Origin of the sequence: Rossellomorea sp. YZS02, assembly GCF_033963925.1 — a bacterium.
Lineage (GTDB): Bacteria > Bacillota > Bacilli > Bacillales > Bacillaceae_B > Rossellomorea.
The window spans coordinates 1-57,671 of the sequence record NZ_JAXBLY010000001.1; the positions used below are offsets into that span (position 1 = coordinate 1).

Annotated in this window: 57 protein-coding genes (1 of these 57 running past the window's edge); 10 read left to right on the forward strand and 47 right to left on the reverse strand. The window is 41.5% G+C overall.

Features of this window, described 5'->3' with window-relative positions:
- Window positions 1-144 precede the first annotated feature (144 nt).
- From SLH55_RS00005 to SLH55_RS00035, 7 genes are all read right to left on the reverse strand, one after another.
- Window positions 145-459: an MTH1187 family thiamine-binding protein gene (locus SLH55_RS00005; protein WP_320322252.1), complete on the reverse strand. Its 315-nt coding sequence runs from the start codon at window positions 457-459 to the stop codon at window positions 145-147.
- Window positions 459-1,565, reverse strand: coding sequence for a hypothetical protein (locus tag SLH55_RS00010; protein WP_320322253.1), 1,107 nt, complete (start codon window positions 1,563-1,565; stop codon window positions 459-461). The genes SLH55_RS00005 and SLH55_RS00010 overlap by 1 nt, the downstream gene beginning before the upstream one ends.
- 462 nt (window positions 1,566-2,027) lie before the next feature.
- On the reverse strand, window positions 2,028-3,221 hold the full coding sequence (locus tag SLH55_RS00015; protein WP_320322254.1) for a M14 family metallopeptidase: 1,194 nt from the start codon (window positions 3,219-3,221) through the stop codon (window positions 2,028-2,030).
- 99 nt (window positions 3,222-3,320) lie between these two features.
- Window positions 3,321-5,198, reverse strand: a complete 1,878-nt coding sequence (locus SLH55_RS00020) for an LTA synthase family protein (RefSeq protein ID WP_320322255.1) — start codon at window positions 5,196-5,198, stop codon at window positions 3,321-3,323.
- Window positions 5,199-5,536: 338 nt separating this feature from the next.
- Complete coding sequence (locus SLH55_RS00025) at window positions 5,537-6,505, reverse strand: ROK family glucokinase (RefSeq protein WP_320322256.1); 969 nt, start codon at window positions 6,503-6,505, stop codon at window positions 5,537-5,539.
- A gap of 5 nt (window positions 6,506-6,510) precedes the next feature.
- The gene (locus tag SLH55_RS00030; protein WP_219169702.1) at window positions 6,511-6,717 is read right to left on the reverse strand and encodes a YqgQ family protein; all 207 of its coding nucleotides are present in this window, start codon (window positions 6,715-6,717) and stop codon (window positions 6,511-6,513) included.
- A gap of 784 nt (window positions 6,718-7,501) precedes the next feature.
- Window positions 7,502-8,962, reverse strand: coding sequence for a spore germination protein (locus SLH55_RS00035; protein ID WP_226673134.1), 1,461 nt, complete (start codon window positions 8,960-8,962; stop codon window positions 7,502-7,504).
- 141 nt (window positions 8,963-9,103) lie between these two features.
- Between SLH55_RS00035 and SLH55_RS00040 the strand changes: the two genes are divergently transcribed.
- Window positions 9,104-9,982 (forward strand): hypothetical protein, encoded by an 879-nt coding sequence (locus SLH55_RS00040; RefSeq protein WP_320322257.1) that lies wholly within the window; start codon window positions 9,104-9,106, stop codon window positions 9,980-9,982.
- On the opposite strand, the gene SLH55_RS00045 is transcribed toward SLH55_RS00040, so the two are convergent.
- The 9 genes from SLH55_RS00045 to SLH55_RS00085 all read right to left on the reverse strand — a co-directional run bounded on the left by SLH55_RS00045 (window position 9,979) and on the right by SLH55_RS00085 (window position 18,212).
- The gene (locus SLH55_RS00045; protein WP_320322258.1) at window positions 9,979-11,502 is read right to left on the reverse strand and encodes a rhomboid family intramembrane serine protease; all 1,524 of its coding nucleotides are present in this window, start codon (window positions 11,500-11,502) and stop codon (window positions 9,979-9,981) included. The two genes, SLH55_RS00040 and SLH55_RS00045, sit on opposite strands and share 4 nt — an antisense overlap.
- A gap of 154 nt (window positions 11,503-11,656) precedes the next feature.
- A complete protein-coding gene (locus SLH55_RS00050; protein WP_320322259.1) occupies window positions 11,657-11,836 on the reverse strand; it encodes a hypothetical protein in 180 nt (59 codons plus the stop codon).
- Between the two features lie 79 nt (window positions 11,837-11,915).
- Window positions 11,916-12,701, reverse strand: coding sequence for a DUF92 domain-containing protein (locus SLH55_RS00055; protein ID WP_320322260.1), 786 nt, complete (start codon window positions 12,699-12,701; stop codon window positions 11,916-11,918).
- Entirely contained in the window at window positions 12,691-13,257 is a 567-nt protein-coding gene (locus tag SLH55_RS00060) for a 5-formyltetrahydrofolate cyclo-ligase (protein ID WP_219169693.1), read from the reverse strand. The genes SLH55_RS00055 and SLH55_RS00060 overlap by 11 nt, the downstream gene beginning before the upstream one ends.
- A gap of 133 nt (window positions 13,258-13,390) precedes the next feature.
- Window positions 13,391-13,540, reverse strand: a complete 150-nt coding sequence (rpmG, locus tag SLH55_RS00065) for a 50S ribosomal protein L33 (protein WP_064091498.1) — start codon at window positions 13,538-13,540, stop codon at window positions 13,391-13,393.
- 57 nt (window positions 13,541-13,597) lie between these two features.
- A complete protein-coding gene (locus SLH55_RS00070; RefSeq protein ID WP_219169691.1) occupies window positions 13,598-14,176 on the reverse strand; it encodes a hypothetical protein in 579 nt (192 codons plus the stop codon).
- Between the two features lie 6 nt (window positions 14,177-14,182).
- Window positions 14,183-15,190 carry a nucleotidyltransferase family protein gene (locus SLH55_RS00075; protein ID WP_320322261.1) on the reverse strand — a complete coding sequence of 336 codons (1,008 nt, stop codon included), beginning with the start codon at window positions 15,188-15,190 and terminating at the stop codon, window positions 14,183-14,185.
- On the reverse strand, window positions 15,187-17,511 hold the full coding sequence (locus SLH55_RS00080; protein WP_320322262.1) for a glycosyltransferase: 2,325 nt from the start codon (window positions 17,509-17,511) through the stop codon (window positions 15,187-15,189). The genes SLH55_RS00075 and SLH55_RS00080 overlap by 4 nt, the downstream gene beginning before the upstream one ends.
- The gene (locus SLH55_RS00085; protein ID WP_320322263.1) at window positions 17,508-18,212 is read right to left on the reverse strand and encodes a DUF4912 domain-containing protein; all 705 of its coding nucleotides are present in this window, start codon (window positions 18,210-18,212) and stop codon (window positions 17,508-17,510) included. The genes SLH55_RS00080 and SLH55_RS00085 overlap by 4 nt, the downstream gene beginning before the upstream one ends.
- A 343-nt stretch (window positions 18,213-18,555) precedes the next feature.
- Between SLH55_RS00085 and SLH55_RS00090 the strand changes: the two genes are divergently transcribed.
- Window positions 18,556-18,888: a hypothetical protein gene (locus SLH55_RS00090; RefSeq protein ID WP_320322264.1), complete on the forward strand. Its 333-nt coding sequence runs from the start codon at window positions 18,556-18,558 to the stop codon at window positions 18,886-18,888.
- A gap of 46 nt (window positions 18,889-18,934) precedes the next feature.
- Here the strand turns inward: SLH55_RS00090 and SLH55_RS00095 are convergent, their stop codons facing one another.
- The 12 genes from SLH55_RS00095 to SLH55_RS00150 form a co-directional block, all read right to left on the reverse strand.
- The gene (locus tag SLH55_RS00095) at window positions 18,935-20,695 is read right to left on the reverse strand and encodes a methyl-accepting chemotaxis protein (RefSeq protein ID WP_219169681.1); all 1,761 of its coding nucleotides are present in this window, start codon (window positions 20,693-20,695) and stop codon (window positions 18,935-18,937) included.
- A gap of 169 nt (window positions 20,696-20,864) precedes the next feature.
- On the reverse strand, window positions 20,865-21,524 hold the full coding sequence (gene phoU, locus SLH55_RS00100) for a phosphate signaling complex protein PhoU (RefSeq protein ID WP_219169679.1): 660 nt from the start codon (window positions 21,522-21,524) through the stop codon (window positions 20,865-20,867).
- A gap of 53 nt (window positions 21,525-21,577) precedes the next feature.
- Window positions 21,578-22,351: a phosphate ABC transporter ATP-binding protein PstB gene (gene pstB / locus SLH55_RS00105; protein WP_226673145.1), complete on the reverse strand. Its 774-nt coding sequence runs from the start codon at window positions 22,349-22,351 to the stop codon at window positions 21,578-21,580.
- 23 nt (window positions 22,352-22,374) lie between these two features.
- Window positions 22,375-23,172 carry a phosphate ABC transporter ATP-binding protein PstB gene (gene pstB / locus SLH55_RS00110; protein ID WP_257475173.1) on the reverse strand — a complete coding sequence of 266 codons (798 nt, stop codon included), beginning with the start codon at window positions 23,170-23,172 and terminating at the stop codon, window positions 22,375-22,377.
- Between the two features lie 36 nt (window positions 23,173-23,208).
- Complete coding sequence (pstA, locus tag SLH55_RS00115) at window positions 23,209-24,096, reverse strand: phosphate ABC transporter permease PstA (RefSeq protein ID WP_219169676.1); 888 nt, start codon at window positions 24,094-24,096, stop codon at window positions 23,209-23,211.
- A complete protein-coding gene (gene pstC, locus SLH55_RS00120) occupies window positions 24,096-25,013 on the reverse strand; it encodes a phosphate ABC transporter permease subunit PstC (RefSeq protein ID WP_257475171.1) in 918 nt (305 codons plus the stop codon). The genes pstA and pstC overlap by 1 nt, the downstream gene beginning before the upstream one ends.
- A gap of 83 nt (window positions 25,014-25,096) precedes the next feature.
- On the reverse strand, window positions 25,097-26,008 hold the full coding sequence (locus SLH55_RS00125) for a phosphate ABC transporter substrate-binding protein (protein ID WP_219169675.1): 912 nt from the start codon (window positions 26,006-26,008) through the stop codon (window positions 25,097-25,099).
- 307 nt (window positions 26,009-26,315) lie between these two features.
- Window positions 26,316-28,442, reverse strand: a complete 2,127-nt coding sequence (locus SLH55_RS00130) for a peptidoglycan D,D-transpeptidase FtsI family protein (RefSeq protein ID WP_413787076.1) — start codon at window positions 28,440-28,442, stop codon at window positions 26,316-26,318.
- Window positions 28,443-28,669: 227 nt separating this feature from the next.
- Window positions 28,670-29,884, reverse strand: coding sequence for an MFS transporter (locus SLH55_RS00135; RefSeq protein WP_219169674.1), 1,215 nt, complete (start codon window positions 29,882-29,884; stop codon window positions 28,670-28,672).
- A gap of 105 nt (window positions 29,885-29,989) precedes the next feature.
- Window positions 29,990-30,598, reverse strand: a complete 609-nt coding sequence (locus SLH55_RS00140; RefSeq protein WP_034757581.1) for a superoxide dismutase — start codon at window positions 30,596-30,598, stop codon at window positions 29,990-29,992.
- Window positions 30,599-30,798: 200 nt separating this feature from the next.
- Window positions 30,799-31,278, reverse strand: coding sequence for a DUF456 domain-containing protein (locus tag SLH55_RS00145; RefSeq protein WP_320322266.1), 480 nt, complete (start codon window positions 31,276-31,278; stop codon window positions 30,799-30,801).
- Between the two features lie 75 nt (window positions 31,279-31,353).
- A complete protein-coding gene (locus SLH55_RS00150; RefSeq protein ID WP_219169671.1) occupies window positions 31,354-32,982 on the reverse strand; it encodes a Na/Pi cotransporter family protein in 1,629 nt (542 codons plus the stop codon).
- Between the two features lie 244 nt (window positions 32,983-33,226).
- On the opposite strand from SLH55_RS00150, the gene SLH55_RS00155 reads away from it, so the two are divergent.
- Window positions 33,227-34,000: a DUF1189 domain-containing protein gene (locus SLH55_RS00155; protein WP_320322267.1), complete on the forward strand. Its 774-nt coding sequence runs from the start codon at window positions 33,227-33,229 to the stop codon at window positions 33,998-34,000.
- Window positions 34,001-34,045: 45 nt separating this feature from the next.
- On the opposite strand, the gene SLH55_RS00160 is transcribed toward SLH55_RS00155, so the two are convergent.
- Entirely contained in the window at window positions 34,046-35,221 is a 1,176-nt protein-coding gene (locus SLH55_RS00160; protein ID WP_219169667.1) for an MFS transporter, read from the reverse strand.
- Window positions 35,222-35,279: 58 nt separating this feature from the next.
- Between SLH55_RS00160 and SLH55_RS00165 the strand changes: the two genes are divergently transcribed.
- Together SLH55_RS00165 and ispG are read left to right on the forward strand one after the other, a co-directional pair.
- A complete protein-coding gene (locus SLH55_RS00165; protein WP_219169665.1) occupies window positions 35,280-35,645 on the forward strand; it encodes a hypothetical protein in 366 nt (121 codons plus the stop codon).
- A gap of 125 nt (window positions 35,646-35,770) precedes the next feature.
- On the forward strand, window positions 35,771-36,877 hold the full coding sequence (ispG, locus tag SLH55_RS00170; RefSeq protein WP_219169721.1) for a flavodoxin-dependent (E)-4-hydroxy-3-methylbut-2-enyl-diphosphate synthase: 1,107 nt from the start codon (window positions 35,771-35,773) through the stop codon (window positions 36,875-36,877).
- Between the two features lie 87 nt (window positions 36,878-36,964).
- On the opposite strand, the gene SLH55_RS00175 is transcribed toward ispG, so the two are convergent.
- Window positions 36,965-37,348 carry a DUF4190 domain-containing protein gene (locus tag SLH55_RS00175; RefSeq protein ID WP_219169663.1) on the reverse strand — a complete coding sequence of 128 codons (384 nt, stop codon included), beginning with the start codon at window positions 37,346-37,348 and terminating at the stop codon, window positions 36,965-36,967.
- Between the two features lie 202 nt (window positions 37,349-37,550).
- On the opposite strand from SLH55_RS00175, the gene SLH55_RS00180 reads away from it, so the two are divergent.
- Window positions 37,551-38,117 carry a hypothetical protein gene (locus tag SLH55_RS00180; protein ID WP_219169661.1) on the forward strand — a complete coding sequence of 189 codons (567 nt, stop codon included), beginning with the start codon at window positions 37,551-37,553 and terminating at the stop codon, window positions 38,115-38,117.
- Between the two features lie 28 nt (window positions 38,118-38,145).
- On the opposite strand, the gene SLH55_RS00185 is transcribed toward SLH55_RS00180, so the two are convergent.
- The 5 genes from SLH55_RS00185 to SLH55_RS00205 form a co-directional block, all read right to left on the reverse strand.
- Window positions 38,146-38,508 carry a DUF1499 domain-containing protein gene (locus tag SLH55_RS00185; protein WP_219169659.1) on the reverse strand — a complete coding sequence of 121 codons (363 nt, stop codon included), beginning with the start codon at window positions 38,506-38,508 and terminating at the stop codon, window positions 38,146-38,148.
- 104 nt (window positions 38,509-38,612) lie between these two features.
- On the reverse strand, window positions 38,613-39,029 hold the full coding sequence (locus SLH55_RS00190; protein WP_219169657.1) for a Fur family transcriptional regulator: 417 nt from the start codon (window positions 39,027-39,029) through the stop codon (window positions 38,613-38,615).
- Window positions 39,030-39,033: 4 nt separating this feature from the next.
- Complete coding sequence (locus tag SLH55_RS00195) at window positions 39,034-39,891, reverse strand: metal ABC transporter permease (RefSeq protein WP_219169655.1); 858 nt, start codon at window positions 39,889-39,891, stop codon at window positions 39,034-39,036.
- An 18-nt stretch (window positions 39,892-39,909) separates the two neighbouring features.
- Window positions 39,910-40,686, reverse strand: a complete 777-nt coding sequence (locus SLH55_RS00200) for a metal ABC transporter ATP-binding protein (protein ID WP_219169653.1) — start codon at window positions 40,684-40,686, stop codon at window positions 39,910-39,912.
- A 441-nt stretch (window positions 40,687-41,127) separates the two neighbouring features.
- Window positions 41,128-42,009 carry a YitT family protein gene (locus SLH55_RS00205; protein WP_219169651.1) on the reverse strand — a complete coding sequence of 294 codons (882 nt, stop codon included), beginning with the start codon at window positions 42,007-42,009 and terminating at the stop codon, window positions 41,128-41,130.
- Between the two features lie 90 nt (window positions 42,010-42,099).
- Between SLH55_RS00205 and SLH55_RS00210 the strand changes: the two genes are divergently transcribed.
- The gene (locus SLH55_RS00210) at window positions 42,100-42,354 is read left to right on the forward strand and encodes a DUF2624 domain-containing protein (RefSeq protein WP_219169649.1); all 255 of its coding nucleotides are present in this window, start codon (window positions 42,100-42,102) and stop codon (window positions 42,352-42,354) included.
- A gap of 51 nt (window positions 42,355-42,405) precedes the next feature.
- Here the strand turns inward: SLH55_RS00210 and SLH55_RS00215 are convergent, their stop codons facing one another.
- Together SLH55_RS00215 and SLH55_RS00220 are read right to left on the reverse strand one after the other, a co-directional pair.
- The gene (locus tag SLH55_RS00215) at window positions 42,406-43,299 is read right to left on the reverse strand and encodes a deoxyribonuclease IV (protein WP_219169647.1); all 894 of its coding nucleotides are present in this window, start codon (window positions 43,297-43,299) and stop codon (window positions 42,406-42,408) included.
- A 69-nt stretch (window positions 43,300-43,368) separates the two neighbouring features.
- The gene (locus SLH55_RS00220) at window positions 43,369-44,676 is read right to left on the reverse strand and encodes a DEAD/DEAH box helicase (RefSeq protein ID WP_219169645.1); all 1,308 of its coding nucleotides are present in this window, start codon (window positions 44,674-44,676) and stop codon (window positions 43,369-43,371) included.
- Between the two features lie 311 nt (window positions 44,677-44,987).
- On the opposite strand from SLH55_RS00220, the gene SLH55_RS00225 reads away from it, so the two are divergent.
- The gene (locus SLH55_RS00225; RefSeq protein ID WP_219169643.1) at window positions 44,988-45,692 is read left to right on the forward strand and encodes a YqfQ family protein; all 705 of its coding nucleotides are present in this window, start codon (window positions 44,988-44,990) and stop codon (window positions 45,690-45,692) included.
- Between the two features lie 172 nt (window positions 45,693-45,864).
- Complete coding sequence (locus tag SLH55_RS00230) at window positions 45,865-46,821, forward strand: 4-hydroxy-3-methylbut-2-enyl diphosphate reductase (RefSeq protein WP_219169641.1); 957 nt, start codon at window positions 45,865-45,867, stop codon at window positions 46,819-46,821.
- Window positions 46,822-46,862: 41 nt separating this feature from the next.
- Here SLH55_RS00230 and SLH55_RS00235 read toward each other — a convergent pair whose 3' ends face one another.
- The 10 genes from SLH55_RS00235 to SLH55_RS00280 form a co-directional block, all read right to left on the reverse strand.
- The gene (locus tag SLH55_RS00235) at window positions 46,863-47,981 is read right to left on the reverse strand and encodes a Nif3-like dinuclear metal center hexameric protein (RefSeq protein WP_320322268.1); all 1,119 of its coding nucleotides are present in this window, start codon (window positions 47,979-47,981) and stop codon (window positions 46,863-46,865) included.
- Window positions 47,978-48,688 carry a tRNA (adenine(22)-N(1))-methyltransferase gene (locus tag SLH55_RS00240; protein ID WP_219169638.1) on the reverse strand — a complete coding sequence of 237 codons (711 nt, stop codon included), beginning with the start codon at window positions 48,686-48,688 and terminating at the stop codon, window positions 47,978-47,980. The genes SLH55_RS00235 and SLH55_RS00240 overlap by 4 nt, the downstream gene beginning before the upstream one ends.
- A 109-nt stretch (window positions 48,689-48,797) precedes the next feature.
- Complete coding sequence (cccA, locus tag SLH55_RS00245) at window positions 48,798-49,172, reverse strand: cytochrome c550 (protein WP_219169636.1); 375 nt, start codon at window positions 49,170-49,172, stop codon at window positions 48,798-48,800.
- Window positions 49,173-49,431: 259 nt separating this feature from the next.
- A complete protein-coding gene (locus SLH55_RS00250; protein WP_219169634.1) occupies window positions 49,432-50,574 on the reverse strand; it encodes an acyl-CoA dehydrogenase family protein in 1,143 nt (380 codons plus the stop codon).
- A gap of 166 nt (window positions 50,575-50,740) precedes the next feature.
- Window positions 50,741-51,280 carry a hypothetical protein gene (locus tag SLH55_RS00255; RefSeq protein WP_226673165.1) on the reverse strand — a complete coding sequence of 180 codons (540 nt, stop codon included), beginning with the start codon at window positions 51,278-51,280 and terminating at the stop codon, window positions 50,741-50,743.
- A gap of 121 nt (window positions 51,281-51,401) precedes the next feature.
- Window positions 51,402-52,532 (reverse strand): RNA polymerase sigma factor RpoD, encoded by a 1,131-nt coding sequence (rpoD, locus tag SLH55_RS00260; RefSeq protein ID WP_219169630.1) that lies wholly within the window; start codon window positions 52,530-52,532, stop codon window positions 51,402-51,404.
- 33 nt (window positions 52,533-52,565) lie between these two features.
- Window positions 52,566-54,377 carry a DNA primase gene (gene dnaG / locus SLH55_RS00265; protein ID WP_320322269.1) on the reverse strand — a complete coding sequence of 604 codons (1,812 nt, stop codon included), beginning with the start codon at window positions 54,375-54,377 and terminating at the stop codon, window positions 52,566-52,568.
- A 47-nt stretch (window positions 54,378-54,424) separates the two neighbouring features.
- Window positions 54,425-54,898: a YaiI/YqxD family protein gene (locus SLH55_RS00270; protein ID WP_219169719.1), complete on the reverse strand. Its 474-nt coding sequence runs from the start codon at window positions 54,896-54,898 to the stop codon at window positions 54,425-54,427.
- A 302-nt stretch (window positions 54,899-55,200) separates the two neighbouring features.
- Window positions 55,201-56,013, reverse strand: a complete 813-nt coding sequence (locus tag SLH55_RS00275; protein WP_219169717.1) for a pyruvate, water dikinase regulatory protein — start codon at window positions 56,011-56,013, stop codon at window positions 55,201-55,203.
- 13 nt (window positions 56,014-56,026) lie between these two features.
- Window positions 56,027-56,653 (reverse strand): helix-turn-helix transcriptional regulator, encoded by a 627-nt coding sequence (locus tag SLH55_RS00280; RefSeq protein ID WP_219169715.1) that lies wholly within the window; start codon window positions 56,651-56,653, stop codon window positions 56,027-56,029.
- 461 nt (window positions 56,654-57,114) lie between these two features.
- Here SLH55_RS00280 and SLH55_RS00285 point away from each other — a divergent pair, with 461 nt between their 5' ends.
- A protein-coding gene (locus tag SLH55_RS00285; RefSeq protein ID WP_219169628.1) for a glycine--tRNA ligase crosses the window boundary here: on the forward strand, window positions 57,115-57,671 show its start. Its footprint extends 817 nt past the window's final position; the window shows 557 of its 1,374 coding nt (coding positions 1-557); the start codon lies at window positions 57,115-57,117; the stop codon falls past the right edge of the window.

Genomic DNA, 57,671 nt, shown 5'->3' on the forward strand with positions numbered 1-57,671 from the left:
CTCACCGCCAGCCCCGCGGAAAGCGAGCACCTGTAGCGGAAATCAACCGCCACTCGCTACATCCAAAAGTAACAATATTTACGAAAACAACCAATTAAAAAGAGTGGGCATTCAATTAGCGAATGCCCACTCTTTTTGCCATTTTTACTTTTCTAATTGACGCTGAATGGAAGACAGTTTCCCTTCCATAGTCGTTTTTTTATCCCTGCGGTCATCAATTCTGATATTGGTTGCCACACGCTGGATGCCGTGTTGGAATGGTGACTCATGAATATCTTGTATCACTTGAAAAAGAATAGGAAGTTCCCCTTCTATGATCGTATTCATGGGAGTAAGCTGAAAACGAATTTTCCCTTCCTCCTCATATCCCTTCAGGATCTTTTGCAGGTCCGCCACATATGAACTTACACTGGGAGATTCCGTTCCAATTGGTATGACTGTTACATCGACAATCGCCATTAACTATCTGCTCCTTCTTCTTTGAGTAGTTGAATGATGTTCGGTTTCTTGAGATCGATTACTTTTTCTAACTGGTTTCCATATAAACAGAACCCTCCATCAGGGGAGCATTGAATGGGCTCTAAAGGGAGATCTTCAAATATCACCTTCTCCTTACCTGAAACTGTGTCCCAGCTCTTTAAAGAGAATGTCCCTGTGTACGTATCAAAGGAGCCTGGTTCGTTTGCCACGAACGTAATCAACCGACCATCCTTTTCTATCATATCATAATAAGGAATTAACCAATCAGAGTAACGGCTCAATAGTTCTACTGTAAATTCAGATTGAATTTCTCCATTGGTATCAATGAACTGATATGTGAACGGCATCCGATCTTCACCTGAATGAACTGATAATAGAGAATCATCGAACTGATTGAAGTGAACACTATCCTCCACAATCATTTCCTTTTCATTATTGAGGATATTTTGAGAAATCAGCGGTGCTGATACACTCAGCTCATTCGAACTCCAATCTTGAAAAAGGATGGAGGATTCTGATTGCCACTGAACAAATGGCTGCTCCACTTCGATGGGATCCATTGTCTTATTCTCCAGGTTTATTTCAAAAACCTGAAAGCTCCAATCTTCGCTGAAACTTGTCATTAACAAAACATCCTCGCTGAATTGATTCCATGAATGAGTCAATTCATAGGAAGGTACATCCTTTTGAAATTGGATCTCTCCCGTTGCATCTATTATGGTCACCTGCGCTGAATATGAAGCAGGGGACGAATGGATGAATATTTTTTTCATATCCGGTGAAATGCTTGCAGTGACATATGAGGAGTTCACTTCATAGATTTTTTTACTGGTGCCATCATATAAGTTGTAGATAAAGAAGGAGGTGACACCCCCCTCATCTTTCACAGTCAGAATTTCAGAGTTAGACAGCCAGCCCACATTTTCAATAAATCCATCGACAGGAAGGTGGTTGGCCATCAATTCTTTCTTCTCAGCACTCACTTTTTCTGAGGGGGGGGTTTGCGTCTCGTCTGACTGACATGCCGGCAACCACAATATGCACAACATCATGAGCATGATCAAGCTTAATTTTTTCTTCTTCATCCTCTTCCCCCCTCCCATTTTATTTCATATTAATTAGTACGTTTTTAAAGCAAAAATGTTTCAAAAATATTAAAAAAACATTACAAAAATTCAAAAAAGTGATGACCAGATGCTCATATATACACCTTTTGGGTCACCACAATATCGGTTACTATTCACTAGGATGATGATTAATTTTACTCCTGATTGCTGATTTCTACAATAGTTATTTATGGAACAAATTCATCGTTTTTTCGAGGGTTTTTTCACCATCCCATTTCTTTTATGTACTGTCATAAATAAAAGCTTTTCAAAAAGATTATTGTTATACATACACAAGATTCGGTTTGAGTATGCTCTGTCATTAGGCTGTGCTGGAGGGTGAAGGGACCTGCTCCGATTTACACGGAAGTTCGGCCAAGCCTCCTCAGCACAAAAAGCGGAGGCGGCTAGCCCCTCGAGGTCAAACCGCCTCCACTTTTGTTAGTACCAGCGATAAATGGAAACAAGGAATATGCCCAGGACGTCCTGGTAGATTTCATCAAATTGAGAAAGGGGTAGCGGATTGATCCCTTTTCCTAACTCCAGGGTGAATCCTGCTTTTTTGAATTCCTTAATGAACCAATCCTTATAGCCTGCGTAGCTGTCAATATATCTGACAGATTCATATCCGCTCACTCTGGTAAAATCAGCTGCAAGTTTGGCGGCATCCGGAGGTTCCAACCCTTCATAACCCCAATAAAACTCTTTCCCCTGGGTATGAATGGCGAGGAGACGATCAAAATTCTCTTGCTGTGCAAGGTTAGCCATTGCGATGGCTTCAGGCTCTGTAAGGGGCTTATATCCTGGGAAATCTCTCGGGGCAGGTGCTTTCTCCTCTTTTCTTTCCTTTTCGATTTCCCATTTGGCAGGAAACTGATTATTCAGATCCACTCCCTTGATATTGGCTTTCCATCCGGTAAAATCCGTGCTGCCCCTATTGATGGCAAGCAGTTCTTTCCTTCTATCCTCCGGTGGTCCAATCAGAACAAGATCCACTCCATCGGGGTTCACCATCGGCACGAATGACACCGTCACATCCCCATAGATCGGCAAGGTCTCTATACCTCTTATTGGGTTACTGTTGGTCAGGGACAGTAAATACTCATTGAGAAACGACATAAGGATGGCGGTCGTGATCCATTCATTTGCATGAAAGGAAGCATTCAATTGAACCTTCTTCTTTCCGGTCCCCACCCGGATTTCCACAAGGTCGTCACCCAGAACACTCTCCCCAACAGACCTTAATCTTATGAAAGGGTAAATCTCTTTTAGGCTTTTAATGTCTTTATGGAGTATTTTAGAATGATATGCCTGTTTTCCTTTGACGATGGGAGTAATAACCCTGGACGGCAAAATGATGGTTGAACCTATTTGCAGTCCATTCGCATTTACGCCTTCATTTAATAGAAGTAAGGCGTCGACGCCAATGTTCCACTCACTGGCGAGTGCCCAAAAGGTATCACCTTTTCTGATCGTATAATTTACTTCCCTAAAACCGGGGAGATCTATTTCTGTACCGATCTTCAATTTATTCGGTTCAACGGAAGGGTTTGAATCGATGATGAGCCCGATCGGGATGTAAAACAGCTGACTGTAATACCAAAGGGTGTCCCCACTGCGCACTTTCACTTTCATGATAGAACCTCCCCATACATATGTCCTTACTTACATGTATGAACAGTTCGAAGTTTCATGACAAAAAAAAGCTTGCGAAAATCTTCGCAAGCCTTTTGTCTATGATTCGTCATTGTCCGTATTTTCATTGTCTCCATAAAAGCGAAGCAGGTCTCCGTAAATGATCTTATCGGAGTACTCGAGCTCATTATTCACCCGCTCTTTAAATGGTTCACAATAGTTCATATCCGTTTTTTCTTCTGTCTCTTTGTCCCAGCATTTTTCTCCAGCATACACGTAGTCTTTCGTGATGAATCGACCGTCTCGAAGTATGGCGAGATCTTCATGTTCCTTGGAGAAGATATCCGATCCAAACTGTATGTCTTCCTTGGTATCGATTCCGAGAAGGTGCATGATGGTCGGCTTCAGGTCAATTTGCCCTGACACTTTGGAAATGATCTTTCCATTCTGACCTGGGATATGGATAATCATCGGTACTTGTTGAAGCTGAGTGCTCACAAATGGTGTGATATCTTTACCAAGATATTGACTCATCGCCTTATTATGGTTCTCAGATATCCCATAATGATCTCCATACATCACGATGACAGAGTTCTCATACAGTCCGGCTTCCTTTAAATCAGTGATGAAGTTCTTCACTGCTTCATCCATATAACGGACCGTTTGAAAATAGCGATTCACTGTACCATCATTGGAAGTATAGGGATCGATCAACTTATCTTCTTCGTCCAAAGTGAAAGGGTAATGATTCGTTAATGTGATCATCTTAGTACTGAACGGCTGCGGCATTTGTTTCATATGCTCTACAGACTGCTTAAAGAACGGGATATCTTTCATACCCCAGTTTACTGAGTTTTCTTCTGTTACATCATAATCCGGTAAGGAATAAAAACGTTCATATCCTAACGAATCATACATAATGTCACGATTCCAGAAACTTTTATTGTTTGCATGCATGGCTGTTGTATAATATCCGTTTTCCCCGAGCTTTTCCGTCATCGACTCAAACTCATTCCCTGAATGGGTAAAGAAAACAGCTCCCCGATTCAACGGGTAAAGGGAGTTGTCCAGGATGAATTCTGAATCTGACGTCTTTCCCTGCTGGGTTTGATGGTAGAATTGATCAAAGTAGTAGCTTTCCCCGATGAAGTCATTCAGGAAAGGCGTGATTTCCTGACCGTTCACTTCACTGTTGATGACAAAGTTTTGCAGTGACTCAAGAGATACAATGATCAGGTTTTTCTCTTTGGCTGCTCCGAACATTTCTTTATCGGGCTCAATGTACCCTGCCCTGACATAGTTATCGATGTCTGCCAGCTCACTTCCATCTGCCAATGCTCTCTGTGCAGAAGATTTGGATTGAAGAAAGATATCGTATACATGGTAATTGTATGTGCCAATATTCTTGACGAGCATTTCACGATCGAATGTCCTTGTAAGTAATTGAGGTCTTTCCGATTCTGCAAGGCCAAGGTTAAAGAAAACAAGGGCTGTCGCCACCAGGAAATAAGCCCGTCGGTTGGCCCTGGAGTAATTCTGTAAAGAAAACCAGGTTGGCTTTATTTTAATGATGAGAATTAACATGATCACATCAGAGAAGTAGAATATATCCTTCCAGCTCATGATGGCGCTGGCACTTGTGCCTAAATCAGAGAAGTTGCTCGTTTGAAAGAGGACAGGCAACGTCAAGAAATCGTCGAAGAATCGATAGAACACGACGTTCCCGTACAGGATAAACGATAGGATGAAGCTTATTGAGATAATATAACGGGTACGTGATTTATCCTTCTTAAGGAGTAATCCTATTCCAAAGATGAATAGTAAGAAACTTAGCGGGTTAATAAAAAGAATCAGTTCCTGGAGTGTGTTTTCTATCTTTATATCAAAGCTAGTTTTATAGACAATATACGTTTTGATCCAGAGGAGCAGTGCCGCGATGATGATCAGCGGTACTTTAGGTGTCTTTCTTATATTCATGTACTCAGCCTCCTTGCTACAAACGGTTCCTTCGTATGTAACACTTTCATTATAGTAATGGTAAAATAAGGTAATAATTCGAAGCAATCTTGACTTATATTAATACTTTTTTTACAAAACGTCAAACGCGGTTTCATATTGAGGGCGTATAATAGTTAAAGTCTTATTAACTTACCCATACTATTAGACGATTGAAACCATTAAAAGTTTCAAAAAAACATGATTAATAAAAAACGGTACAATGGTCCGTGGGTTATTTGCACTAACAAAGGCAACAAAAAAAAGAACCTTCCAGTCTGGAAAGTTCTTCTTTTGTCATCATTTTATCACTCATACAATCAGATTTTGTTCTTGACTAACCATGCGGCTCCGATCACTCCGGCATCATTTCCAAGAGTGGCAATACTTAAGTTCGTCGAGGTACGAACTGTAGGAAATGAAAATTGTTCAAAATGTTTCTTGACCGGCTTTAATAAGATATCCCCCGCTTTCGAGACTCCGCCACCGATCACGATTTTTTCAGGGTTCAATCCGTTTCCTAGATTTGCAAGGGATAACCCGAGGTAGAATGCTAATTGATCGACGACAGCAAGGGCAAGTTCATCGGTCTCTCTCGCTGCATCAAAGATGTCCTTCGCATTGATCGTGCCACGGGAGTCTCTCAGCTCTCTAAGTGAGGATTCATCCGCAACAGCATCCAGTTTCTCATTGGCTAAGCGAACGACACCAGTGGCAGAAGCAACGGTTTCAAGACATCCCGTCTTTCCGCAATTACACTGGAAACCACCTTCTGGAACTACTGTGATATGGCCGATTTCACCACCTGCCCCTTTCACACCGTGGACGATATTTCCGTTTGTGATCACACCGCCTCCCACACCTGTTCCTAATGTGACACATACAAGATCCTTGGCACCATCTCCTGCCCCTTTCCACATTTCACCCAATGCGGCACAGTTTGCGTCGTTGTCAATGACTGCGTGCAATCCTGTTTCAACTTCAAGCAGATCTTTTAACGGTGTATTATTCTCCCACCCTAAATTGACCGCTTCGTAAATGATGCCTTTTGCTGTATCGACGGGTCCTGGTGCTCCCATGCCGATCCCGACCAGTTTATCTTTAGTTTGATCCAGTTCCTCAAGCTTTTTATCAATCGCTTTGGCAATATTCACGATGATATTTTTTCCGTTTTCTGATTTATCAGTGGGGATTTCCCATTTATGTAGAAGCTCTCCATATTTACTCAAGAACGCAATTTTTGTTGTCGTTCCCCCTAAGTCCACTCCAACCAACCATTTTTCTGTCATTTATATCACCTGTCCTGTTTTTCTTTTTCAATCTCTATTTCATGTCGCAACAACAATAAAGCAGTCTGAAAATCACGGGTTTCAATTAGCTGGGATTGATAGAGTTCCTTTAGTTCGCCTTCCATTAGCTGCAGGTCGGAAAGACGATGCCCAACATATATAATGGTTCCGTAACTTTTTAGTAACTGTTGGATATCATAAATCGTTTTCATGCCATACACCTGCTTTCAAATCTTCACTATAAAGTATAAGTGAAAACCGCTTTCTTCTCAATCAAAAACAAAGATTATCGTTATTCCATACTCTGTTAATCAGCGTGTTTTTCAAGATGAGGGGAACTAGTTCTTCAAAAGCAACAATCTTTGCAAAAGGCTGTTTTCGTAAACATTGTTGCTTTTGGATGTAGCGAGTGGCGGTTGATTTCCGCTACAGGTGCTCGCTTTCCGCGGGGCTGGCGGTGAGCCTCCTCGGCTGCGCCTGCGGGGTCTCACCTGTCCAGCGTTTCCCGCAGGAGTCGAGCACCTTCCGCTCCAATCAACTATACAGAAGAAGTGTTTTACAAACCCAAAGGAAATGTGGAGATCGCGTATGCAACTGCTTTTTCATTCGTTGCAGTGACTGATTTTATTTCATAGTCCCTTACTCTTTTTGAACTGATGGTCACAAACCATTTTGCTCTGTCAACTACTTACTACTTTAGAGGGTGAAGGGAACTGCGTAGACTCCTACGGAAAACGGGCGTGCCGAGACCCCGGAAGCGGTTTTTGCTGAGGAAGCTCGGCCGAACGTCCGTGGAAAGCGGGACTGTTCCCTTCACCCTCCTGCACCACAACTTAATTGACAGAGCATCGTAAATCTTAGTTTATATGCAAATAGCAACAATCTTTGCGAAAACAGCCTTGCAAAAAGAGACTTTTTAAAAGAGCACTACCATTGCAAATAAAAAGAGATTCCCTTAAAGGTTTATCCAATAAGGAAATCTCTAATCTATCGTTTCTACCGGTCCGGGTCTTTAGGATGAAGAAATCTCGGACGCCTGTTCTTAAGTGGCATGGGTGAACGAAGAAATACGTCCCTGAATGCCCTGAAGTTGAATGGGATGAATGGCCACATATATGGAATGCCAAAGGAGTTCATCCTTGAAAGCATGATGATCCATAAAAATATCCCTATCACAAATCCGTAAACCCCGAATAGTGCAGTACATATCAGTAGGTATATTCTCACGAGGCGGTTGGCCAGACTCATTTCGTAACTTGGAGTAGAGAACGTACCGATTGCAGCAATTGCCAGATAAAGGATGACTTCATTGATGAATAGACCGACCTCCACCGCAACCTGGCCGATCATCAATGCGGCCACGAGACCCAGGGCAGTTGCCAGAGAAGATGGAGTATGAATGGCCGCCATCCTCAATATATCGATTCCGACTTCAATAATTAAGAATTGAAGGAACAATGGAACTTCTCCCACATCATTCGGTCCCACATATTGAAGTGCTTCCGGCAGGAGTTCGGGGTGAATCGCAAATAAATAATATAGCGGCAGCAAGAAGATTGACGACCATACGGCAATGAACCTTACGAATCGGAGATACGCTCCTACAGAAGGTTTATTCCTGTACTCCTCGGCATGTTGAAGATGATGCCAAAAGGTCGTCGGGGTGATCATGACACTCGGGGAGCCGTCCACCATAATCAGGATATGACCTTCGTAAAGATGTGCTGCCGCTGTATCTGGCCGTTCTGTGTACCTTACCAATGGATAGGGATTCCAATGACGCCCGGCGATGAACTCCTCGAGCGTCTTCTCACCCATCGCAAGTCCGTCTGTATCGATCTTTGAAAGCGCATCTTTGATTTTATGCACCAGGTTCGGATCGGCGATATCTTCTATATAACTGACAACGATATCGGTCTTGGATCTTCTCCCAATCTGCATGTATTCCATGCGAAGAGAGGGATCGCGAACCCTCCTTCTCGTCAATGCGGTATTAAAGACAATCGTCTCGACGTACCCGTCCCTTGAACCCCTGACAACCCGTTCGATATCCGGTTCCTGAGGTCCCCTTACCGGATAGGTCCTCGCATCAATCATAATGACCTTGTCGATTCCGTCCACTACCAGGGCTGTCGGACCCGCTAATACTAAATCAATCACCTGATTCAAGTCATCTACTTGTTCAATCTCTATATAAGGAATGTACGTCTTCAATAACTTCTCTAACGTATCTTCTTCCAATTGTTCAGGACTGAGCCCCGATAAGAGCTTCATTAAATAATGCATGATATCGTCTTTTACAAAGCCATCCACTAAAAACATGGCCATTTTTCGCTCAGCATACTCCAGATCCAATTGAATGACATCAAAGCTCTTGTCCACTGCTAAGGTGTCCCTTAAATAATTGGTGTTTTCTTCAATCTGAGTAGAGACAGGCTTTTTCTTTTCGTTTGACATTAGCCTTCACTCCCAATACCTTTACATGAATTTCCATCTTTACCATCCTAGACAAGGTAACCGGAAATCATACATCGTATCATATTCAAATACAGATCTACATACTATGTACTAAATGGACAAACCACTGGGGTGAACAAAATGAAACATAGGTTGAAAGAAGCAATGCCCTTCTTGATCATCATGTGTCTAGTCACTCTCGGCATTCAATACATTTACAAACCACAGACAGAAGAAAGTATTATTTTTTTTCCGATCAATGAAAATGTTTCCTACGAATCAGCGGCTACGATCCTCATGCTTGAGCCGAAGAAGAAGAACGATCATTACGAAGTGGACTGGAAGGTATCTTCAAAGCTTGATACACCGGCTTATTTACGTCAGGATGTCGGCTTTTTATATATGAACGGGAGATTGAAGGGGCTCATGAATGAATGGGAACAGGATACAGATCAAATTGTGGAGCAATCCACAATAAAAGGCAAGGAAAGCAGTCTCCTACAAGCCGTATCTTTCCATTATTCCGAGATACATGAATCCGACACTGATTTCACCAGTGCCCAGAAAATGTCCGAAGATACACTGTATGTGATCGATTCCAATTTCAGTCCCCTAAATGCTTTCAGACAACCGGGGACCGAAGCGGAAAACGAGTGGAAGGGAATCCTCGACAAGGTGACGAAACAACAACTTGACTACTTATGGGAAAAAGGGATTTCTTCAATGGGGATACAGATCAAAGACTATACTTCCTTCCCTTTGACCTCACTTCCTATGTACGAAAGCCGCCCATTGGAAGGATTCACCAAACAGGAATGGGATCGCCTGGTCGGAAATCTGTGGGAGGGTCTGTATAAAAACTATTATCTCGGAATCAAAAAAGAGGACGGCTCTGTCGTGGAATCCATCGACAGTGCCATCCCGCTTATATTGGTGAAAAAGGATAAAAAGGAAGTCCTTGTGCTGCTGATTGATCAAAATGGGGATGCTTCCTTACTCAGACAACTGATTTCCATTTAAAGGTTTCCCTGAAGTTCTTTATACAGCTTCTCATAATTTCCATCTTGCCTATTTAGCTCATAGGCTTTTTTTGCATGAAGGAGAGCCTCTTCCTTTTTACCAGAATCAATCAGAATCAATGCCAGATTGTAGTGAGCTTCATGAAAGCTTTCATCTTCTTCTATGGCCGCCATCAAATGCTTTTCGGCGGCTGCTAATTTATTCTGTTTGATTTCAGCATACGAAAGATAGAAAAATGTCTGGGCATTTGGCGAACCTTCCTCAACCACCGGGATAAGGAGCTTCTCTGCTTCCTCCCAATTTCCATTCGATATCTTTTCCTGGGCCACCCCATTGACTGTATCGACATCCCATGTCGCGGAATCCGTTACGATCCCTTGCCATACCAATATACCTATGAGCAAAAGGCTTCCCACAAGGAATGATATCTGCTTAAGGGGACGGACATTGTGTGGAAGACTGACGATACCGGCTACAAGAAATCCCCCTATCAATCCGCCTAAATGACCAGCGTTATCAATGCCTGGAAGGGAGAATCCAAGGGCCAGATTCAATAAGATCACACCAATGATGTTCGGGCCCATTGTTCGAAAAAAAGTGCTGGGATGCAATACACCAAAGTAAAGGAGAGCACCGAAACACCCAAAGATCGCTCCGCTTGCCCCGGCTGATAGATTGGAAGTGAACAGGAAGCTGGCAAGAGTACCAGTCACTCCCGACAGCAAGTAAATGACAACGAACCGGGTCCTTCCGAACATCTTTTCCACTGCCATCCCCAAATAATAAAGCGCCAGTGTGTTCATCAAAAGATGCAATAATCCTATATGAAGGAAGATAGGGGTCACGAGGCGCCACCACTCTCCTTCGATCATAAGGGGGTTATACTTCGCACCGTATTCTATGAGCGTTTCCGGGTCCTTGCTTCCTCCATTCAGTTCAAGGATAAGGAACATGATGACTTGAACGGCAATGAAGAAATAAGTGAAAAACGGCTTACCCCTCTCGAATAGCTGTCTCTCCTTCTGAACTTGCCGTTTAGATGACGTCAGGGTCATGTTCTTGATCCAATCGACATTCGCTTCCAGTATTTCAGGGGGAAGTTCCCATTCTCCTTCATTGAATAAAGGATCCCCTTTCAGCATTTCAACACTTTTTTCACCATGAAGAAGCATAGGCTGAACCTTTGTCTTTCGATGCTCCACAGGAACCCGAAGTAAATCAGGATCACCATCGACGGGAGGATAGGTTGATATGTAGAGGTTTTTTATTGTCAGTTGCCTTTTCCCCAGGGATTTTCTTATTTTCTCCCCATTTACGGTAGTCATTTCCAAATCCCGCTTGACCCAGTTACCCCAATCCAGGTCCCTTTTGACGATCCGGATGATATTTGCCTCTTTCACCCTCGAATTTTCCAGCCATATCTCATCCTGATTCTGAGAAAGATTGAGTATCCGATATTCTTTATATTCCACCAGATGGTGAGCCGCTTTCCAAAATAAATAATGATAACGTAAATCCACAACATCCACTACTTTCTTATAAACTCTTTTACCACTCCCAGAGTCTTAATCTTCATATATGTATATATCCTTACTATACCGAACCTGTTTTTAAGGTGTAAACAAAAAAGACTGCAGAGTGAGGACATTCCCTCCCTGCAGTCATCTTTATGAATCAAGACCGAAATGCACCTTGGATAAATTTCGAGCGGATTCCCGGCACGCCCATTGCTGCTTTTACGGCAAATTTTCGAACGAGGAAATTCCCTAATAACAGGTTCAATAATCGATATCGATTTGGAACAAGAAAGAGAACCAAACCGCCAAGTACTAACCATTTTGTCCATCCGTTCATCATGATCCCTCCTACTAGTAGTTTGGATCATATCTGATCAGCTTATCCAATAAATTTTTTTTGCATTTTCCGTTTTTTCCTATCTCCAATAAAAGAGAAGAAGGATCACACCTGCCATAAGGCTTGAAAGGGCATTGACAAGCTCATTATTCATCCAGAAGCCCTTCGTCCTTTCAGTCTGCTTACCACAGTGGACAGTGGATTCTGTATGAATCCCACACACTCTACACCTGAAATCCAGTTGGACGAAAGCACCCAGCAGAGTATCGATAATGTTGCCGAGAAATCCAGAAACAGTGATCAGCATTAAGCTTATAAAATCCATACGGTCAAACATTAGGAGTGCCGTCAGGGAAATAATGACTGACCCTATGACAGCTGCTGCAGTACCAACAAGAGAAATGGCTCCCGATGTGCCTTTGGGAACTCTCTTGAATGATCTTATAGAAAAAGGGGATTTATGACTGAGCGGGCCAATTTCAGAGGCCCACGTATCTGAATTGGCACCTGCTATCGAAGCGGCAAAAGCAAATGTAAAAACCTCTTCCCCAGTCAAGCTGAACATCAAGGCAAACAGGGCAGCAGGACCGCCATTTGCCAATACCTGCTGCCAATCCCTTATGGACGTCTTAGCCAGCCGGTCCTCTATTCCAACCTTGGCTTTCTTAAATAGATGAGACCATATGCTTGATGACAAGAAGAAAACGCCCAATACAAATAACCCCTTGAAACCATATGCGTTCCCAATGAAAAGACCGATCACCACTGCCATCACAGCACCTGATGAACTTAAATTCTTTGTCTTCCATCCACCTATGGAAATGGCGAGAATAAAGAGAATAAGAAAAAAAGATTCAACCGTCACAATGTATCCGTCGCTTTTCCGTGAGAATAGTGGAAACCTTCATATCGAAGGGTTCCACCGGCAGTGTATCGACTATTTGTTCTTCAAATGCAAGAGACATGGTTGATCCTGTATAGGCGGAAAGCAATCGATCATAGTAACCTCCGCCAAAACCAAGCCGGTAACCCGTAACCGTATAACATAAGCCCGGGACGATCATTAATTCAATCGATTTGTTTTGAACAGCCGTGGACTTTTCAGGGACCGGTTCATATAAATTAAAGTAGGATTGTTCCAATTGATGAAAATGATGCAATTGATAAAAGATCATTTGCCGATTCTTCGGGAGACACTTAGGTACAACGACTGTTTTCCCCTCTTCCCAGCCTCTTTGAATGATATTCCAAGTGTTCATTTCCGGAGGATTTGATAAGGTTAGCGCAACCGTTTGGCTATTCTGCCACTCAGGAGATTGAAAGAGGCGCTGTTCGATTTGAAAACATTTTTGTTGGAATGTAATTTGATCAATGGACTTCAATATTTGCAGCTGAGATTTCCGCAGCTCCTTTTTAGACATACGATCCCTCCATGGCCTGTAATCATACTCTATTTTAATCGATTTCCTATGTAATTGCGATGCGCCCCTAGGTTATCACACAGGCATTCACCTAATAAAGCATAAAAAAAAGCAGCGGATAAAATCCGGCTGCTTATTTCGTTTCGCGGTGAAGAGTCACACGCTTTAATTTCGGGCAATATTTTTTTAGCTCTAAACGATCTGGGTTATTACGCTTGTTCTTAGTTGTAATATAGTTACGCTCACCAGTTTCTGTGCAAGCCAAAGTAATGTTTACACGCATTATAATTTCCCTCCAAACATATACATCATCTACTATTCATACGACTTTTCTATAATATCACTTTTCTCTTGGAAATGCTAGTCCGTTTTTTATTCTGTCGCTTAAATTTGAGACCTCTTCTTCCATAGCCCCAACAATAGCATATACTTTCCCCTGTTTCACTTCAAAAGGCTTGAAAGAAAAGTCAAGCATGTACACCATCATATTCCGGCCATTGGTGATGGGATAGTAATATAAGCTTCCATTACTCAAGGATTTCTTCCATAACTTAAGTCCTTTCAGATTAAGTGGATAAATGGTTTTCTTTACAGATTGGGCACAGGAAACGATATTGGTAATCGCAACATGTTTGCCACTGTAATTCCAGAATGTATCCTTTGTCAGCGAAAGTACCCCCACCCCATCTTCTGCGCATGCAAGCCACTCAATCAGAAAGAATACCTTTAATTGACGGTCTTCTTTTGAAGTGTTCTCCATTTCGAATAAGCAGGAATCCCCCCATCCCTCAACTTCTTCCCTCACACTCACTTTAATGTCATTAAGGGCGTGTGATTGACCGGATATGGGCACATAGTCATTTTTCTTACTCCAGGCTATCCCTTGGATATGGAATGTACGTATAGGATTATCCTTCATTAGCCTCTACACCTTTTGCCAGATTTTTATTTTCTTTCCATAATACCTTGCAAGCTCCCTTGCAAGATTCCGTCTATCTGCCTTGGAGTATATGATGAATCCTCTATTTGGATCACTGATAATCTTCGTCCTCCCCCCATCTCTATGATCGAACACGATCTCTTTCTGGTTGGAGGAAGTGGGAACCGTCTCAAGCAGTTTTGCTAACACCACCGGTTTTTTTCCATTTGGGCACGCCACCTGAAGCCGGGTGATGAAAGGCTCCATAAAGTCCCTTGAATGGTGGTACGCTTTTTTGAAAGAAGGGGGAGAGAAATGTCCCCTCATCAGATCGTCCCTTGCACCCTTGTATTCTTCCGGGTTGCCGATATCCCGCCAATATGCACTGGTCTTGAACACGTATACTTCTTCATTGTTTTGAAGCATCAGTGGTATGAAATCCTGCCCAAAGTCCCTGGCACCGGTATGGGCATAGCGATCAAGCAGCATCGGATCCATCATATATACACCAGTATTGACCTCATTCCCGACCCACTCTTCAGGTTTTTCGATGAAGTTGACTAATTTTCGGGTTTCATCTGTATGACAGATCCCGTATTCTTTCGGATTTGCCACTTCCTTAGATACTACTGTCATGACCGCTCTTTTCCCATAATGGAATTCTATGACCTTATCAATGGGAATATTGGTAAATGCATCGCCGCTTAAGACAAGGAACGGTTCACGCAACCTGTGTCGGGCGAGGAACAAACCACCGGAAGTACCAAGAGGGGACCTTTCTTCCAGGTAAGTAATATTCACATTGAACCGTTCCCCATTTCCGAAGTATTCTTTAATGGTTTCACTTTTATAACATGTTGTAATCAGAATGTCTTTTATTCCATAAGACCTAAGGAGATCAATGCTATATTCAAGAATCGGCTTATTCAGGATCGGTACCATGGGCTTTGCAATGGACATCGTGTAGGGCCTTAATCGCTTCCCTTCTCCACCTGCCAATATGACCGCCTTCATCTTTTTATGCCTTCCACTTTGGATTGAAGAAGGACATCTTCATAGACATGAATGGTCTGGTCTGCAATCCGATCCCAACTGAACATGGATTTTGCCATTTTAAATCCAAGTCCGCCTAATTGTTCCGACTTTTTAGGGTTTTCAATTAACGAAACCAATTGGGTGTAGAGACTCGTCTCATCTTTCGGTTCAAATAACAAGCCGGTCTGTTCATGTTTTACGATTGATTTCAATCCACCCGTATTGGATGCCACAACCCCTTTACGGAACGCCATTGCCTCTAAAGCTACGATCCCAAAGGGTTCATACAAACTAGGAAAGATAACAGCCAGACAATTTTTCAAATAGTCGTTCCGTTCCCGATCAGAAATGTACCCGACGAATGATACGGTATCAGAAAGTTCATCCTGGATGACAGTCTGACGATAATGTTCGAGCATCGGACCCTTCCCGGCTATGACAAATGAGATGTCCCGGCCTTCCTTCTTTAGCCTTGATGCTACCCTGATGATGGTATCAAAGCCTTTCTCATGCACCATTCTTCCGATTGAAAAGAAATATGGTATCTGGGGCTGCTGAGAATCATACAAAGAAAACTGATCCAGTTTCTCCAGTTCCACACCATTCGGTATCACAGCAATTGGCGCATCAATGGTGAATAAGCTTTTAATTTCTTCTTTCATATGCTCACTGCATACGATTAGATGATCCGATGCAGAAATGAGTAGCTGTTCTTCTCTGTGAATCTTATGTTGCAAATCGGTATAAATCCCTTGGTTCCTGCCATGTTCAGTGGCATGGATGGTAGTGATGAGCGGAAGGGAGTAGTATTCTTTCAGCTTCATTGCCGATGTTGAAACAATCCAGTCATGGGCATGAATATGTGTAATCCTTTCATCTTTTACTAAGTCATGAGCGTAATGAATGAATGCCTGATTCAAATCGAATACCCATTTAAAGAAATCTTCTTCATAAGGGTGCAAGGGATGCACCCGATGAATCGTGACCCCTTCCATCTTCTCCAGGGGAAGTGTATCATTTGCTTTGGTTGTAAGGACATGTACTTGCTTTCCCTTTTTCACAAGGTTATTGGCTAAATCATACACATGCCTCGATAATCCGCCGACGATATTAGGTGGGTATTCCCATGAGAGAATCAGGACTGAATCATACTTCCCTTCCACCCCATCGCGCGTACCTGCATTAAGCTTCTCCAATACTTCATCAGAAGGAAAAGGGACCAACCTTTTCCGATGAAGAAGGAAATGATCATCCTTCCGGCCGTCCTTGACTTGCTCAAACAAGGTGTCAAAATGAATGGTTGATACTCCATCCTCCTCATTGAACCCTTCCAGAGATGATACCCATTCTCTTATGAGCTGATGAGTCCACTCAGCCTCATCTGTCATGCTCACAATGTTCTCCAACTGCTCCTCCATGCGATGAATCTTCCTACTATTTCTTATAGAGGCATCAGGCATAATTGGGATTTGCTTCTCCATCCCAAGATATCCGAATCCCACTCTTGATAGAGAAGTAGGTTTTTTCATATGGGTTTCCAGTTCATGATGCAAGCTCCCATCATCCAGCTCGGTTAATGCATCATAGTCTGTAAGCTCTTTAATCTGAAGGATGGAAAGCGGGAGATCGCTTTCTATTCCCTCCTCTATTGTACTTTCTGAAATAGGGAGAAGCTTCAATCCCCTTGGTGTCCTGATGACCCCACTGTCGTGTTCTTTCTCACTATGTTCGTAGGAGAAGGAAGATATAAAGCTATATTGTATTCCCTGCTGAGTAAGGTAAAGGTCAATACCCGGAACATAAGCGGCTTGAGGTAACCAGAATCCTTCCGGTATCATCTGGAAATATTGCTTGAACAATAACGTACTCATCCTTACCTGGGATTCTATCGCTCTTGGTGTCCGGAAATGAGTTAATGGAAAAGGACTGACCGTCGTAGGAATAATCCTTATTTTCCCTTGTACTGCGAGCTGTTTGTATGCTTGTACGAAATTCATTTCGCAGGTTGACCACTGTGAATAGATGAGCTGCCACTTCTGTTTATCACGTAGGCCTGATTGCAGTAGATTTGCCTGGATCATTTCAGTTGACCGCTCTTTAAACTCCTCACTCATATAAAGGGAAAGAAAGAGAGGATTTAATACCACAGGAATGGAATGTCCGTCATGCCTTTCAAGAAATTCGATTAATTCACTATTCTCCATAAGTAATGAAAGAAGAGCTTCTTCCTTTTCATAAATATCAGAGAATGGAAGTTCATTGAACTTTGGGTAAACAATGATATTTGAAAGTGCCGTCATGCCTTTTCCCCTCCATTCGTTACATAATACGAATACGTGCTCACATGTTCGACCCACTTCGGTTCCTTAATCAATCCCTGCTCATATTCTATAAGTTCTTTCATACTATGAGACTCCTGATGATGAGATGTTCTTGGTGTATGAAGAACATTGGAACGGGTGAATGCAACGAAGTCACCTGAAGAGAGCCGTAATCCGATTTCCATGCAGTAACTTCTATTTTCTTTCAAACCATTTACGAACCAATCACTTTCAGTAAATGGTACGTAGGAGTCCGAATGGTGATGTTGATTATGTCCGTTAAAGGAAATAGAGGTAATATCATATAATCGAAGAACGAATGGCTGAGGATCGGATTTCATCTTAAAATGTTCCTTTACCAGTCGGATCCATTCTTGTGATATATTCCAATGACAATAGATTCTCGAAGAAGTTGAAAACATGATCGTCAACTCTGTAGCTCGTGGATTCTTTGCCCTTTGCTTTGGCATCCGCCTGCCAAATGAAGCTCTTCCGACACGTTTTTTAGGTATATCCTGCTCCATCAACACTTTAGCCGTCCGGGGTTCCTGTTTATTCTCCAATGCTTTCTGGTACTTCACCCATTGATACTGAACTTTTCCAACGGTCGTATTCAGTTCTTTGGCAATCTTTCTGAAAGACACTCCTTGTTCCTTCAATTTAATGATTTCTGTTATCAAAACAATTCCTCCCAAAGAGTAAACATATATTATATGATCCCAATCTAAATATTATGACAATTATTCTTAAATTTATCGTAACACCGTATTGAAAAACCTACAATAAACGCATTTTGTCGTATCTTGTTAAATGCAGTGATAATAGGATTCATCCTGCATTTTTTTTGAGATTTATTATTCTGAAATGATAATAAAGCGATTACATTTTAATAGCGACATTTTTCTTTCGTTGTTTTCGACAAAATATTGGATTATCCCACAATTTCATCCTGCTGCCATATAGAGTTAGAGCCCTAACTGTGCTATAAATAAAGAAGGAAAAAATACAGCATGGGGTGATATAGTGAATTTACTATTCATTGGATTAGTAAGCTTCTCTATCCTGTTACTAGCACTTTCGTTTTTCCAACGGGATCGGTATAGTGATATTGAAAAAGACATGGAAGAACTATCGATGAATGTCCTGCAGGAGAACTATAAACTGAAGAAGCGGATAAGTGTACTGGAGGAAGAGTTGATGATGGATGGAGAGATAACATTTCAAAAGAATCCTGTTAACGAAATCATAAAAAATCAGGTGATTTCACTCCATAAGCAGGGCGTGAACGTGGACCAGATTACAAAGCAATCCGCATTATCCAAACAAGAAGTCCTGTCCGTCATTAAAAACTCTTAAGTCGGATAAAATAAAAAAACGGCCAACTCCGGAGTTGGCCGTTTTTTTACATCTTAAATGTCTTAACCAATTCAGAAAGCTGATCTGCTTTTTGGATTAGATCATCCGATTGCCCATATAACGTTTCAATCAAACTATTTTGTTCCTGGACTGAAGAATTGATGGTAATCGTACCGTTGTTAAACTCTTTGCCGACAGCAGAAACGCTTTGAAATGCTCCTTGAATATGATTCATGTATTCTTTTAATAGCTCCAGGCTGCCTGAAATATCCGTGATATTTCCGTCCATACCAGAGACTTGTTCCTTCATCTCCTTAAAATGATCTCCTGTCGTTTGAATGTACTCCTTCCCGATACCCAGCTCTTGATATCCATCTTTTAAAGAACTGGAAACTTCATTGGATATATGTTGAACATTCAGAACGCTATGGTTCATTTCGACCAATGAGGAATCTACGTCTTGTGCCAACTTGCGCACTTCATTTGCAACTACAGAAAATCCTTTACCAGCTTCTCCGGCCCTCGCAGCTTCAATGGAAGCATTGAGTGAAAGTAAATTGGTCTGATCGGCAATTTTCTTTATGATTTTTGTCAGGTTGCTGATATCGGTTGCGCTCTTTTCTAATCTATCCAGAAGATCATATGTTTTCTTTATTTTCTTATACACCATTTCAATTTGGTCTGTTGTAGAATTCATGGATGCGAATCCATTTACTGCGATTCCTTGCATGTACGATGAGAGCTCTGACAGGGAGTGCCCATTCATTTCCACTTGAGTGACCTGATCATTGAAGGTCTGATACTGATAATTCAGTTGATGTGCTGCTGCCACTTGATCATCGGAACTGATCGATAAACGATACATTGAATCGGATACCTGGTGACTAGAGGCATTGATGGAGTCTGCGAGAGTTTTTATGTGCTGGCTATTGCTCTGGACCGTTGAAGACCCGTCTTTGATCGCGAACACCAGCTCCCTTAAACGCTCTACCATATGGCTGATAGAGTAGTTTAACTGACCAATCTCATCTTTGCTCCTGGTAGGGGGAACCGATTGGGTTAAATCACCCTGTGCGACAGCTTTGGTAACGGTAAGGATTTTCCCTATGCTCCTATTTATCTTGTTTGAAACAAACGTTACGATGAAACCACTCACGACCAGGGAAAGTACCACAAAACCAATCAACCAGAAAAAAAGTGAGTTCATATTATTTTCAGTCGTCTTCATAACAGAATTTTGCCGCTCGAGGGTGCGCTCTCTTATCTTCAATAATAATTCATTATTTTCATCTCTAAGAACACTTATTTGTTTCCGGGCATTTGTATAAATATCTTCATCCAAGCGAACGACAGCTGGAGCAATTTCTTTGATGAACAGTTCATCGATCATGTTATTATGCTGAGAGAATGTCCGAATCAGTTTTTGATCTTCCTTGTCCAGATCTTTCAGGATTTTATTTGTCTTCTCGTTAAGCTCTACCCTTAATTTACGATATTCTTTCACATCTCCATCATTTAAAAATGTTATGTAATCGGCAATCCGAATATCCTTCGCATTTATAAGCCTGCTTAACTCTGTGATTTCAACAGAGTGTTCCCCTGTACCCTTCATAAATCGCATATCCTGCATCAAATGATTCAAACTGAAGAGCGCCAAGCCCACGCATGATATAAACAGCATGGCATTCAATAGGAACGTGTAGGCAAGTTTATTTCTTATTGAATGATGGTATGACATCCGGGCTAAAAATCGATTTTCTTTCATTCTCAGTACATATTTCCTAAAGGGAATAGATATTTTCAGCATTGTATCCTCCTGTATGTAAAACTTTATATCTATTAAGAATATGTACCAAAATACCCATTTTTTCTATAGATTCGACATTATCTTAATATAATCTTTACAAATTGAACCGAAGGACTGTTAATAGAAACAAAAAAAACGTCCCTTCTTCATTTGAAGGGACGCAAAAAACTTAGTTATTTAAATCAAAACGTTCGCCAGTGACTAAGAAAATGACATTTTCACAAATGTTCGTCACATGATCCGCTACGCGTTCGATATATCTGCACGTAAAGGCCAGTTGAGTGATTTGGCTGATTTCATTTGGATAGTTCGGAATATAGGTCATCAGTTCTTTAACTAATTGACCGTATAATTCATCAACCTCATCATCCCGATCCGCTACTTTTTTCGCCATGGAAGCATCCTCTGTATAGAAAGCCGTCAACGCTTCTTCAAGCATTTCTTCAGCAATCGAGAGCATTCTAGGGATTTCTTCAATCGGTTTGATCAATTTTTGATTCCCTATATGCAGCGTAGACTTCGCGATATTCGTCGCCATATCCCCGATTCGTTCGATTTCCGAACAGATTCTTAATGCCGAGATGATTTTTCGCAAGTCTGTCGCAACAGGTGATTCTTTTGCGATTAATATAATGGCAAGGTTGTTAATTTCATTATCATATTGATTGATCACGTGATCCTTTTTGATGATTTCCTCTGCCTTTTCAATGTCTTGTGTCTTTAAGGCGACCACAGACTCTTTTAAAGACGTTTTAGCAAGATCAGCCATATCAAAAAGCTTGTCTTTCAACTCTTTTAAATTGTTATCAAAATTTCTTCTTATCGCCATACTTATTCCCCTTTGCTAAGTAATGATGAAGAACCTTTTTTAATCTGTGCGTATTATCCAAATCGACCCGACACATAATCTTCCGTTCTTTTGTCAGTGGGATTAGAAAATATTTTATCGGTTTCATCTAATTCAATCAAGTCCCCTAATAGGAAAAATGCCGTTTTATCAGAAACCCTGGCTGCCTGCTGCATATTATGAGTGACAATCACAATGGTATATTGTTTCTTTAGCTCACCGATCAACTCTTCAATTTTGACGGTGGAAATCGGATCCAATGCAGACGTTGGTTCGTCCATCAATAGGATGTCAGGTTTGGTAGCGAGCGCTCTGGCAATGCAAAGCCGCTGTTGTTGACCACCTGAAAGGCCCATGGCCGGGGCATCCAATCGATCTTTTACTTCATCCCATAACGCAACACTCTTTAAAGTGGACTCGACAATTTCATCAAGCTCTTTCTTCTTTTTAACCCCATGTACTTTCGGTCCGAATGTAATGTTGTTATAGATGCTTTGAGGAAACGGATTCCCTTTTTGGAATACCATCCCGACTTTCTTCCTCAATTCAACCAAATCAACTTTGTCGGAAAGGATATTCGTTCCGTCATAATTGATTTCACCGGACATTTTTATCCCGGGAACAGAACGATTCATTAGGTTCAATGTTTTGACGAATGTCGATTTTCCACATCCTGATGGCCCGATGATAGCTGTTACCTCTTTATCATATATAGGAAATGTAATATTTTTTAACGCATAGTTATTGCCATACCATAAATTCAAGTCATTAACGTTAAATGCCGTTTTTTTCGTTGTTGCTACTGCCACTCGAAACCCCTCCAACTAAATGATTAACTGAAACGCCCTGAAATGTAGTCTTCTGTTCTCTTTTCTGATGGATTGGTGAAAATCTTTTCGGTTTGATCGAATTCCACTAAGTCTCCATTATAAAAGAATGCCGTTTTGTCAGAAACACGGGATGCCTGCCCCATATTGTGGGTGACAATGATAATCGTGTACTCTTTCTTCAATTCGGTGATCAATTCTTCTATTTTTGCATTTGAGATTGGATCAAGCGCCGAGCAAGGCTCATCCAATAACATGACAGTCGGTTTCATAGCAATCGTTCTTGCAATACATAGACGCTGTTGCTGTCCCCCTGATAGTGACAGTGCTGAAGTATGAAGGCGGTCTTTTACTTCATCCCAAAGTGCCGCTTTAGTCAAACTTTCTTCTACAAGATCATTGAGCACACTCTTCTTCTTAACTCCAGAAAATTTCAGTGCATGAACAATATTTTCATAAATGGACTTACTGAATGGATTCGGCTTTTGGAAAACCATCCCGATCTCTTTGCGAAGAGCTACTACATCAATGTCCTTACCTAGAAGATTGACATCTTCATACATGATTTTCCCCTCTGCGCGGGCGATCGGCACTAGATCATTCATGCGGTTAACCGTTCTTAAGAAGGTGGATTTCCCGCAACCTGAAGGGCCGATTAACGCTGTTACAGCATTTTTTTCGATTTCCATATTAATATTTTTCACTGCGTGATTATCACCGTAATAGAAGTCTAAATTCTGAACATCGATGATGGTCTCTTTTTTGATTCTATCCGCTACTCTTGAAGAGCGCTTCTGTTTCATTTCTAATTGAACAGACATGTACTATCACACCTTCTATTATTTTGTCGCTGTCATTTTATTGTGAATGTAGCTTCCAATGAACCGTGCACCAAGGTTAAAGATCAAGACCGAAAGAATCAAGACGGCTGATGCACCTGCTGCTTTTTCGTCTACATCAGGGATTAAACCTTGAGTATTGACAGACCAAATATGAACAGCCAGGGTTTCAGCCGGTCTGAATAGATTTAAAGGTGATGTAGGTGAAACTGGATTCCAATCCATATAGTTCAACCTGGGAGTCGATAGGCCGGCTGTGAATAATAACGCAGCAGCCTCACCGAATACACGTCCCGATGCAAGGATAGCCCCCGTCAAAATAGATGGGAATGCTCCAGGTATGAGGACGGTTTTCACTGTATGCCAATTGGTGATCCCAAGAGCAAGGCTAGCTTCTTTCAACTCCCGGGGTACTCCCCTGATGGCATCTTCACTCACTCGAACCAATACAGGAAGGTTAAATACCGTAAGTGCCAGTGCTCCCCCTATAATGGTATATCCCCAGCCTGTTGTATTAACAAACACTAATAATCCAAACATTCCGATGACAATAGAAGGCAACGATGCCAATACTTCAATGCATGAACGGATTGTATTCGTGATTTTACCCGGCTTTGCATATTCAGCCATATAAATGCCTCCGCCGACTCCAAGTGGTACCGTAATGATCATAGTGATGATCAAGATATAGAATGAATTGAATAATTGGTCACGGATTCCACCACCGGCGCGAACAGCACTTGATGGGGTTGTAAGGAAATCCCACGTTACGTAAGGAAGGCCCTTAATCAATATATAAGAAAATAGTGCCACTAAAAGCGCAATAATGACCGTTGCTATTCCAATGAAAATACCTGTAGCTATCTTGTCTGCTCTCTTACTATTCATTAGACTTTCCTCCTAGATGATAAGTAGCGGATTAATAAGATAAATACGAAAGACATAATTAATAGAATAAGTCCCATGGACCATAGCGTGTTATTCTCCACACTTCCATAAGTTGTATGTCCCATATTTAACGTAATGATCGTTGTCAATGTTGCCGACGCATCTACTATACTTTGAGGAAGATCTCTGGTGTTTCCGATGACCATCTGAACAGCCAATGCTTCACCAAATGCTCTCGCCATACCTAGTACTACAGCTGTCAATAAAGTTGGCAATGCTGCAGGGATTAATACTTTTCTTATGGTTTGCCATCTTGTTGCCCCTAATGCATATGAGCCATCGCGAAGGCTTTTAGGCAACGAACTCATGGCATCCGTCGCAATGGTCGTGATAGTAGGCAATATCATCACTGATAATACGATCATTCCGGCAAGCAATGAGAAACCGATACCGGAAGTATTCGTTCGAATAAACGGAACCAACACTGTAAGCCCTATAAATCCATAAACAACTGATGGAATCCCGACAAGGAGTTCTACAATCGGCTGCATGATTTTCCTTCCCCATGATGGAGCGATATCTGTCATAAAGATAGCTGCTCCAATACCTAGCGGTGCTGCAACTAAAGCAGAAAGAATTGTAACAGCAAAGGAACCGAAAATGAACGGGAGAGCACCATACATTGGATTCTCGCCTGTAGGCTTCCAATCCGGGCTGGTTAAGAACTCAATTGGACTTACACCATTTTTAATAAATGATTGTAAACCTTTTGAAGTTAAGAAAATGGTAATGGATATTGTTGCGGCAATCATGATGACTGCGCTTAATGTCACTAAGAATCTTCCCTTAAATTCACCGTTCATCCAAGATTTATTACTTTTGATCAGCCTCTTTGAGGCAGGTAGCTTATTTTCCATATCCGTAAACACCCCTAAATACGAGATAATAGGGTAAATGCCCATTCGCATTTACCCTATCAATTTATTTCATTGCAACTCAATTACTTCTTCGTTTGTTTCCCTTCAGCGTCACGTTCTACTTCCATTTTTGTAGAAGCAATGTAACCTTGGTCTTTCAGTAAACCAGTTTGAACATCTTCACTCATCATGTAATCAAGGAATGTTTTAGCTAAACCTTCAGCTTCACCTTTAGTGTAAGAGTGTTGATATGCCCAAATTGGGAAATCACCTTTTTGTACGTTTTCGTCAGTTGGTTTTACACCATCAACTGCAAGTGGAGTTACACTGTCATCTGTGAAGTAAGAAAATGCAAGGTAACCGATTGCTCCTTCAGTTTCGCTGATGATTTTCTTTACAGTGTTTGAAGAATCTTCAGTGATTCCTTCAGCAGGAGTTTCTCCATCAAGACCGAATTTAACGAATGTAGCACGTGTACCAGAAGAATCAGGACGGTTTACAAGTGTGATCTTTTGATCTTTACCACCAAGCTCTTTCCAGTTCTTAATTTCACCAGTGAATACTTTTTTAAGATCTTCTTTAGAAATTTCTTCGATACCAACATTAGGATTAACTGCAGCTGTCATACCTACAACCGCTACTTTATGGTCAACTAACTCGTCCGCTGGAATTCCTTCTTTTTCTTCAGCGAATACATCCGAGTTACCGATTTGAACTGATCCTTCAGAAACTTGGGATAATCCTGTACCAGATCCTCCAGCGTTAACTTGGATATCTGCATCCGGATTTTCTGCCATGAATTCTTCAGCTGCTGCTGCAACAAGTGGTTGCATTGCAGAAGAACCTGAAACTACGATTGAACCAGAAGCTGTTTCTGAACCTTCTTTTTCGTCTCCAGCATTTTCGTCTGTGCTGCTTCCGTTCCCACATGCAGCGGCAAATGCTACTAGCGTTGCGATGATTAAAAGCAGACCGTATTTCTTGAAGTTCTTCATTCTTTAATTCCCCCTAAAATATTGGTTGTTTTGTCCTACGAGTTATAGATTAATAGATGAGTGTTAATTGTGTTTTAATCGATTGTAAAGGTTTTGTAAATTCGACATTTTTCTTCATGATCCCGCGGTTCATAACTGCAAAAAACCTTATAGGACTAGTATTGTATAATGCTTAATGAATTATGTACCCTTATAAAAAAAAGCTCTCATTCCTTAATTGCACAATGAAATCGATCAAATTTTTCTGTATTCATGTCAAAAAAAAGCTGATTTATGGAACAATTTTCCCATAAATCAGCTTTTTTTATTAGTTATTCTCTTCTCTTTCTTCTTTCATCTGTTCTTCCGCTTCTTCTGCATTTTCCACTTTCTTGTTAACCGATGTTGGGTCTTTCACTTTTTCTGCACGTTCTTTCTTTAACTCGAAGTACTTATCCATCACCCGTCTGGAGATGTATTTATTTACATACGGATCCGCCACGCCGCTTGCTTGGATATGCGATGCTGGAACCAGCGTAGCATAGGCTACTTCAGGGTTGTCAAACGGTGCATATCCGATCAAGGTAGTGTTATAGTTTAATTCACCATCTACATATGTTTCGGCTGTACCCGATTTACCTGCCGCATTGTATGGAGCATCATGGAATAAATAACCCGTTCCTTCAGGATTATGATAAACACGGTAAAACCCATCTTGAACATGTTCAATCTGTGCCTGCGTAGCGTCGATGCGGTTCAGCACATTTGTTTCTTTTTCAAACAAGATAGGACCGAGACTATCCTTTTCATTGGTAGGTTCTCTTATTTCCTTCATGATATGAGGCTGTACACGATAACCATCATTGGCGATGGTGGAAACATATTGAGCCAGCTGCATGGTCGTATACGTATCAAATTGTCCTATAGCCAAATCTAGCAAGAAACCTGGGTCTGTCTTGGTCCCTGTCAGTCCGGCAGATTCTCCAGGTAAGTCGATGCCCGTCGGTACACCCAAGCCAAATTGAGCGTAGTGATTTCTAAAGATATCGAAGGCTTCAGGATTATTCACGATCGGTTCGTTCGGCACATATCTGCCACCCGCTATTTTCAGGGCAACTTTCCACATGTAAGCATTGGATGACTTCTCCAGTGCGTATAAATCGGTCATGGGAATTTGCTGATATTTATTGAACCATGAAGTCTTCGGTTTCGTCCCTTTGATTCTTAACGGTTCATCGATCAATACTTCTCCCGGTGTCAATTTACCTGTCATATAGCCTGTAAGTACGGTCGCGCCTTTTACAACTGATCCCACTTCATAGGAAGAGGTAAAGGTTCCAAGTGCAGCATCCCGCATTTCATATTTTCCTGTCTCGGGATTTTTTACATATTGTTTTCCCGCCATGGCCAGGATTTCACCTGTATTTGGGTCGATCATGACAACATATGCACGATCCAAATTCGGTGATGCATTACGATTGACAATCTGCTTACTTAATTCTTCTTCAATGATCTTCTCTATTTCACGCTGAAGTTCCATGTCAATGGTCAGGACGATATCTTTCCCTCTCTGTCCTTGTTGCACAAGGACTGACTCCAGCACACTTCCGCCTTTTGTCACATTTTTAATTTGCTCTTTCTGTCCTTGAAGAACATCTTCATATTCTAATTCTACGTAGCTTTTCCCTACACGATCATTCCGGTTGTAGTCCTGGGCTAAATATGAATCTACCAGATTCTTCGGCAGTCCTTCCCTGGCAGAGGATACATTTCCTAAAATGGTTCTTAGCGTATCATCAAATACATATGAACGCTTCCAATCCGTAGTTGTGTTGACACCTGGAAGTTCACTTAAGTGCTCACTGACCGCTGCGAATTCTTGAGGTGTGACTTCTTCATTTTTCACAATTTGTGGATTCAATGCATATCCACTTGAAAATTCCCTGTAAATAGCGATGATTTCTAAATCTTTATCAGTAAGAGATGCAAGTTCTTTGTCGGTGATACGGTCCAATCTCATTTGATAAACTTTTTTATTCACATCGTCCTCAGAAAGGTCTTCATTGTTTTGAAGTTTTTTGATTTCCGAAGCAGAGACTTTGGCATCCGCTTCTTCTTTATGATTGATTAACCAATAATCCTTCTTATCCCTTTCCGTGACGTCACCCGTATCCTTTTTGATATACTCAGAAAGTTTGGAGGCAACCTCGATCATCTCCTCGATCTTTGTATTGTTTGCACGAGTGTAAGTAATGGCATTGAGTGGAACGTTATCCACGATTACATTGCCATAACGGTCATACATCTTCCCGCGTGGTACACCTGTATTAACCACTACGTCCTCTGTTCTTTCCACTTCTTTCTTATAGCTCTCCCCATTCACAATCTGAACAAGTCCAAGTCTAAGAACAAGAAGAGAAAATAATAAGAACACGGCAAAAAACAGCAAATTCATCCGAACGGGAACATGCGTCTTTCTTTTTCTCTTATTTTTTTTCAATTCTTCCAGCCCTTCCTATATGTAAAAATTCATCCTGACTCTTCTCTGATATCCTTTTTATTAACCATTGGAATGATGCAGATTCATCCTGTTTCCTCTCTTCTTATTTTATAGAATTCTTCAATGATAATCTAGCCATAAGTAAAGAGAGGAAATCTTTCCCTCTCTTTGCTTTATGTTCCTTATAGAGGCAGAACGACCTTTCGTACAAATAAATAGATCAGCGTATGTCCTGCCCCGAGGATCAATAGCAGGATGGGGATGCTTTCTTCCTGATTGAAATAGGTCACAGCTATGATGAAGGAAAGTACAGATACAATCCTTCCGAGATTCAAGAATATTTCCCTTACCACGATATATTCGATTCTCATTTCAGCTGCATTCCATCCTGTACCGATAACATCATAGGTCATAGAAATATAAGGCACCAACAAAATGGGATATGCAATGGCAATGACTCCTGCATAAAGCAATAATTTCGTATAGGTTACATCGAATACGATCAGGAATATTGCCAGATATAAGAGGATCCCTCCTGCAAGAATAGCCCGCTTCCTAAGGTTTTTCTTTATGACCCTGGAAGCGACATAGTAGCCGATAAAGGCTATGCCAGAGTTGATTAGCCCGAAGGTTCCGATCGCAAATTCGCTTCCGGTACTGATGAATACAAAGACAGAAATGATAAAGATGAACGTCCCTTCCCTTAGACCCTGAAAAAAGTGGGCATTGGTGATGAGCCGCCAGTTGTGATTGTGTTTTCTCTCTTCCAGGATCCTAAGGAATAAATACCTCCCGGAAGCCGGTCGCCTTTTGAGGAAGAAGCTCATGACTACAGCGACAGAAAACAATAAAAGAGAGATTCCAAATACAATGGTATACCCCTTAAAGGAAGCAAATCTTGAAATGATGAAACCGGCAAGGATCGGTCCGATCATGCCTCCCGCTGAAGTCAGTGTACCAAGGAAACCATTGAAGAAGTCTCTCGTTTCAGGTTCGGTGATTTCGAATGTCAGGACATTGAAGGCCAACCAATAGAAACCATATCCGATTCCAAGTAGCGCACCCAATACGACTAGAAAATCTTCTGCCGATTCTCCAAATGCGAGGACGGATATGTAAAAGAAGGCCAAAAAAATAACACCGAAGCGTAATACAATCACCCGGTCCACTTTCTTAGCCAGTCTTCCAGCTAAAATAAATGTCAAAGGCTGAAAGATGACCACGGTTAAATTATAGACCCCTAGATCAATGAATTCACCTGACTGCTTCCAAAGGTAAATGTTCACAAAGGTGTTGGAGAGGGCAATACTCAATGAGTACAATCCTCCGATTAACAGGAGCAAAGTGAGATCTTTCGTTAAATCAATATCGCCTAATACCTTTTTAAAGCTACTCATGTGAAAAACTCCCCTTTAACGTACCCCTATCTTTTGAAAAAGGGAAGAAACTTATACAAAAAAAAGAGAGGTTCTTTAAAGAACCCCTCTTCAGGAAAGATTAAATTATTTTGCAGCTGAATAACGCTTTGCTACTTCATCCCAGTTTACAACGTTCCAGAATGAACTGATGTAATCAGGACGACGGTTTTGATAGTTAAGGTAGTAAGCATGCTCCCAAACGTCAAGGCCTAAAACAGGAGTTTTACCCTCCATTAAAGGGCTGTCCTGGTTTGGTGTGCTTGTTACTTCTAATTCACCGTTGTTTACAACAAGCCAAGCCCAGCCTGAGCCAAAGCGTGTTGCAGCGGCATTCGCGAATTCTTCTTTAAATGAATCGAAGCTTCCGAATTTGGAAGAGATGGCATCTGCTAATTCTCCAGATGGAGCGCCTCCACCATTCGGTGATAATACCGTCCAGAATAGAGAGTGATTAGCATGACCGCCACCATTGTTGCGGACTGCCGTACGAGCACCTTCAGGAACAGCGTCTAAGTTAGAAACAAGATCTTCAATTGATTTGCTTAATAAATCGTCGTGTCCTTGAAGTGCATCATTAACTTTAGTCACATATGCGTTATGGTGTTTTGTGTGGTGGATGTTCATTGTTTCCTTGTCGATATGAGGTTCTAATGCATCATATGCGTAAGGTAATTGCGGTAATTCGTAAGCCATTATAAATTCCTCCCTATGTATAGTTTCCTGAATACCTATATTCAGGCCGTTTCAGTATAAGATTACCAAAACAACTATAGCTGTTCAAATATTTTGCCTTCAATCTTTTACTTTTTTCGTACAAGAATAAAATACCCTATATTCTCAGAATATAATCACCTAAGAAATCAGGAATTCCTATAAATACTAGATCGTATTGTTTAAACGACCCAGAAGAAATAAATGGCCATGACCGCTTGGATGATTCCTTTTGTAAAGACACTTGAGATAAAACCTACGACGGATCCTATTCCCACTTTAACGGCAGTCTTCACGTTTGACCGATGGACCACCCATTCTCCAATGACAGCACCGAGGAAGGGACCGATCAATATTCCTGCTACGGGTATGACAAACGGACCAACCAGTAGTCCGATGGTACTTCCCCATCTACCAGCCTTCGTTCCGCCGAATTTTTTGACTCCGATCAGGTTCGCCATATAATCGGCACCGAATAACAGGGCAACAAAGAGAATCTGCACGGTCCAGAACAGCCAGCTGAAAGGCTCAAAACTGAAAAACACCCCGTACAAAAGAAAGCTTCCCACTAAAAAGATGACACTTGGCAGGATTGGGTACACCAAGCCGACAAAAGATAAGATCATGAGTACGATGATGATACTCCAGTAAACAATTTCCATATTCCAACACCTCACTTTGAGTATAAAAAAAACTGACCCCTTTTGACAAATATCAAAGAGGTCAGTCTGACTGTCTTATTCTACTCCCAATACTGCTTCAGCAATATTAACGGCATGATCACCAATACGCTCTAAATTACTGATGATATCCACATATACGATACCTGCCTGTCCTGAACATTTGCCTTCATTCAGACGCAGGATATGTTGTTTGCGCAGCTTACGTTCCATCTTATCGATTTGATCTTCTTTTTCAGCCACTTCTCTGGCAATTTCAGTATCATTCAAATCTAATGACTTGATGGCTTTCTCAACTGTTTCAATGGTCAAATTAAACATGACTTCAAGATCTGACATGGCATCATCTGTAATTTTCACTTTATTGGATTGCTGATATTCGATTAATTCAATAATGTTTTCAAAATGATCCCCGACCCTCTCAATGTCACGTACGGTATCCATAAGGATGGAATGACGCTCTGATTCAGACTCAGATAGTGACGAGGATGATAGATCAACGAGATAATTTGTGATCTTCTTGTCAAGATTATTGATTGCACCTTCAATCTGATATGCTGTTTCAGCGTTTTTCGAGCTCTTTGTCTTGAGGAATTCATTTGTTTCTTGCAATCCTTTAACAGCAAAGGCACCCATTCGGAGAACCTCTTCTTTCGCCTGTCCCAATGCGATGGACGGAGATTGCTCGATAAACACAGGATCTAAATGCTTTGAATTATAGTCGACAATAGAGTCCTGTCCAGGTATTAATTTCGTTACTATGACCGCCAGGATGGCGATGAACGGAAATTGAATGATCGTATTCGTCAAGTTGAACGTTCCGTGAGCGAATGCAATCGTCATTGGTTCATTTAGATTAAATGTAGATTGTAGAAAGACTACAAACTTCGTGAAAAACGGCAATATGATTAAGAAAATAGTTGTTCCGATTAAATTAAAAAGTACATGGACTGCTGCTGCACGCCTTGCTGCCACAGATGCACCAAGGGCTGCCAGTACAGCTGTAATGGTTGTACCGATGTTATCCCCGAAAAGGATTGGTAATCCAGCTTGCAGGTCAACAAGGTTTGAGCTGTATAACTCCTGCAGGATACCGATCGTAGCGGAAGAACTTTGTACGATGACAGTGAACAATGTACCCACCACAACTCCAAGGATAGGGTTATCACTCATACTAACGGTTAAATCATGGAAAGCCTCAAGAGAACGAAGCGGCTTCATTCCTCCACCCATTAGTTCCAATCCATAGAATAAGGCACCGAATCCAAAAATCATTTGTCCAAAGTTATGGATTTTCTTATTTTTGAAGAAGAATAGCATGATCGTTCCGACAGCGATAATCGGAAGGGCGTATTCTCCGATATCCACACCAATGATGAATGCTGTAACCGTAGTACCGATATTGGCACCCATGATGACTCCGATTGCTTGTCTAAGGGTCATGAAACCGGCACTTACCAGTCCGACAACGATAACCGTTGTACCACTACTTGACTGAATCAGGACCGTTACAAAGATACCTGCCAATACACCCATGAATGGATTGGTCGTGAACTTATCCAGGATTTCCTTCAGGCGTTCACCGGCAGACTTTTGAAGTCCGTCCCCCATATACTTTATCCCAAAGAGGAAAATACCCAATCCTCCAAAGAACTGAAACAACATTTCTTGCCAATTTAATTCCATCTTTTCAACCCCTACATATATTTTCGACATTAAACAACAAAAACCCCATATCATTTTTAATATATTATGGAGCTTACGTAAATACTTTTCACACCAAATTTACAATAGGTTAATAAAAGTCGTCTTTTATTACAGTAACATTACAAACAATAATATTTTTAATTTGTTTTCAGGGTCTATACTTGCTGAAGCATAAAGACAAGCATAAAATAGATAGAGCGTGCATGAAAGGAGAAATTGATTAATGAATGTATTTCAGCAATTGTATAAGAGTATCTATTCCCCAAAAGATATTGCAAAATTCCGGTTCCAGGGGATCGGAAAGACGATTCGATTCATTTTTTTGTTGGCACTTATTTCTATCATCCCAACAGCCGTACACTTTGTAGCATTCACCGGTAATGCCCTCGATACCTTGAAGGGATCAGTCGATAAGGAACTTCCACCATTTACAATTAAGGACGGTTCCTTATCTTCTGAGCAGTCAGAACCGCTGACGATTGAAAAAGACAATATGACCATCATCTTTGATGATTCTGGCGAGATAAAAGAAGGGGACCTTGACAAACAGGAAAATACCATTGCTTTCCTGAAGAAGAATTTCGTTGTAATCAACCAGGGTCACGTACAGTCTTCCTCCTACTCTCTGTTTGGGGATACCGCCTTATCGAAAGAAGGCTTACTTGATTTAATTGATTCCCTCACTGCTTTGAAATGGATACTGATTCCCGTTGCCCTCTTCATACTATATCTGTTCACCTCGGGGATGACCTTCTTGAAAATAACCATTTTTGCTCTTATTGGTGTTACCTTCGCAAATGTCCTTAAGCGAAATTTGCAATACCGTCAGAGCTTTCGAATCACAGCCTATTCAGCTACTGTTTCTACGTTATTTTTTACCCTAATGGAATTATTGCAAACCAAGATTCCCGCTGCTCCCATTTTGGATTGGTTTGTGATTACCATTATCCTTTATTTAGTAGTGAAAGAAATTCCTCAAAGGAAAATTCGTCATTAAACAAAATCCCCGTTGATCTGACGGGGATTTTGTTATCTATAATTACTATTGAATCTCTGGGTGAATCTCTTTTGTCCGTAAAGAAAGAAAGATATAAAGAAAGATGTTGATCAATGAGAAGCTAAATGCAATCACATACAGCTGTGCAGAATCTTGCCTCCACATGTCAAAGGCAATCGGCCCCAAAGCAACACCGCCGAACCTTACCGCTCCATAGAGACTGACAACAAGCCCTCTATCCTGTTCCGGCACGCTCCCTGTGATAAATGTATTGATGATAGGCAGCATTAAGCCTAATCCACCAAAACTTATCGTGATCAAGAACATCAGAGATCCTAATGCCGGAAACACAATTAACAATCCTAACGGTACGGCCATCATGATCAAACCATATTTTAAATACTTCCACCCCAATTCCTCATCCGTCTTAAGTCTTTTCCCACACCAATAGGAACAAAGTGTCATCGCTCCAAGGGGAAAAATGAATGTGAACCCTTTGAAGAACCCATCGATTTGAAAAGTATTTTCAATATGGTAGGAAAGATGGAAGAGCATGCCGAATAATAAAAATAAGCCTGTTCCCCCGATCGCATACAGGGGGATCAATAAACGCCCCTTCGACAGAAAGATAGCTGAGAATGATTGTTTATCCATTTTCTGCTTAGGTTCTCTAGACTCAACCGTATATCGTAAACCGCCTAAAATCATGATCGATATAAACGGGAACACCCAAAAGGACTGGTGCCAAAGAATAAGCTGCGCGAGAGTCGCACCAACAAGGGGGGCTGCTACCTTGCCGATACCATTGAAAACCTCCAAAGAGCCAAGCATCCGTGATCGTTCCTGCCCATGATAAAGGTCGCCAATCAACGCCATGGCAAGAGGTGTCGTCCCTGCCGCCCCAACACCTTGTAATCCTCTGCCGATCATAAAAAGACTAATATCCTCTCTGCTGAATATACATAATAGACTTCCCAGAATCATGATCCATAAGGAAATGCGGATCAATCGCTTTCTCCCATAACGATCTGACAGTACCCCAGTAAATGGAATGACAAGGGCAGCCGGGATCGTAAATGAACTTAATATGAACCCGGACCACCCGGACTTTAAATGCAAATCTGCTTCAATATCGGGAATGATTGGAATAAGCATAGAGTTCCCGAGCACCATCAATATAGGTAGTAAACCAATCACAAATGGAAGAAGCTTATCCCTCATAAATTTACAACTCCTTCAATGACCATTCAACCATCAAACTAATCGGGAGGAAAAACGGATGAAAAGAATGGCTATATTCTTTGGTATTATCATTCTTCTATACAGTGTTTATTATGATTTAAACAATGGAACGTTAAAGCTCTTGTATAAAGAAGCCACCGTTGCAAATTCAGCGCCCCGTGTGAATGTAAATCAAACGGAGCCTTCTACCCCTGTTGATGGAGACCGGGAGCCTTCTTCTCTTCCTTATGTAGAAATGGAAGTAAAGCCAGGTGATACAGTGCTGAGCCTGGTTGAAGATCTCCTTGATGCATCCATTCCTGTTTCCATTGATAAGGTCATCACTGACTTTGAAGAATTGAATGATGTCCCTCCGGCGAAAATACAGATAGGAAAGACGTATAAAATACCGAATTATCAATAATTCTGCAAGTCGAAAAAAACACCTATTTCTTGTCATTTCACATAAAACACTGTTACAATAGCTTCGTATTACTTATAATGAAACTTTGAGAACCTTTCTAAAGGAGCGAATTACACTTGAGTGAAATTATACATCGTTCAAAAACACGTCCGGTCAAAGTCGGAGATTTAACAATTGGCGGTAATAATGAAGTGGTCATCCAAAGCATGACAACTACTAAAACGCATGACGTAGAAGCAACGGTTAAGGAAATCCACCGTCTTGAAGAAGCAGGATGTCAAGTTGTGCGTGTCGCATGTCCAGACGAACGTGCTGCTAACGCGATTGCTGACATCAAAAAGCAAATCAATATTCCACTTGTTGTCGATATACATTTTGATTATAAACTAGCACTTAAAGCCATTGAAGGCGGCGCTGATAAAATCCGGATCAATCCGGGAAACATCGGGCGCCGTGAAAAAGTGGAGGCTGTCGTCAAAGCAGCGAAAGAAAAAGGCATCCCGATTCGAATCGGTGTAAACGCAGGAAGCCTGGAAAGGAAGATCCTGGAAAAGTACGGGTACCCAACAGCTGATGGAATGGTCGAAAGTGCCCTTCATCATATTAAAATTCTTGAGGACCTTGATTTCCATGACATCATCGTTTCCATGAAGGCTTCAGATGTGAATTTAGCTATTGAGGCTTATACGAAAGCAGCGAAGGCATTTGACTACCCGCTTCACCTTGGGATCACAGAATCAGGTACGTTGTTTGCAGGAACCGTAAAGAGCGCCGCAGGTCTTGGGGCCATCCTAAGCCTCGGAATCGGTAATACGGTTCGTATCTCATTGAGCGCTGACCCTGTCGAAGAAGTGAAAGTTGCAAGGGAATTATTAAAATCATTCGGATTGGCAGCTAATGCAGCTACACTCATTTCCTGTCCTACTTGCGGCCGTATCGAAATCGACTTGATTTCAATCGCCAATGAAGTGGAAGAATACATTTCAACCATAAAGGCACCGATCAAAGTAGCCGTCCTCGGATGCGCAGTGAACGGACCCGGTGAAGCCAGAGAGGCTGACATCGGTATAGCCGGGGCCCGTGGGGAAGGACTTCTATTCCGCAAAGGAAAAACGGTCCGTAAAGTACCTGAGGAAACAATGGTTGAAGAATTAAAGAAAGAAATCGACAAGATTGCAGAAGAATACTTCGCAAAGCAGGAAGCTGAAAAGAAAGAACAGGAGCAAGTTTAATGCAATGATGAAAAGAGGGCTGATCAAAGATCAGCCCTCTTTTCTGGTTTCCTGAAACGCTCCCAATTTCAAGAAAAACGATTTATTTTAAAAGAACGGCAGTACAAATAATCCTACGATTATCGATACGGCCCCAATTCCAATTGCCCAGGCTCCGAGCATTTCTGCTCCACGGCGTCTTGCCACAAATCCAAGTACGATTCCTGCCGCCCCCATAATAACCGGGAGAATGAATAAGGAAAGGATGGACAAGGCAAGTGCAGAGTATCCTAACACACGACCTGATGTTGTCGTATCTTCCACGGCATCATTTTCAAAGTCGCGGCTGACGTTCATTGGAGCAGCGATTTCTGCTGCTGTTTCTTCTCTGTAATCATCTCTATCCACATCTGTTTCCGGATTGTCGTAATACACGTCGATATCTTGAAGATTTCGATCAACGCTGTTTAATTCGCGTCGTTCATCACTCATACAGCAATCCCTCACTTTCTGTGTTTGGGAGCCTTCTTATTGTGTGTCAGTTCAGCTATTTTACTATGCTAATCTTTGTCATTTTTGTTAGTTGGCATGCATTTTTATCATTCAGTTGAAGATTTATTTCTTACAAGGTTATTTCAAAACGGGGAATATGATAAAATTGAAGGAGTTTTTATACAGAGGAGCCTGATAAAGAATGAAACGTTTTGGAATTGATATCGATGGGACAGTCACGTCCCCTGAATCTTTACTGCCTCACATAAATGATCATTTTAAACTGAATTTGACATTACAGGACATCACCCAATACGAACTGACCGAAGTTCTGGATATTTCACCTCAAACTTTTGGGAAATGGTTTAAAGAAGCAGAACCATCCATCTATCAAGAATCTCCCCTTGCTTCCGGTGCAAAGATGATCCTTGATCAGTGGAAAGAAAGTCATGAGCTTTATTTCATCAGTGCCAGAAGATCGGATCTCATCCAAATCACAAGGGAATGGTTCGATGCAAAGGACCTTATGTATCATCATATCGAATTAATCGGATCGCATGATAAAATTTCAACTGCTAAAAAGCATGGAGTCGATATCTTCTTTGAAGATAAGCACGATAATGCCGTGGCCATATCAGAAGAACTTTCCATACCCGTTGTATTATTTAATACGCCCTACAATCAAAAGCCGATTCCCGATGGGGTCATCCGCGTGAATGATTGGCATGAAGCGAACTCCTGGGTTCAAAACTGGCTAAAAAATCAATGATGGAAAAAGCCTCTGACAGGGGCTTTTTCTATTGCTTGTTAAAAAATGATTTGAATTGTTCTACACGATTTCTATTCACTTTGAAATCATAATAACCGAGACGCGAACCCGATTTCATATGCAGCAGGTTGGTGTTTTCATCAATGTAAATTTCCAGGTCATCCTTAAACTTCAACCATTTGGATGTAAAGACCGCATGCACATAGTGGGACTCTTCCTCCTGGATTTCCACATGTTCAAATTGATTCAAGGTCTTATGAATTCGCTCTTTCGTATCTTCAATCCTTCCGCTGATGGGAAGAGGTGCAATGCGATGATAGGATGTAAGGTCGATCGTGCTGACACAGTTTTTCTTATTGGTGGGACAGTGTGTGAATGGTACGGATTCCATGGCTACATCTCCTCTTCTTTTGATACAACTATTTTTTCCCTCGTTTATAGGTGATTAAACACGGGAAGGTGCCAGGAATGAAAAAAGAGATCCTGAAAGGATCTCTATTGACACTGAGGACACTTACCATAAATTTCGAATTTATGACCTGAAATATCATACCCGGTTTCAGCCAGGTTTTCTTTTAGCGCCTCCATGGGGCATGTGTGTATTTCCTTCGTTTTTCCACAATCCATACAAATGAAGTGATGATGATGGTGATGGCTTTCACACGTAAATCGGAAATGCCTTTCACTTGATAATTCCGTCTCTTCGAGTATCCCAAGCTCTACAAACAAGCTTAAATTACGGTAGATGGTATCGAAACTGAGACCAGGATAATCAGCTTTCATGAATTCCAACACTTCCCTGGCGGTTAAATATTTATTCGAACTTGAAAACAATTCAAGTAACTGCTCCCGTTTTCCAGTATGTTTATAACCCTTTGCTTTTAGAAGATCCATTGCTTCGGTTACATTCAATTTATTACACCTCTACTTTAGAAGAATGATTCACTGTTCTCAGTTTCTTATATACAATTGTCATAAGCAAAATCAAAATCGCCGTCATCACTATTGTTCCACCTGGTGCAAGATTCAGATAAAAGGCACTGACCAAACCGACGATGACAGAAATTTCACCGAATAATAGGGAAAATCCGATCGTCTGCTTAAAGCCATTGGCAATCCTGATACTTGCTGCAACCGGTAATGTCATCAAAGAAGATACAAGAAGGATTCCAACAATACGCATGGAAGCGGCAATCACAAGGGCCACCATGATCATAAAGATAAAGTGTATCGCCTTTGCAGGGATTCCTGACGCCTTTGCATGATCTTCATCAAATGATAGGAGAAACAGTTCTTTGTATAATAAGGAAATGACACCGATCACTAGGATGCTGATTCCCCCGATCAGATACAAGTCCCCTCTGCTGACTGCGCTGACACTACCAAATAAATAACTAAATAAATCGGTGTTGAAGCCATCTGCCAATGAAATGAAAATGACCCCGATTCCGATTCCCCCTGACAAGATGATCGGAATGGCAAGTTCCTGATAATGCTTGTATACCATACGTAAACGTTCAATAAATAACGAACCCATAACAGAGAACGCCATTCCGAAGTAAAGGGGATTCAACCCTGATAGAGCAGGTACGGTTTTACTCAGATATAGACTAGCTGCAATCCCTGATAAGGTGACGTGACTGAGGGCATCCGCAATAAGAGAAAGCCTTCTTACCACGATGAAAGCTCCCAATAGTGGGGCAATGATCCCAATCAGTATCCCTGTTAGAAAGGCATTTTGTAAAAATTCATATTGAAAAATAGCTTGAATCATTGTCTTCCCTCCAATCGATCATGAATGATGGTGTTCATGCTCATGATTTAAGAAATGTACATCATGACCATAGAAAGAGGAAAGCTGATTTTCTTTAAGCTTTTCAAACTCTTCTGTTTTGCCATGGAAATGTAAATGTTTATTTAAGCAGGCAACGTGAGTCACTTTATTCGAAATCGATCCAATATCATGTGTGACAAGTACAAGGGTAATCCCTAAATCTTTGTTCAACTTTTCTAACATATCATAGAAGTTTTGAACGTTTTTGCTGTCTACGCCCACTGTAGGTTCATCAAGTATCAATATTTCAGGACGGCTCACGAGGGCTCTGGCGATGAATACTCTCTGTTGCTGACCTCCTGATAGCTCGCCGATATTCCGCTTGGTGAACCTGCTCATCCCGACAGATTCAATCGCTTCGTACACATCCTGCCTGTATGCAGAAGAAACCCGCTTGAATAAGCCAACCTTTTTAGCCAGTCCACTCGCAACCACTTCATATACGGTTGCCGGAAATCCAGTATTGAAGCTGTTCGCCTTCTGGGATACAAAGCCGATGCGGTCCCATTCTTTGAATTTCTGCTGAGGGATCCCGAACAACTCGATGTTCCCCTGCTTCACCCGCAAGAGACCAAGGACAAGCTTTAACAATGTGGATTTTCCCGAACCATTTGGACCCACGATGCCTAGAAAAGCCCCTTTTGGGATGTTTAAGTTAATATCTTCGAGCACTCTTTCACGCTCATAACGGAAATTCACATCTTCTATTTTAATCACTGGATAAGTCGTATCCATGTTCATCAACTCTCTTTATAAGAATCATTACGATTTAAAAGCACATATGGTAGTATACAGGATGCGTGATCAATTGTAAATGATTCCGTACCTCATTTAAAAGAGGCTGGAACAAAAGGGTTTCAGATAAAGAAAAATCCAAACGAGTGATATGATAAAAATCTAACTCGTTCGGATTATAACTTTTATTATCCATGTATTAAGCAGGTTCTAGCTGTTGATTGGAGTGCAAGACGAAGACTCCTGCGGGAAAAAGCGGAATAGGTGAGACCCCTCGAGGAGCGCAAGCTGTGAGGAGGCTCGCCTTCCGCCCGAGGAAAGCGAAGTCTTGCACGGAATCGGGCAGCGGTGTAACACGTAATCTCATTGTTCGTCTTTAGAGTGTATAGATTTAGTTATGTCCCAGCCTCTCTCTATACAATTTGAATGATTCGTCATGTATCAATGAATGGCAGACTTGAAACGTGCCCCCTTGGTTTCTTGCGTGCTCATGATCGTGATGAAAGCATTCGCATCAACATCCGAAACGATGGATTTCAATTTCGTCACTTCAAGTCTTGTGACCACGACATAGATGACTTCTTTATCATTATCCGTATAGCCACCACGTCCCTTCAACATGGTTGTACCTCTTCCAAGCCTTTGTAAAATGGCATCCGATACTTCGAGGTAATGATCCGAAACAATGATGACCGCTTTCGTTTCATCCATTCCCTGAATGACCGTGTCGATTGTCTTGAAGGCGATATAATAAGTCATGACAGAATACATGGCTTCTTCGATACCAAAGACAAATGCCGCCCAACCGAAGATGAAAATATTCATGAACATCACAAACTCACCGACGGAGAATGGCAATTTCTTAGTCAATAGGATCCCTAAGATTTCAGTTCCATCCAACGAGCCTCCATGACGGATGACCAGTCCTACACCTACCCCAAGAATCAATCCCCCGAAGACGGTCGCAAGGATCTCTTCTGTCACGAATGGATCCATATGGTGAAGGAGGCTTTCAATGATCGCCAACGCGACGATGGCAAACAGTGATGACACGACAAACGTCTTTCCTATTTGTTTGTACCCTGAATACATAAACGGAAGGTTGAGTAAAACCAACAGGGTTGAAAAATTAAGGAAAGGGATTGAATCCGAAACCAAATAATTCATGATCAGTGAGATACCAATGATCCCCCCATCGATAATATTATTCGGTACAAGAAACAGCTCAATCGAAACTGCTGCCAACCCGGCTCCGATAGTAATAAAGAATAGACGGTAAATGAAATGGAGGGGACTTTCTTTCTTATGCACTCTTTGAGTCATCGCCAATTCCTTTCCTTTCAGTTTATTTTCTAATAAAAGTGTCACTTTCTTGATGAAAACTACATATGTATCTGTTGAGGAGTGATAAACATGAAGCTATTACAAAATGTGATCAATCACAAAATCAACCATATTACAAATGATGAACTGCTAAAGTATGCCAAACAATATAATATTTCACTGACGCCCGATCAGGCTACAAGCATTGTTGCCAAGGTGAAAGGAAAAAACATCAATATTTTCGATGATACGAAGAGAAGCAAACTAGTGAAAGATCTTGCCAGGGTCATCGGACCAGCTAAAGCCAAGGAAATCAACCAGCTCTTTTTACAGCTTATCAGATAGTATAGAAAGAGGAGGCTTCCTCAAATCTTGAGAGATGACCTCCTCTACTCTTTACTGATTCAATATTTTCGTTAAAACATCTTCATCAAAGGATTGGTTGCGCAGCATGTCAATTTCGAACTTGTAAGGAGCTTTTTTATTCTTCTTATCTTCCCCTACATATGGAGTTTCCAGAATCTTAGGAACTGCCTTAAGCTGCGGATGATGCACAATATAATTAAGTGCCTTGAATCCAATATGACCGAAACCTAGGTTTTCATGACGGTCCTTAGCGGCTCCCCGTTCATTCTTGCTGTCATTAATATGAAGCACCTTTAAGCGATCTATTCCAACAATTTTATCGAATTCCTCCAATACACCATCGAAATCTTCCACAATATTATATCCTGCATCGTGGGTATGACATGTGTCAAAGCAGACAGATAGGCGATCATTCAACTTTACTCCATTGATGATCTGAGCTAATTCCTCAAATGATCTGCCGCATTCGGAACCTTTACCGGCCATTGTTTCCAAGGCAATCTGAACTTTATGATCCCTGGTCAATACTTCATTCAGACCTTCAATGATCTTCTCGATTCCTTTATCTGCCCCAGCCCCAACATGAGCACCGGGATGAAGCACGATTTGCCCTGCACCGAGAGCCTCAGTGCGTTCCATTTCAGATCGGAGGAAATTGACACCCAACTCAAATGTAGACGGGTTTGTCGTGTTGCCAATGTTAATGATATAAGGCGCATGCACGACGATGTCCTCTATTCCATTTTCTTTCATATGAGCGAGTCCAGCTTCTATATTTAAGTCTTCGATCTTCTTTCTTCTCGTATTCTGAGGTGCACCGGTATAGATCATGAAGGTATTCGCACCATACGAAACCGCTTCTTCGCTTGAAGAGAGCAACATGTTCTTTCCACTCATGGAAACATGGGATCCAATCTTAACCATTCTTCTCAACTCCTAAGAAAATCTCTCTTTATTGTATCGAATGTGTACAAATGAATCACGTTCAAACACTTACTTATTTCTATTTTTGATTCTTCTTTCCCGCTTTTTGATTTGATCCATTTTGTATTTCATCTTCTTTTTATATCCCGGTTTCACCGATTTTGGTTTACGAACCAAAGACTTCGCCTTTTCATCAATCTCATCGACGTTCGATTTTTGACGATTCTTACGTTTGTTCAGAGGTGGAAGCTCGGACCATTCGCCTTTTTTAATATCCCGATGTGAAAAGCTGATCCCCATCTTCTCCAAGCGATTCAATGCATCTTCATCTGAAGGCGTATAAATGGTGTAAGCAATACCGCTGTTCCCGGCACGAGCTGTACGACCTGAACGATGAACATAGAAATCAAGGTCTTGAGGCAGTTCAAAATTAATGATGTGACTGACTCCTTCGATATCTATTCCCCTGGCAGCAAGATCAGTGGCCACAATATATTGATAATCGAGGTTCCTTGTTTGTTTCATCATTTTCTTACGCTCACGTGGAGATAGATCTCCGTGAATTCGTCCGACCTTCAATCCTTTAGCAATTAGGGCATCTGCCACTTCATCCGCCTTTTGCTTCGTATTCGTGAACACAATCCCTAAATATGGATTGATCTCCACTAAAATATTGTACAGAAGATTGACTTTATCCCTACTCTTTAAGGGAACGATCACGTGTTGAATATTCTTCGCCGACAGCTGTTCCGGCTCTACATGCGCATATTGAGGATTTTCCATATACTTTTTCAAGAAAGGCTTCAGCTTCTCCGGGATGGTGGCAGAAAATACTAACATTTGCAGTTTCTCCGGCATCTTTGCAGCAATTTGATCCACATCTTCAATGAATCCCATATCAAGCATCAAATCCGCTTCATCAATGACAAGCAGTGGGGCTGTATGAACAAATAATGCCTGATCCTTCACCAGATCATTGATACGTCCAGGCGTCCCTACTACGATATGGGGCTGGTGCTTTAATTTCTCGATGGTTCTCTGCTTATCCGTTCCACCGATATAGCAACGGGATACGATGTCGCTGTCCTTCGTGATCTTCAGTACTTCCTGATATATCTGTTGTGCCAATTCTCGTGTAGGTGCAGTAATGACAGCTTGTACCTGTTCAGAAGCTGCATCCACCTTCTCGATGATCGGTAACAGATACGAGTGGGTTTTTCCTGTTCCCGTTTGAGATTGGCCGATCGCGCTTTGCCCTTTTAAGATCAAAGGGATCATTTTCTTTTGAATTTCTGTTGGTTCGTAAAATCCTAATTCTTCTACTGCTTCATTGATGAATGACTTGAAACCAAATTGTAGAAATAAATTCTTTTTCATTCTTTACATCTCCTTTTTTCTTACTATCCTTTTATTTACGCTGTCATCGGGATGGATGCCGTATGCCGTTCACATCATCACCACAAATATCTATATAAAATGTACGGATCACTTTTTAAATGGTCAGTGATTATATTTTAACGTTAGCAAGCGTCATATTTAAAGAACATCTAATCATTATAATCAATTTTCAGCAAAACATCTAGGTTATCCTGATATTATTTCAGATGATATTGTCACAATACCCTTTTTTAAGCTATTGCATACTCTATAGTGTTAATGAATTTATTCAATGAAAGGAGGCTGTCATCATGCCGCCTAGAAGAATGAGAAATGAAGGTCAGGATATGCGAAACCCTTTCGGAATGAGACAGCGGCGGGGCAACGGCTTTGGATTGCAGCAACCTGGCAGAAATAATTTTGGACTGGGACAGACACAACCCCCTCCATTTCAATTTGGAAGGCAGAACCCGAACCCTGGCTTTAATATGGGGATGAATCAGAGAGGAAAGGGTCGGGGACAAGGCAAAGGGTTGTTGTCTAAGCTTTTGAAAAAAGGTGAAAACCGTGGTGCTGACGGAGGGGGCGGACTCCTTCAACAGTTTTCCAGGGGAGATGCCTCTGCCAATTCAACCGGGTTTGAGCGTTCTCCACAGGCAGCAGGTGGAATTATACAGACCCTCCTCAATCCGGGAAATGTAAATTCTTTTTTATCCAATACACAACAGATGCTACAGACCGCTCAACAATTAGGCCCCATGTTTCAACAATACGGTCCAATGGTCAAAAACATCCCGTCTCTGTGGAAGCTGTATCGGGGGCTAAAAGATATGTCAGATGCGCCAGAAGAAAACACAGATGATATAGAAAGCACAGATGAAACTGACATTCCCGAAGCTGAAGCCCCGGTTAAGAGTAAAAAGAAGAAAAAGGCACCCGTTGAATTATCGGATGATGAAGAAAAGCAAAATATTACACATGCCCAATCACGTTCAAAGCCAAAACTTTATATTTAAAAAAGCCGAATCCCTAAGGGTTAAGAATCACCCGACAGGGATTATTTTTTTGGCTTTAAGCACAAATGGGGCAATACGGAAATCCGCCCCGGATATCGAACTCTTTGTCAGATAGAACAATCTCCTTTATAATGAAGACAAAACCTTTTCTCATGTAGGAGGATATTCATAGATGGAAATTATTAAGATTACTCCGAGAGGCTATTGTTATGGTGTAGTAGACGCAATGGTCATTGCAAGAAATGCTGCATTAGATAAATCGCTTCCTCGTCCAATTTATATTCTGGGCATGATTGTCCATAACAAGCATGTGACCGATGCATTCGAAGAAGATGGAATCATTACCCTTGATGGAAGCAATAGAAAAGAAATCATTGAACAGGTAAATGAAGGAACAGTGATCTTCACGGCTCACGGTGTATCTCCTGAAGTGAAGGAAATCGCCAAGCAAAAAGGACTTGTCACCCTGGATGCAACCTGTCCTGATGTAACGAAGACACATGATTTGATTCGCGCAAAAGAAGCTGAGGGTTATGATGTCATTTATATCGGAAAAAAGGGACACCCTGAACCTGAAGGCGCTGTTGGGGTCGCACCTGACGTCGTTCATCTTGTAGAAACAGCGGAGGACGTCGAAAAATTATCCATAAACAACGAGAAGATCATTGTAACGAACCAAACGACAATGAGTCAGTGGGACGTATTGGATACGATGGACAAAGTGAAGGAGATGTACCCTCACGTTGAGCTGCACAAAGAGATCTGCCTTGCAACACAAGTCCGACAGGAAGCAGTGGCCGAGCAGGCCGGAGATGCAGATGTTCTCATCGTTGTGGGTGATCCGAAGAGCAACAACTCCAATCGACTTGCTCAAGTTTCGAAAGATATCGCTGGTACTCCTGCACATCGTATTTCAGATATTAGCGAATTGGACATTGAATGGATCAAGGATTCAAAAATCGTCGCGGTTACCGCAGGGGCGTCAACTCCTACACCGATCGTGAAGGAAGTCATTAAGTTCCTTGAAGCCTTTGACCCTAATGATGAGTCCACATGGACAAGAGAGCGCAATGTTCCATTAAATAAAATTCTCCCTAAAGTGCGTAAAGCGAAAATGGGAACTAAATAAACAAAGGCCCATTACCAGATCTGGTAATGGGTCTTTCTATTTTACATATACGTAAAGGGATTTGTTTCTGCGTTTGATGCAAAGATATTGACGACATATCCCTTCTCAGAGCATCTTCTAGCTAAATGAGCGGCCACTCCCTCTTTCATCACTTTCTCAATATGATGACCTGCATCCACTACATTCAGCCCCATCATCATGGCGTCGTGAGCAGTATGATAATAGATATCACCGGAGACAAACACATCTGCACCTTGTCTTTTGGCTTTCCCGATGAACTTGTTGCCATCACCGCCGAGTATCGCCACTTTCTTCACCTTCGATTTCCCATCACCTATCATCCTGATCCCGTCCATGCCAAAGGTTTTCTTCACCACCAGTGCAAAGTCCTCAAGACTCATTTCCTCTTGTAAATACCCTATTCTGCCAAGTCCGAGGGCAGGCGATTCATTATTTAATGAATAAATATCATAGGCGACCTCTTCATATGGATGATGGGTGAACATCGCCTTCAGGATTTTTTTCTCCAGAGAAACGGGATAAACAGTCTCCACCTTTTCTTCTGTCACTTCCTCAAGCTCCCCCTGCTTACCTATATGAGGATTTGTCCCTTCTTCAGGCAGAAATCTGCCCTTTCCCTCGGTTGAGAAGCTGCAATGAGAATAAAGACCGATATGTCCTGCGCCTGCTTTACCCAGGGCGATCCGGAGTTCCTCTGCATGGTCTTTCGGTACATATACTGTCAGTTTCCTAAGTTCCTCTTGGTAGGTTGGAACGAGCACTGACGGTTGCTGTAGCTGTAACATGTCAGCCAGCATGTCATTAACACCGCCGGTTGCTATATCCAGGTTGGTATGAGCCGCATACACGGCGATATCATGCTTGATTAATTTCTCAATCATTCTTCCTTGATAAGAATCTGTATGCAACGCCTTTAAAGGACGGAAAAGTGGCGGATGATGAGCAATGATCAATTTGACATTATTCTTGATTGCTTCATCCACTACGTTTTCAAGAACATCCAGTGTGATCATGACATTCTCGACTTTTTCATTCAGCTTGCCAATTTGGAGTCCGATCGGGTCGCCTTCTTCAGCCAGGTGTTTAGGGGCGAATTCTTCGAAAAGCTGAATGATCTGATGACCATTTACTGTTTTCATGGGTTAAGGACCTCCTCTACCATTTTGATCTTCTTATTAAGCTCATTCTTTCGTTGTTCTAATGCTTCCGTCTTTTCTGCTCGTTCCATGTTATTCAATATATTCTTCCATTGATGAAGTTCCTGATTCCATTTTTTAATGAAAGCGGCGTTCTTTTCTTTCATCAAGAATGGACCGAGCAACAACTCTTTCTCAATGTCCTTGGAGTAATGGCTCTTTGGGTTTCCTTTTTCCGCAATTAAAATTTCATAAAGTTTGTCATCTTCTTCAAGGATTTCTTCTCCAATTAGATCCCATTCATTATCCATCAGCCAAGTCCGGATCGATCTCGCACTTACATTCGGCTGCAGAATCAATCTTGGGTCATTCGTAAGCTTGTCCTTGCCGGCCTCGAGAATCGATGCTATCAATGTGCCACCCATTCCGGCGATCGTAATACACTCTACTTCTCCAGGAGCTATGACTTCCAGACCATTGCCTAATCTCACTTCTACTTCCTTCGTCAACTGTGCATCCTCTACTTGTTTCTTGGCTGAAAGAAACGGGCCCTTCACCACTTCGCCTGCGATGGCAGACGAAGCAATGCCCTTGTTCACTGCATAACATGGAAGATAAGCATGATCTGACCCTATATCGGCAATCTTAGATTGTTTAGGTATGTATGAGACCACTGTTTCAAGTCGTTTTGATAATTGTTGAATATTCATTTGTTCACCTTTACTCTATTGGATTCTTGATATGTTACTCATTCTAACCAACTTTTCTATATAAAAAAAGCCCTTTGCCTAAAGACAAAGAACCTTTTTCATTCACACATTATTTAAGTGATTTGATCCAGTCTGCCATCGCATCAAGATTTTCATCTGCTACAAGGCCAGCCGGCATGATGCCTCCACCATTTTTGATTCTATCCTTGATTTCGTCTTTAGATAGTTTCGTACCCTTAAGTGCAGGACCAGCGCCACCTTCATAGTTCCCACCATGACAAGATACACAAGACTCCTTGTACTTGGCTTCCGGATCGAATTCGCCGCTTGAAGCCTCTTCGCCTTCTTTACCGGCCATCTCCCCATGCTTTTCTTCTTTCGCTTTCTCATCAGCATTGTTAAGGCCTTCAATCGACAAGAAGAAAACAAGACCAATTCCAAGAGCCATGATAAGTACGAATGGAATGATTGGATTACGATTCATGATTTAACCTCCCTTATGTAAAACATCCAAAAATAGTGCTTTTTTCAACACCTTATATTTTACTGTAAAAACTGACAAAGTAAAAGTACTATCAATTAACTTTTCCATCTTTCTCACAAATTAGACACATTTCCTTCTTTTTTCCTAACATCAACCCTAAAACGATTCTATATAAACCTTAAAACAGTATAAAGACAGGAGCTCTGTCAGTCCATAGGGGACCAGCTGAGCTCCTTCCTTTCACATATAGGCTTTCACCCTATTGGCACCCGATCAACCTTGAAATGACCATTCTCTGCACTTCTGAAGTCCCTTCTCCGATTTCAAGAAGTTTTGCATCACGTAAGTAGCGCTCTACATGGTATTCTTTCATATAACCGTATCCACCATGAATCTGAATCGCTTCGTCCGCTACTTCCATACTGATTTCTGAAGCGTATAGCTTACACATAGAAGCTTCCTTTGAAAATGGTCTACCCTGGTCCTTTAACCAGGCTGCTTTATGAACCATGTTCCTGGCAAGTTCAATCTTCATCGCCATGTCTGCCAGTTTAAATTGTGTCACTTGGAATTGTGATAGCGTCTTACCAAATTGTTTTCGTTCTTTTGAATATTGAAGCGCCTTGTCAAAAGCAGCCTGAGCAACACCGACTGCCATCGCCCCGATTCCAATTCTACCTCCGTCGAGGGTTACAAGGAATTGCTTGAATCCCTCCCCTTGTTTCCCTAACAGATTTTCTTTCGGCACTTCCACGTCTTCCAGCACAAGCTCTGTTGTATTGGAGGAATGAAGACCCATTTTTTCATAATTATCAATGACGGTAAATCCATCCGCTTTGGTAGGTACGATGATGGCACTTATCTCTTTACTGCCGTTGTTTCTTCCTGTAATCGCCGTTAACGCTAGATGATTTGCATAACTGGCATTAGTAATATAACACTTGTTACCATTAACGACCCATTTATCCCCTTTATCTTCAGCAGTCGTCTGGGTTCCGCCTGCATCTGAACCCGCATTAGGTTCGGTCAGACCGAAAGCCCCAAATGACTCCCCTGTACATATCGGCGTCAGATATTCCTGTTTCTGCTCGTGTGTACCAAATAGATTAATCGGAGCCCCACCGAGTGAAATATGGGCAGAGTACGTGATCCCCGTAGAGGCACATGCACGGCTAAGCTCTTCTGTTACGATGGCGAAACTGACGGTATCCGCCCCGGCTCCGCCATACTCTTCCGGAAAGGGAAGACCCATCATACCAAGGTCCGAAAGCTTTTTGAAGATTTCTTTAGGAAATTCCTTTGTACGGTCCCGGTCCAATGCGCCAGGTGCCACCTCTTCTTCAGCGAATTCCCTGATTGTCTTTTTAATCATTGCCTGTTCTTGTGTTAAGTCGAAATTCATCCTTATCCCCCTTGTCTAACTTTGATGACTGAAAGCCCTAGACTTCTTCGAATGATAATAGCGCTTTCAAGCATACACATACAATTCTATGAATACGCTCTCATTCCTATTATAAGAGGGGAAAGTGAATTTTCTCAACTTTAAAAAACTTTTTAATTTTCAGAAGTTATAGTAATATATAAATACTTACGAGCACTACTCCTATAAAGCCTGCAAAGGAGAAATAATTCTGCTTCCACTTCACTCCTGCTCCAATCCACAGGAAGCAGTTGAGAAACAAGGTTATGTATAATTCCAAAGAGCTTCCTTTAAAAACCACCTCAGACACATCAATAGATGAAAGAAGGAGGATACATGCTGCCGAAGCATAGAGAAGCATAGGAGATAATTGTTTCTTAGTATAATAAATCCCCATCCCCAATAATAATCCGACAAAACCTGCCAAAATCGCTGTTTGCAAAACGATTGACAATTCAGTAAAATAAATGACAAATAATGAAATCGCTAAAATGCACATTGAAATTAAAACGTCTGTAAATGTGATCGACCTCCGGTTTACGGCCTGCTTTCGATCATTGATTCCTGACCCACCTGTATAGAATGCAATCAGGTAATCACAATATTGTTCCGGAAGTAATTTGGTCTGCTTCCAAAATTGAATTTCCCTGATGATCGTTTCTGTTTTCGAATCCTTCGTTCTTGTCACAAATGTCACACCTTCTATTGTTGAATCCTATAGCTTTATTCGGCAAAGAACAGGAAAAACCCTTTAAGTTGGACAAAAAAAAACCACCCCTATGCACAATAGAGGCAGTAATTGGATATTTCTATTCCAAAAAGTCTTTTAATCGTTTGCTTCTGCTCGGATGGCGCAGTTTTCTTAAAGCTTTCGCTTCGATTTGACGGATACGTTCTCGAGTAACACCGAACACCTTACCTACTTCTTCAAGTGTACGTGTTCTGCCGTCATCCAGACCAAAGCGCAGTCTTAGAACATTTTCTTCTCTGTCTGTAAGAGTATCCAGAACATCTTCAAGCTGTTCTTTCAATAGTTCGTAAGCAGCATGTTCCGAAGGTGACTGAGCTTCTGCATCCTCAATGAAGTCACCAAGGTGAGAATCATCTTCTTCCCCAATCGGTGTTTCCAGTGAAACAGGCTCTTGAGCAATTTTGAGTATTTCCCGGACCTTTTCAGGAGTCAGGTCCATTTCTTCGGCAATTTCCTCCGGTGCTGGTTCACGACCTAGATCCTGAAGTAATTGTCTTTGGACCCGGATCAGTTTATTGATGGTTTCTACCATGTGAACCGGGATACGAATCGTCCTTGCCTGGTCAGCAATCGCACGGGTAATGGCTTGACGAATCCACCATGTAGCATACGTACTGAATTTGTACCCTTTACGGTAATCAAATTTTTCAACCGCTTTGATGAGTCCCATATTCCCTTCTTGAATAAGGTCTAAGAACAGCATACCGCGTCCTACATAGCGTTTGGCAATACTGACAACAAGTCTCAGGTTTGCTTCGGCAAGACGTCGCTTCGCCTCTTCATCACCATCTTCGATTCGCTTGGCAAGATTGATCTCTTCCTCTGCAGATAAAAGATCGACCCTCCCGATTTCTTTCAGGTACATACGAACCGGATCATTTATTTTAACCCCTGGAGGAACGCTTAAATCATTCAGATTAAACTCTTCTTCTTCTTCCTTCTCTAACTCTGTGGCACCCGGATCATCATCTTCGTCGTTTTCATTAACGATTTCTACACCTTGTTCACCTAAGTGTTCGTAGAATTCATCCATTTGATCAGAATCCAATTCGAAGCCCGATAATTTATCGGCAATATCTTCGTATGTGAGGACTCCTCTTTTCTTACCTTGGTTAACTAAGAATTCTTTCACCTGATCAACAGTTAATTCTGACGCTATTTGCTTGGAACGCGCTGACTTTTCAGCCATTTGTTCCCCTCCTTCCAACTTCCTGACAAAACTTTATAGAGACTTACGTAGCTGTAAGATTTCCATCGCTATTTGTGCTTCTTGCCTGTAATCCTTTAATCTTTCCGCTTCTTTTCTTTCTAATTCTTTTTCCTTTATTCTCAACATCTTTTGATGTTTTAACACCTGATTTACATAATCCGCTAATTCCTGATCCGTACTTTCTTCGCTAATGGACATCATTTCTATGTCCGTCACGATCCTTCTGAGCCTCTCATCAGGGAGGTACCCGATAAAAGTACTCGCACTTGGAGGCAGTCCTTCTTCATAATATCCCAATAAATAAGTAATAATAGCCTGGTGTTCATCAATATTAAGATTCGTACCTGCAAGCCACTCCTGGACCTTATAAGCGATATTCGGATCCTTCAGCATGTATGCAATCAACCTTCGTTCAGCGGTTTGATACGCAGGCAGCAATTTAGTCTGCGTATGCCGTTTGAAATCACCTTGCATACCGACCTGTTTAGGTGGATTAGATGCGCGGTTTTCCGGACCTTGTAATTCGGATAGTTGTTGCTGAAGAGCCTCTAAGGATAATTCGAACTCATCGGCCAAATACCTCAAATAATAATCCTTTTCCACCGCTTTACTCAATTGAGTAATTTCCTTAAGTATGTCTTCTATATACTTGAGGCGATCTCCTTCATCATTTAAGTTTTTATTCAGCTTGTAATACCGAAGCTTAAATGCCATGAACGTTAAACTTGCCCCTATTACATCCTGTTGAAATTTGGCAGAACCATATTTGCTGATGTAGTCATCAGGGTCTAACTGTTCGGGTATCGTAGCCACACGGATGTCCAGCTGATGTTTATGAAGAAGTTTCCCTGCCCTGAATGCAGCTTCCACTCCGGCAGAATCACCATCGTAACATATCGTGATGGAATCCGTTAATCGTTTTAAAAGGCCGATTTGCTGCTCTGTCAATGATGTCCCCATGGTGGCTACACCATTTTCCACCCCGGCTTCGCTCGCTGAAATCACATCGGCGAATCCCTCGAATAATATCGCCTGCTGTTTTCTTCTGATCATCGACCTTGCACCGTGATAGTTATAAAGGATGCTACTTTTATTAAAAATCTTTGTTTCAGGACTGTTCAAGTATTTTGGTTCGTCATCCTTATCAATGGTCCTGCCTGAGAAAGCAACGGTATTGCCTTTCGCATCCACAATCGGAAACATGATTCTTCCCCTGAAGCGATCAAGGAATGAATTATCCCTTTCCCTTCTCACGAGCAATCCTGCCTCTTCCATCAGTTCCAAAGAGTAGCCTCGCTTTTCAAGGAACTTGACCGTGAAATCCCAACTCGGTAGGGACCATCCAATTTGGAATTTCGTGATGCTTTCCGTTGTGAAGCCCCTAGCTAATAAATATTCCAGAGCGTCCTGACCTTCCTTTGTATTTAGGAGAAGATGATGGTAAAATTTACTTAATAAGCCATGAGCTTCCATCATTTGTTTCTCGTCTTCCTGAGGAGGAAGCGGTTGGTCGGCTGTTTGGGTTTGAATGGAAATATCTTCGCCTACTTTGGATCCAAGTTTCTGGGCCGCTTCAAGGAAGCTTAGACCATCCACATCCATAAGAAACGTAAACGCATTTCCACCTGCACCACATCCAAAGCAGTGAAATATTTGTTTGTCAGGGGAAACAGAAAAAGATGGAGTATTTTCTCCATGAAACGGACATAAACCAAAATAGTTACGTCCCTGCTTTTTCAATTGCACATAGTCACTGACAACGTCAACAATATCTGTCGACGACAAAATTTTATTCAACTTATCTTCAGGGATTCTTTCAGACATGTTCTATCACCTGTTTTTATTAACCCTCTTAATCCATTCTGTATTGATTACGAATCTCCTGCAATTTCCGACAAGATTTTATCAAAGGATGTACAGAATGTTACCCTGTCTTCATTAGTGAAAGGCTTGGGACCTTTACCGTAGTTACCTCTCTTGCGTTCTTTTGCTGCAAGATACCGATAATCAAGCGCTGTCACGATACTCTCTTCCCTGTAGGCTTTTCCCCTGGGAGAGATGGCATAAACTTTTTTCGGTAACACCAGACTTGCAAGTCCTATATCCTGTGTCACCAGTACATCCTTTTCTTTTACGTGATTCATGATGTACAAGTCGGCTGATTCCTTCGAACTATCCACATATACCCATTCACCCTCGTCAGGTGTATTCTTTCGATGGGCATGGGAAGCAACAAAAATGACTTTAAAGCCATAACCTCTTGTAATTTTTATGATCTCCTGTTTTACCGGGCATGCATCTGCATCTACATATACAGCAGGGTTATGTTCGCTATTACTAACTATTCTACATCACTCCGTATTTTCCTTCTCTCTTTAGGAACTTTCCTAGAGATTTGATTAAAATTGTCGAATTGTAATTCAGACGAGACTTGACATATCACAATAATTAGTTTATTCCTTAAGAGTTTAGTCTAAACCTATTTTAAATATTTTTATCACAATTTTTTATTATAGTATAATCGGACAAGTTTGACCACTATAAAAACTTGATTTGTTTGAGGTTTTTGGTGGTGTTCGTAATTTCATTAAAAAATAAAAAGATGATTCCCCCATTATTTCAAGGGAATCATCTTTTTTAATTATGCTCAGTCGTTGGAATTTTGATAGATGTTTGTAATGACATTGGCCGTTTCTTCGACTGCCTTGTTCGTTACGTCGATGACATGACATCCGATGCGGTCAGTAATTTTCTCGAAATACTGGAGCTCATCTTCAATCCTCTTAATATTAGCGTAGCTTGCCTGATCATTCAAACCTAGAGATTTCAGTCTTTCCCGGCGGATGGTATTCAATTTCTCAGGGCTGATCTTAAGGCCAAAGCATTTCTTTGGAGAAACCATAAATAATTCCTCTGGGGGATCGACTTCCGGTACAAGAGGGACATTGGCCACTTTGATCCTTTTTAAAGCAAGGTATTGTGATAAAGGTGTTTTCGAGGTTCTCGAGACCCCTACAAGCACGATGTCCGCTCTCAGGATACCACGGGGATCACGCCCATCGTCGTACTTGACGGCAAACTCAATGGCTTCCACCTTCTTGAAGTAATCATCATCAAGCTTTCTGACAGTCCCAGGTTCAAACAAAGGTTCCTTTTGGTAGGAAGACTGGTATTTATCCATTAATGGACCGATGATGTCGAAAGCATAAAGCTCTTCTTTTTCAGATTGTTCTTTAATGTACGCACGCATATCCGGCTTGACCAGAGTGTAAACGATCAATCCCTGGTTCAATTTCGCTAAGGAAATCACTTCGTCAATGTGTTCCAGATCCTCTACATACGGAAAGCGCTTAATGACCGTATTGGAACCATTGAATTGGCTTATCGCCGCTTTTGTCACTAATTCGGCAGTTTCCCCCACCGAGTCGGATACAACATAGATGATCGGTTCTTTCACGATCGTTCACCACCTTCTAATATTCATCTGCCAATGCTACAAATGCTTTAGTAATATTGGTCTTTGTAATTCTCCCGATGACTTCGAGATCGCCATTCCCGGTTTTCTTTACGACAGGGACGGAATCAATTTGTTTATGAATCAAGTCCTTCGCCACACCAATCAACTGGTCATCTTTTTCACAGACCGTGATATTCGGCATTCTTGTCATAATGATATTCACCGGCAACGTACTGAGTTCCTGCTTCCCAATACTTGCTCTTAAAAGATCTTTACGGGACAGGACCCCCACTAAGTATGTATTGGCGTCCACAACAAACAATGTACCCACATCTTCCAAGAACATGGTCACGATTGCATCATACACGGAAACATTTTCATTTACCACGACAGGAATGGATTGATAATCCTTCACATAAATTTTGTTCAGGTTCTCTGTCAGCAGCTGGGTCCCTGTTTTACCGGTATAGAAATACCCCACTCTTGGTCGTGCATCCAGATATCCCGCCATGGTCAGGATCGCCAGGTCAGGTCTTAAGGTCGCTCTTGTTAAGTTTAATCGATCTGCAATCTGTTCACCAGTGATAGGTCCATTGTCTTTCACTATTTGTAAAATATGTTCTTGACGCTTATTAAGTTCGATTGTTACTCACCACCTAACGTTCAAACGATTTATGTTATACTTTATATGAAATATTATATACTATTCAAGCAAAATGAAAAGAGCATATTATCATCCATTTGTGACAACCTATAGTTAAAATTTCACTTTACAAAGAGTATCTGTTTTAACACAAAACTTCAAATCATTTCACTTGGATCAAACTGTAGTTGTTTTTATTTCTTTATCATGATAAAATGTCTTCATCTTACAACCAATAATGCTATGATGGATCAATAAGTACTTGCTAACCGATAAGCGACTGGGGACAGTGAAAGCCCAGAAGGCAGGGAAACGGAAATCCTGAGCAACTTACCGATGAAAAGTGGGTATGCATATGCATATCAACTAGGGTGGAACCGCGAGTATCAAGCTCGTCCCTAGGCCTTAAGCGCCTAAGGACGAGCTTTTTTATTTACATAAAAAGAAAAGGAGTGACTTATATGTCAATGGAACAAGTAGTCAACTTAGCAAAGCACCGGGGATTTGTGTTCCCTGGATCAGAAATCTACGGAGGACTTGCCAACACATGGGATTACGGTCCGCTTGGAGTCGAGTTGAAGAATAATATCAAAAAAGCATGGTGGAAGAAATTCGTTCAGGAATCCCCTTATAATGTGGGTCTTGATGCAAGTATCCTTATGAATCCTCAAACATGGGTGGCTTCCGGTCACGTTGGGAATTTCAACGACCCGATGATTGACTGTAAACAATGTAAAACACGTCACCGTGCAGATAAAATCATTGAAAACGCGCTAGAAGAAAAAGGGATCGAAATGATCGTCGACGGTCTTTCTTTCGATAAAATGGAAGAAATCATTAAAGAACACGACATTGCCTGTCCTGATTGCGGAAGCCACGATTTCACCGACATCCGCCAGTTCGACTTGATGTTCAAAACCCATCAAGGTGTGACGGAGTCTTCTACAAATGAAATTTACTTACGCCCTGAAACAGCACAAGGAATCTTCGTAAACTTCAAAAATGTACAGCGCTCTAT

What these genes read in the sequence shown, in the direction of transcription:
- SLH55_RS00005 (WP_320322252.1), bottom strand. Translation starts at nt 459, where the DNA reads ATGGCGATTGTCGATGTAACAGTCATACCAATTGGAACGGAATCTCCC.
- SLH55_RS00010 (WP_320322253.1), bottom strand. Translation starts at nt 1,565, where the DNA reads ATGAAGAAGAAAAAATTAAGCTTGATCATGCTCATGATGTTGTGCATA.
- SLH55_RS00015 (WP_320322254.1), bottom strand. Translation starts at nt 3,221, where the DNA reads ATGAAAGTGAAAGTGCGCAGTGGGGACACCCTTTGGTATTACAGTCAG.
- SLH55_RS00020 (WP_320322255.1), bottom strand. Translation starts at nt 5,198, where the DNA reads ATGAATATAAGAAAGACACCTAAAGTACCGCTGATCATCATCGCGGCA.
- SLH55_RS00025 (WP_320322256.1), bottom strand. Translation starts at nt 6,505, where the DNA reads ATGACAGAAAAATGGTTGGTTGGAGTGGACTTAGGGGGAACGACAACA.
- SLH55_RS00030 (WP_219169702.1), bottom strand. Translation starts at nt 6,717, where the DNA reads ATGAAAACGATTTATGATATCCAACAGTTACTAAAAAGTTACGGAACC.
- SLH55_RS00035 (WP_226673134.1), bottom strand. Translation starts at nt 8,962, where the DNA reads ATGTCAAACGAAAAGAAAAAGCCTGTCTCTACTCAGATTGAAGAAAAC.
- SLH55_RS00040 (WP_320322257.1), top strand. Translation starts at nt 9,104, where the DNA reads ATGAAACATAGGTTGAAAGAAGCAATGCCCTTCTTGATCATCATGTGT.
- SLH55_RS00050 (WP_320322259.1), bottom strand. Translation starts at nt 11,836, where the DNA reads ATGAACGGATGGACAAAATGGTTAGTACTTGGCGGTTTGGTTCTCTTT.
- SLH55_RS00060 (WP_219169693.1), bottom strand. Translation starts at nt 13,257, where the DNA reads ATGTCTAAAAAGGAGCTGCGGAAATCTCAGCTGCAAATATTGAAGTCC.
- rpmG (WP_064091498.1), bottom strand. Translation starts at nt 13,540, where the DNA reads ATGCGTGTAAACATTACTTTGGCTTGCACAGAAACTGGTGAGCGTAAC.
- SLH55_RS00070 (WP_219169691.1), bottom strand. Translation starts at nt 14,176, where the DNA reads ATGAAGGATAATCCTATACGTACATTCCATATCCAAGGGATAGCCTGG.
- SLH55_RS00075 (WP_320322261.1), bottom strand. Translation starts at nt 15,190, where the DNA reads ATGAAGGCGGTCATATTGGCAGGTGGAGAAGGGAAGCGATTAAGGCCC.
- SLH55_RS00080 (WP_320322262.1), bottom strand. Translation starts at nt 17,511, where the DNA reads ATGACGGCACTTTCAAATATCATTGTTTACCCAAAGTTCAATGAACTT.
- SLH55_RS00095 (WP_219169681.1), bottom strand. Translation starts at nt 20,695, where the DNA reads ATGCTGAAAATATCTATTCCCTTTAGGAAATATGTACTGAGAATGAAA.
- phoU (WP_219169679.1), bottom strand. Translation starts at nt 21,524, where the DNA reads ATGGCGATAAGAAGAAATTTTGATAACAATTTAAAAGAGTTGAAAGAC.
- pstB (WP_257475173.1), bottom strand. Translation starts at nt 23,172, where the DNA reads ATGAAACAGAAGCGCTCTTCAAGAGTAGCGGATAGAATCAAAAAAGAG.
- pstA (WP_219169676.1), bottom strand. Translation starts at nt 24,096, where the DNA reads ATGAATAGTAAGAGAGCAGACAAGATAGCTACAGGTATTTTCATTGGA.
- pstC (WP_257475171.1), bottom strand. Translation starts at nt 25,013, where the DNA reads ATGGAAAATAAGCTACCTGCCTCAAAGAGGCTGATCAAAAGTAATAAA.
- SLH55_RS00125 (WP_219169675.1), bottom strand. Translation starts at nt 26,008, where the DNA reads ATGAAGAACTTCAAGAAATACGGTCTGCTTTTAATCATCGCAACGCTA.
- SLH55_RS00130 (WP_413787076.1), bottom strand. Translation starts at nt 28,442, where the DNA reads ATGAATTTGCTGTTTTTTGCCGTGTTCTTATTATTTTCTCTTCTTGTT.
- SLH55_RS00135 (WP_219169674.1), bottom strand. Translation starts at nt 29,884, where the DNA reads ATGAGTAGCTTTAAAAAGGTATTAGGCGATATTGATTTAACGAAAGAT.
- SLH55_RS00140 (WP_034757581.1), bottom strand. Translation starts at nt 30,598, where the DNA reads ATGGCTTACGAATTACCGCAATTACCTTACGCATATGATGCATTAGAA.
- SLH55_RS00145 (WP_320322266.1), bottom strand. Translation starts at nt 31,278, where the DNA reads ATGGAAATTGTTTACTGGAGTATCATCATCGTACTCATGATCTTATCT.
- SLH55_RS00150 (WP_219169671.1), bottom strand. Translation starts at nt 32,982, where the DNA reads ATGGAATTAAATTGGCAAGAAATGTTGTTTCAGTTCTTTGGAGGATTG.
- SLH55_RS00155 (WP_320322267.1), top strand. Translation starts at nt 33,227, where the DNA reads ATGAATGTATTTCAGCAATTGTATAAGAGTATCTATTCCCCAAAAGAT.
- SLH55_RS00160 (WP_219169667.1), bottom strand. Translation starts at nt 35,221, where the DNA reads ATGAGGGATAAGCTTCTTCCATTTGTGATTGGTTTACTACCTATATTG.
- SLH55_RS00165 (WP_219169665.1), top strand. Translation starts at nt 35,280, where the DNA reads ATGAAAAGAATGGCTATATTCTTTGGTATTATCATTCTTCTATACAGT.
- SLH55_RS00175 (WP_219169663.1), bottom strand. Translation starts at nt 37,348, where the DNA reads ATGAGTGATGAACGACGCGAATTAAACAGCGTTGATCGAAATCTTCAA.
- SLH55_RS00180 (WP_219169661.1), top strand. Translation starts at nt 37,551, where the DNA reads ATGAAACGTTTTGGAATTGATATCGATGGGACAGTCACGTCCCCTGAA.
- SLH55_RS00185 (WP_219169659.1), bottom strand. Translation starts at nt 38,508, where the DNA reads ATGGAATCCGTACCATTCACACACTGTCCCACCAATAAGAAAAACTGT.
- SLH55_RS00195 (WP_219169655.1), bottom strand. Translation starts at nt 39,891, where the DNA reads ATGATTCAAGCTATTTTTCAATATGAATTTTTACAAAATGCCTTTCTA.
- SLH55_RS00200 (WP_219169653.1), bottom strand. Translation starts at nt 40,686, where the DNA reads ATGGATACGACTTATCCAGTGATTAAAATAGAAGATGTGAATTTCCGT.
- SLH55_RS00205 (WP_219169651.1), bottom strand. Translation starts at nt 42,009, where the DNA reads ATGACTCAAAGAGTGCATAAGAAAGAAAGTCCCCTCCATTTCATTTAC.
- SLH55_RS00210 (WP_219169649.1), top strand. Translation starts at nt 42,100, where the DNA reads ATGAAGCTATTACAAAATGTGATCAATCACAAAATCAACCATATTACA.
- SLH55_RS00215 (WP_219169647.1), bottom strand. Translation starts at nt 43,299, where the DNA reads ATGGTTAAGATTGGATCCCATGTTTCCATGAGTGGAAAGAACATGTTG.
- SLH55_RS00220 (WP_219169645.1), bottom strand. Translation starts at nt 44,676, where the DNA reads ATGAAAAAGAATTTATTTCTACAATTTGGTTTCAAGTCATTCATCAAT.
- SLH55_RS00225 (WP_219169643.1), top strand. Translation starts at nt 44,988, where the DNA reads ATGCCGCCTAGAAGAATGAGAAATGAAGGTCAGGATATGCGAAACCCT.
- SLH55_RS00230 (WP_219169641.1), top strand. Translation starts at nt 45,865, where the DNA reads ATGGAAATTATTAAGATTACTCCGAGAGGCTATTGTTATGGTGTAGTA.
- SLH55_RS00235 (WP_320322268.1), bottom strand. Translation starts at nt 47,981, where the DNA reads ATGAAAACAGTAAATGGTCATCAGATCATTCAGCTTTTCGAAGAATTC.
- SLH55_RS00240 (WP_219169638.1), bottom strand. Translation starts at nt 48,688, where the DNA reads ATGAATATTCAACAATTATCAAAACGACTTGAAACAGTGGTCTCATAC.
- cccA (WP_219169636.1), bottom strand. Translation starts at nt 49,172, where the DNA reads ATGAATCGTAATCCAATCATTCCATTCGTACTTATCATGGCTCTTGGA.
- SLH55_RS00250 (WP_219169634.1), bottom strand. Translation starts at nt 50,574, where the DNA reads ATGAATTTCGACTTAACACAAGAACAGGCAATGATTAAAAAGACAATC.
- rpoD (WP_219169630.1), bottom strand. Translation starts at nt 52,532, where the DNA reads ATGGCTGAAAAGTCAGCGCGTTCCAAGCAAATAGCGTCAGAATTAACT.
- dnaG (WP_320322269.1), bottom strand. Translation starts at nt 54,377, where the DNA reads ATGTCTGAAAGAATCCCTGAAGATAAGTTGAATAAAATTTTGTCGTCG.